The sequence below is a fragment of the Mesorhizobium sp. M0615 genome, from assembly GCF_040320805.1.
In the GTDB taxonomy this organism is placed as follows: Bacteria; Pseudomonadota; Alphaproteobacteria; order Rhizobiales; family Rhizobiaceae; genus Mesorhizobium.
In genome coordinates this window covers 168,257-224,332 of sequence record NZ_JAMYQI010000004.1, presented here as the reverse complement: position 1 = coordinate 224,332, position 56,076 = coordinate 168,257, and the positions used below count along the sequence as shown (strand labels likewise).

Annotated in this window: 54 protein-coding genes and 3 tRNA genes (1 of these 57 running past the window's edge); 21 read left to right on the top strand and 36 right to left on the bottom strand. The window is 62.5% G+C overall.

The genetic code is table 11. The features are described 5' to 3' along the window. A protein-coding gene (locus NKI46_RS08465) for a COG3904 family protein (RefSeq protein WP_352745738.1) crosses the window boundary here: on the bottom strand, positions 1–1,572 show its 5' portion. 63 nt of this gene lie to the left of the window's left edge; only the first 1,572 of its 1,635 coding nucleotides appear in the window; it begins with the start codon at positions 1,570–1,572; its stop codon lies beyond the left edge, outside the window. A gap of 149 nt (positions 1,573–1,721) precedes the next feature. Next, a complete protein-coding gene (tuf, locus tag NKI46_RS08460) occupies positions 1,722–2,897 on the bottom strand; it encodes an elongation factor Tu (protein ID WP_352608132.1) in 1,176 nt (391 codons plus the stop codon). 313 nt (positions 2,898–3,210) lie between these two features. Here tuf and NKI46_RS08455 point away from each other — a divergent pair, with 313 nt between their 5' ends. Beyond that, positions 3,211–4,098, top strand: coding sequence for a DMT family transporter (locus tag NKI46_RS08455; RefSeq protein WP_023738904.1), 888 nt, complete (start codon positions 3,211–3,213; stop codon positions 4,096–4,098). Positions 4,099–4,161: 63 nt separating this feature from the next. On the opposite strand, the gene NKI46_RS08450 is transcribed toward NKI46_RS08455, so the two are convergent. Beyond that, positions 4,162–4,419, bottom strand: a complete 258-nt coding sequence (locus NKI46_RS08450) for a GlsB/YeaQ/YmgE family stress response membrane protein (RefSeq protein WP_023667446.1) — start codon at positions 4,417–4,419, stop codon at positions 4,162–4,164. 131 nt (positions 4,420–4,550) lie between these two features. Here NKI46_RS08450 and NKI46_RS08445 point away from each other — a divergent pair, with 131 nt between their 5' ends. Then, entirely contained in the window at positions 4,551–5,027 is a 477-nt protein-coding gene (locus tag NKI46_RS08445; protein ID WP_023738905.1) for a YidB family protein, read from the top strand. Here NKI46_RS08445 and NKI46_RS08440 read toward each other — a convergent pair. From NKI46_RS08440 to NKI46_RS08425, 4 genes are all read right to left on the bottom strand, one after another. After that, entirely contained in the window at positions 5,024–5,170 is a 147-nt protein-coding gene (locus NKI46_RS08440; RefSeq protein ID WP_023738906.1) for a hypothetical protein, read from the bottom strand. The two genes, NKI46_RS08445 and NKI46_RS08440, sit on opposite strands and share 4 nt — an antisense overlap. 43 nt (positions 5,171–5,213) lie before the next feature. Beyond that, a tRNA-Gly gene (locus NKI46_RS08435) sits at positions 5,214–5,287 on the bottom strand. Between the two features lie 28 nt (positions 5,288–5,315). After that, a tRNA-Tyr gene (locus NKI46_RS08430) sits at positions 5,316–5,400 on the bottom strand. Beyond that, complete coding sequence (locus NKI46_RS08425) at positions 5,379–5,612, bottom strand: hypothetical protein (RefSeq protein ID WP_023738907.1); 234 nt, start codon at positions 5,610–5,612, stop codon at positions 5,379–5,381. The genes NKI46_RS08430 and NKI46_RS08425 overlap by 22 nt, the downstream gene beginning before the upstream one ends. Here NKI46_RS08425 and rlmB point away from each other — a divergent pair. Then, the gene (gene rlmB / locus NKI46_RS08420) at positions 5,611–6,462 is read left to right on the top strand and encodes a 23S rRNA (guanosine(2251)-2'-O)-methyltransferase RlmB (protein WP_023738908.1); all 852 of its coding nucleotides are present in this window, start codon (positions 5,611–5,613) and stop codon (positions 6,460–6,462) included. The two genes, NKI46_RS08425 and rlmB, sit on opposite strands and share 2 nt — an antisense overlap. Positions 6,463–6,528: 66 nt before the next feature. On the opposite strand, the gene NKI46_RS08415 is transcribed toward rlmB, so the two are convergent. The 3 genes from NKI46_RS08415 to gcl all read right to left on the bottom strand — a co-directional run bounded on the left by NKI46_RS08415 (position 6,529) and on the right by gcl (position 10,322). Then, the gene (locus NKI46_RS08415) at positions 6,529–7,416 is read right to left on the bottom strand and encodes a 2-hydroxy-3-oxopropionate reductase (protein WP_023738909.1); all 888 of its coding nucleotides are present in this window, start codon (positions 7,414–7,416) and stop codon (positions 6,529–6,531) included. A 158-nt stretch (positions 7,417–7,574) separates the two neighbouring features. Beyond that, a complete protein-coding gene (gene hyi, locus NKI46_RS08410) occupies positions 7,575–8,372 on the bottom strand; it encodes a hydroxypyruvate isomerase (RefSeq protein WP_352745733.1) in 798 nt (265 codons plus the stop codon). 168 nt (positions 8,373–8,540) lie between these two features. Next, positions 8,541–10,322, bottom strand: a complete 1,782-nt coding sequence (gcl, locus tag NKI46_RS08405) for a glyoxylate carboligase (protein ID WP_352745730.1) — start codon at positions 10,320–10,322, stop codon at positions 8,541–8,543. Between the two features lie 204 nt (positions 10,323–10,526). Here gcl and bhcR point away from each other — a divergent pair, with 204 nt between their 5' ends. After that, a complete protein-coding gene (gene bhcR, locus NKI46_RS08400) occupies positions 10,527–11,345 on the top strand; it encodes an HTH-type transcriptional regulator BhcR (RefSeq protein WP_023681470.1) in 819 nt (272 codons plus the stop codon). A 47-nt stretch (positions 11,346–11,392) separates the two neighbouring features. Then, positions 11,393–11,755, top strand: coding sequence for a hypothetical protein (locus tag NKI46_RS08395; protein WP_352625814.1), 363 nt, complete (start codon positions 11,393–11,395; stop codon positions 11,753–11,755). 76 nt (positions 11,756–11,831) lie between these two features. On the opposite strand, the gene NKI46_RS08390 is transcribed toward NKI46_RS08395, so the two are convergent. The 3 genes from NKI46_RS08390 to NKI46_RS08380 all read right to left on the bottom strand — a co-directional run bounded on the left by NKI46_RS08390 (position 11,832) and on the right by NKI46_RS08380 (position 12,955). Then, a complete protein-coding gene (locus NKI46_RS08390; RefSeq protein ID WP_023738913.1) occupies positions 11,832–12,137 on the bottom strand; it encodes a BA14K family protein in 306 nt (101 codons plus the stop codon). A 267-nt stretch (positions 12,138–12,404) separates the two neighbouring features. Further along, positions 12,405–12,617, bottom strand: a complete 213-nt coding sequence (locus NKI46_RS08385; RefSeq protein WP_352745727.1) for a hypothetical protein — start codon at positions 12,615–12,617, stop codon at positions 12,405–12,407. 170 nt (positions 12,618–12,787) lie between these two features. After that, a complete protein-coding gene (locus tag NKI46_RS08380; protein WP_023710564.1) occupies positions 12,788–12,955 on the bottom strand; it encodes a hypothetical protein in 168 nt (55 codons plus the stop codon). A 158-nt stretch (positions 12,956–13,113) separates the two neighbouring features. On the opposite strand from NKI46_RS08380, the gene NKI46_RS08375 reads away from it, so the two are divergent. Next, positions 13,114–13,189: transfer RNA gene (locus tag NKI46_RS08375), tRNA-Thr, on the top strand. A 126-nt stretch (positions 13,190–13,315) separates the two neighbouring features. Here the strand turns inward: NKI46_RS08375 and NKI46_RS08370 are convergent. The 4 genes from NKI46_RS08370 to NKI46_RS08355 all read right to left on the bottom strand — a co-directional run bounded on the left by NKI46_RS08370 (position 13,316) and on the right by NKI46_RS08355 (position 17,335). Continuing rightward, on the bottom strand, positions 13,316–13,843 hold the full coding sequence (locus NKI46_RS08370; protein WP_352745724.1) for a DUF2569 family protein: 528 nt from the start codon (positions 13,841–13,843) through the stop codon (positions 13,316–13,318). A 169-nt stretch (positions 13,844–14,012) separates the two neighbouring features. Then, the gene (locus NKI46_RS08365) at positions 14,013–14,702 is read right to left on the bottom strand and encodes a TetR/AcrR family transcriptional regulator (RefSeq protein WP_023738915.1); all 690 of its coding nucleotides are present in this window, start codon (positions 14,700–14,702) and stop codon (positions 14,013–14,015) included. A gap of 69 nt (positions 14,703–14,771) precedes the next feature. After that, on the bottom strand, positions 14,772–16,199 hold the full coding sequence (locus tag NKI46_RS08360; RefSeq protein WP_352745721.1) for an amidase: 1,428 nt from the start codon (positions 16,197–16,199) through the stop codon (positions 14,772–14,774). Positions 16,200–16,300: 101 nt separating this feature from the next. Beyond that, on the bottom strand, positions 16,301–17,335 hold the full coding sequence (locus NKI46_RS08355) for an extracellular solute-binding protein (RefSeq protein ID WP_023738917.1): 1,035 nt from the start codon (positions 17,333–17,335) through the stop codon (positions 16,301–16,303). A 285-nt stretch (positions 17,336–17,620) separates the two neighbouring features. Between NKI46_RS08355 and NKI46_RS08350 the strand changes: the two genes are divergently transcribed. The 3 genes from NKI46_RS08350 to NKI46_RS08340 all read left to right on the top strand — a co-directional run bounded on the left by NKI46_RS08350 (position 17,621) and on the right by NKI46_RS08340 (position 23,615). Continuing rightward, positions 17,621–20,578: a caspase family protein gene (locus NKI46_RS08350; protein ID WP_352653810.1), complete on the top strand. Its 2,958-nt coding sequence runs from the start codon at positions 17,621–17,623 to the stop codon at positions 20,576–20,578. Positions 20,579–21,040: 462 nt separating this feature from the next. Next, complete coding sequence (locus tag NKI46_RS08345; RefSeq protein WP_352653808.1) at positions 21,041–21,808, top strand: NAD kinase; 768 nt, start codon at positions 21,041–21,043, stop codon at positions 21,806–21,808. Positions 21,809–22,001: 193 nt separating this feature from the next. Then, entirely contained in the window at positions 22,002–23,615 is a 1,614-nt protein-coding gene (locus tag NKI46_RS08340) for a DEAD/DEAH box helicase (RefSeq protein WP_031203971.1), read from the top strand. A 42-nt stretch (positions 23,616–23,657) separates the two neighbouring features. Here the strand turns inward: NKI46_RS08340 and NKI46_RS08335 are convergent, their stop codons facing one another. The 5 genes from NKI46_RS08335 to NKI46_RS08315 form a co-directional block, all read right to left on the bottom strand. Continuing rightward, positions 23,658–24,329 (bottom strand): WbqC family protein, encoded by a 672-nt coding sequence (locus tag NKI46_RS08335; protein ID WP_023738921.1) that lies wholly within the window; start codon positions 24,327–24,329, stop codon positions 23,658–23,660. Beyond that, the gene (locus tag NKI46_RS08330; protein WP_156929763.1) at positions 24,326–25,267 is read right to left on the bottom strand and encodes a C2H2-type zinc finger protein; all 942 of its coding nucleotides are present in this window, start codon (positions 25,265–25,267) and stop codon (positions 24,326–24,328) included. Before NKI46_RS08330 ends, NKI46_RS08335 begins: the two co-directional genes overlap by 4 nt. 11 nt (positions 25,268–25,278) lie before the next feature. Further along, a complete protein-coding gene (locus NKI46_RS08325; protein WP_156942337.1) occupies positions 25,279–26,190 on the bottom strand; it encodes a hypothetical protein in 912 nt (303 codons plus the stop codon). Positions 26,191–26,231: 41 nt separating this feature from the next. Then, positions 26,232–26,900: an acetyltransferase gene (locus NKI46_RS08320; protein ID WP_023738924.1), complete on the bottom strand. Its 669-nt coding sequence runs from the start codon at positions 26,898–26,900 to the stop codon at positions 26,232–26,234. A 63-nt stretch (positions 26,901–26,963) separates the two neighbouring features. Then, positions 26,964–27,653, bottom strand: coding sequence for a class I SAM-dependent methyltransferase (locus tag NKI46_RS08315; RefSeq protein WP_198021318.1), 690 nt, complete (start codon positions 27,651–27,653; stop codon positions 26,964–26,966). 79 nt (positions 27,654–27,732) lie between these two features. Here NKI46_RS08315 and NKI46_RS08310 point away from each other — a divergent pair, with 79 nt between their 5' ends. Beyond that, the gene (locus tag NKI46_RS08310; protein ID WP_352745714.1) at positions 27,733–29,379 is read left to right on the top strand and encodes a B12-binding domain-containing radical SAM protein; all 1,647 of its coding nucleotides are present in this window, start codon (positions 27,733–27,735) and stop codon (positions 29,377–29,379) included. Beyond that, entirely contained in the window at positions 29,376–30,506 is a 1,131-nt protein-coding gene (locus NKI46_RS08305; RefSeq protein WP_352745711.1) for a DegT/DnrJ/EryC1/StrS family aminotransferase, read from the top strand. Before NKI46_RS08310 ends, NKI46_RS08305 begins: the two co-directional genes overlap by 4 nt. Before the next feature lie 227 nt (positions 30,507–30,733). On the opposite strand, the gene NKI46_RS08300 is transcribed toward NKI46_RS08305, so the two are convergent. The 4 genes from NKI46_RS08300 to NKI46_RS08285 form a co-directional block, all read right to left on the bottom strand. Then, complete coding sequence (locus NKI46_RS08300; protein WP_023702468.1) at positions 30,734–31,342, bottom strand: hypothetical protein; 609 nt, start codon at positions 31,340–31,342, stop codon at positions 30,734–30,736. Between the two features lie 237 nt (positions 31,343–31,579). Continuing rightward, the gene (locus tag NKI46_RS08295) at positions 31,580–32,230 is read right to left on the bottom strand and encodes a YiaD family glycine zipper/OmpA-like lipoprotein (RefSeq protein WP_023667470.1); all 651 of its coding nucleotides are present in this window, start codon (positions 32,228–32,230) and stop codon (positions 31,580–31,582) included. A gap of 150 nt (positions 32,231–32,380) precedes the next feature. Beyond that, positions 32,381–32,749: a GFA family protein gene (locus NKI46_RS08290; RefSeq protein ID WP_023667471.1), complete on the bottom strand. Its 369-nt coding sequence runs from the start codon at positions 32,747–32,749 to the stop codon at positions 32,381–32,383. Between the two features lie 147 nt (positions 32,750–32,896). Continuing rightward, positions 32,897–33,787, bottom strand: a complete 891-nt coding sequence (locus NKI46_RS08285; protein ID WP_352745709.1) for a LysR family transcriptional regulator — start codon at positions 33,785–33,787, stop codon at positions 32,897–32,899. Positions 33,788–33,890: 103 nt separating this feature from the next. On the opposite strand from NKI46_RS08285, the gene NKI46_RS08280 reads away from it, so the two are divergent. Then, on the top strand, positions 33,891–34,760 hold the full coding sequence (locus NKI46_RS08280) for an NmrA/HSCARG family protein (protein WP_352459057.1): 870 nt from the start codon (positions 33,891–33,893) through the stop codon (positions 34,758–34,760). Between the two features lie 54 nt (positions 34,761–34,814). Here the strand turns inward: NKI46_RS08280 and NKI46_RS08275 are convergent, their stop codons facing one another. The 5 genes from NKI46_RS08275 to NKI46_RS08255 form a co-directional block, all read right to left on the bottom strand. After that, positions 34,815–35,210 carry a hypothetical protein gene (locus NKI46_RS08275; RefSeq protein WP_023667474.1) on the bottom strand — a complete coding sequence of 132 codons (396 nt, stop codon included), beginning with the start codon at positions 35,208–35,210 and terminating at the stop codon, positions 34,815–34,817. A gap of 287 nt (positions 35,211–35,497) precedes the next feature. After that, positions 35,498–35,917: a GFA family protein gene (locus tag NKI46_RS08270; RefSeq protein WP_023738930.1), complete on the bottom strand. Its 420-nt coding sequence runs from the start codon at positions 35,915–35,917 to the stop codon at positions 35,498–35,500. 118 nt (positions 35,918–36,035) lie between these two features. Continuing rightward, a protein-coding gene (prfB, locus tag NKI46_RS08265; RefSeq protein ID WP_155922402.1) for a peptide chain release factor 2 occupies positions 36,036–37,167 on the bottom strand; the annotation gives its coding sequence in 2 pieces (ribosomal slippage) (positions 36,036–37,100 and positions 37,102–37,167; 1,131 coding nt in all). Positions 37,168–37,297: 130 nt separating this feature from the next. Then, positions 37,298–39,754, bottom strand: a complete 2,457-nt coding sequence (locus NKI46_RS08260; protein ID WP_023738931.1) for a penicillin-binding protein 1A — start codon at positions 39,752–39,754, stop codon at positions 37,298–37,300. Between the two features lie 212 nt (positions 39,755–39,966). After that, positions 39,967–41,226, bottom strand: a complete 1,260-nt coding sequence (locus NKI46_RS08255) for an N-acetylmuramoyl-L-alanine amidase (protein ID WP_023738932.1) — start codon at positions 41,224–41,226, stop codon at positions 39,967–39,969. 647 nt (positions 41,227–41,873) lie between these two features. Here NKI46_RS08255 and NKI46_RS08250 point away from each other — a divergent pair. Continuing rightward, positions 41,874–44,789 (top strand): ribonuclease E/G, encoded by a 2,916-nt coding sequence (locus NKI46_RS08250; RefSeq protein WP_023756361.1) that lies wholly within the window; start codon positions 41,874–41,876, stop codon positions 44,787–44,789. A gap of 93 nt (positions 44,790–44,882) precedes the next feature. Here the strand turns inward: NKI46_RS08250 and NKI46_RS08245 are convergent, their stop codons facing one another. Both NKI46_RS08245 and NKI46_RS08240 read right to left on the bottom strand, forming a co-directional pair. Next, the gene (locus tag NKI46_RS08245; protein ID WP_023738934.1) at positions 44,883–45,812 is read right to left on the bottom strand and encodes a glutaminase; all 930 of its coding nucleotides are present in this window, start codon (positions 45,810–45,812) and stop codon (positions 44,883–44,885) included. A gap of 11 nt (positions 45,813–45,823) precedes the next feature. Next, positions 45,824–46,972: a pyridoxal phosphate-dependent aminotransferase gene (locus tag NKI46_RS08240; protein WP_023738935.1), complete on the bottom strand. Its 1,149-nt coding sequence runs from the start codon at positions 46,970–46,972 to the stop codon at positions 45,824–45,826. Positions 46,973–47,124: 152 nt separating this feature from the next. On the opposite strand from NKI46_RS08240, the gene NKI46_RS08235 reads away from it, so the two are divergent. The 6 genes from NKI46_RS08235 (at position 47,125) to aat (ending at position 52,474) form a co-directional block, all read left to right on the top strand. Next, positions 47,125–48,537, top strand: coding sequence for a M48 family metalloprotease (locus NKI46_RS08235; RefSeq protein ID WP_352459058.1), 1,413 nt, complete (start codon positions 47,125–47,127; stop codon positions 48,535–48,537). Between the two features lie 58 nt (positions 48,538–48,595). Next, positions 48,596–49,399 (top strand): DsbA family protein, encoded by an 804-nt coding sequence (locus NKI46_RS08230; protein ID WP_352745704.1) that lies wholly within the window; start codon positions 48,596–48,598, stop codon positions 49,397–49,399. Positions 49,400–49,549: 150 nt separating this feature from the next. Further along, on the top strand, positions 49,550–49,984 hold the full coding sequence (gene aroQ, locus NKI46_RS08225) for a type II 3-dehydroquinate dehydratase (protein ID WP_023667485.1): 435 nt from the start codon (positions 49,550–49,552) through the stop codon (positions 49,982–49,984). 26 nt (positions 49,985–50,010) lie between these two features. Then, the gene (gene accB, locus NKI46_RS08220; protein WP_023681496.1) at positions 50,011–50,475 is read left to right on the top strand and encodes an acetyl-CoA carboxylase biotin carboxyl carrier protein; all 465 of its coding nucleotides are present in this window, start codon (positions 50,011–50,013) and stop codon (positions 50,473–50,475) included. A 10-nt stretch (positions 50,476–50,485) separates the two neighbouring features. After that, a complete protein-coding gene (gene accC, locus NKI46_RS08215) occupies positions 50,486–51,829 on the top strand; it encodes an acetyl-CoA carboxylase biotin carboxylase subunit (protein WP_023681497.1) in 1,344 nt (447 codons plus the stop codon). Between the two features lie 27 nt (positions 51,830–51,856). Further along, positions 51,857–52,474: a leucyl/phenylalanyl-tRNA--protein transferase gene (gene aat, locus NKI46_RS08210; protein ID WP_023681498.1), complete on the top strand. Its 618-nt coding sequence runs from the start codon at positions 51,857–51,859 to the stop codon at positions 52,472–52,474. Between the two features lie 42 nt (positions 52,475–52,516). On the opposite strand, the gene NKI46_RS08205 is transcribed toward aat, so the two are convergent. The 3 genes from NKI46_RS08205 to NKI46_RS08195 form a co-directional block, all read right to left on the bottom strand. After that, entirely contained in the window at positions 52,517–52,900 is a 384-nt protein-coding gene (locus NKI46_RS08205; protein ID WP_023667489.1) for a hypothetical protein, read from the bottom strand. Between the two features lie 75 nt (positions 52,901–52,975). Beyond that, positions 52,976–53,527 (bottom strand): DUF2155 domain-containing protein, encoded by a 552-nt coding sequence (locus tag NKI46_RS08200; RefSeq protein WP_023828633.1) that lies wholly within the window; start codon positions 53,525–53,527, stop codon positions 52,976–52,978. Positions 53,528–53,642: 115 nt separating this feature from the next. Then, positions 53,643–54,041, bottom strand: a complete 399-nt coding sequence (locus NKI46_RS08195; protein WP_023667491.1) for an NADH:ubiquinone oxidoreductase subunit NDUFA12 — start codon at positions 54,039–54,041, stop codon at positions 53,643–53,645. Between the two features lie 326 nt (positions 54,042–54,367). On the opposite strand from NKI46_RS08195, the gene panB reads away from it, so the two are divergent. Beyond that, the gene (panB, locus tag NKI46_RS08190) at positions 54,368–55,198 is read left to right on the top strand and encodes a 3-methyl-2-oxobutanoate hydroxymethyltransferase (protein ID WP_352745702.1); all 831 of its coding nucleotides are present in this window, start codon (positions 54,368–54,370) and stop codon (positions 55,196–55,198) included. A gap of 11 nt (positions 55,199–55,209) precedes the next feature. Then, positions 55,210–56,067 (top strand): pantoate--beta-alanine ligase, encoded by an 858-nt coding sequence (panC, locus tag NKI46_RS08185; protein ID WP_352745883.1) that lies wholly within the window; start codon positions 55,210–55,212, stop codon positions 56,065–56,067. The last annotated feature ends 9 nt before the right edge of the window (positions 56,068–56,076 follow it).

Here is a 56,076-nt window from a genome sequence, read left to right as displayed (position 1 = left end):
GGACCCCGTCAGCGCATCCACCGACTGGCGCCCGGTCGTCAGGCCGACCTTCAGCATCATGTCGGGTTCGAGCTGACGCTCGACCGAACTGCCCTGGAGCGCCCTGAACAAAGCGGGGCTGATCGCCATCTCGTCGAGGTAAGACCTGACCGCCTGCTTCTGCCCCATCAGATAGAGGCTGAGCCGCGCCTGGGAACCGACAAGCCGTCTGGCGCCACCGGCCAGCATGAGCGCGCAGGCCGAATCGCAGTCGCCGTCGCCATGGACGCTCAGTCCGGCATAGGCGCCTTCCTTGGCCAGGCAATTCCACTCTGCCGGGTCGCAGTCGACGAAATCTGTGCGGGCAACGGCAACGTCGAGCTTCTTTTCATGGATGATCCGGCCCGCCGCCAGGGCGCCGGAGAGGTCTCCGCCTCGCGAGCTGATCACCACCGGCAGCCGCCGGTTGCCAAGCGTGGCGAGCAATTGGCTGAGTTTCTGCGGCGTCTGAGGCGTAATCGCGCCTTGCGCTGCAATCCATTCCGGGCAGTCGGGATTGCAGAGCGGGTTGCTGCCGCGAACCACGACAAAGCGCATGCCGTCATCGTGCGGCGCGCTCTCCGGCTTCAGCGGCAGCGGCGCAGCCTTTGCCACGTCCGGCAGGCCGCCGGCTGGCTTGTTCTCCGGTATTTCCCGGCAATTCGGAGCCGGAAGGTCCAGCCTGCACAGGCTTGCGCTGGTCAGCAGATCTGCAGCGTCTTCGCTGGTGACCAGCTTCATTGTCAGCATGTCGCTGAGGTCGATCTGCTGGATGTCGCTGGCCGGCGTGCTCTTCATCGTCTCGATGATGCTGAGGTCGACACCCATCTCCTTGAAATAGGCGGACAGCTTGCGCTCCACCCCCTTGCTCATCTCGTAGGTCTTGTAGCTGCCGGTGTTCTTGCGGCTGACGACCTTCTTGCTGATGACCCGCTTCTTGCCTTTCACGATCCGGTAGCGGACCTGATATTGCACGTTCATCTGCACGATCGTGGTGGTGATCTGGTGGACGCCGAGATAGGCCAGCGGCCCGACCAGGCGCCTGGTGCCGCCGGCCAGCATCATTGGACAAGCGGACGCGCAATAGCTGCCGAGCACATAGGGGCTGCCGATATAGTGCGCGCCTCTGGCGTCGTTCTCCTTGCAGTTTTTCATCCCCGGCTCGCAGCCGACGAACCACGTCCTGCCGACCGCGATGTCGAGCTTGTTCTTGCGTATCATCCGGCCCATGGCGATGGCCGCATCGACATCGCCGCCCGGAGAGTTGATGACGATCGGCAATTTGCGGCCGCCGAGCGTTTTCAGGGCAGCCTTGAGCAGCGCCGGCGACTTGGCCGATATCGCACCCTCGGCCGATATCCATTCCGGACAGGTCGGCTCACAGCCCGCCGCGTCGCTGCGCACGACGACGAACCGCATCGGCGGATCCGGATCCGGCTCTGAATTTTTTGTCTCGGCCGCGAAGGCGGCGCTGCCCATGGCAAACATCGACGCCAGGCAGATCAGCCCCAGTGCCCACCATGACCGACTATGCAAACGGTGCTGTGGAACCATCCGACCAAGCCCTCAATGCAATCTATACTGTAGAGGCTCACAGACTTGCAACAGAGATTGGGACCCCAAAACAGGCACATCTGGCCAACGAAAAAGGGCGGCCCGAGGGCCGCCCCTATCCCGTTTCGATCCGGCGATGCCGGGCTCGATTACTCTTTGATGGTGACGACGATGCCGGCACCGACGGTGCGGCCGCCTTCACGGATGGCGAAGCGCAGCTTCTCTTCCATGGCGATCGGCACGATCAGCTCGACATCGACCGTGATGTTGTCGCCGGGCATAACCATCTCCGTGCCTTCCGGCAGCGACACGATGCCGGTCACGTCGGTCGTGCGGAAGTAGAACTGCGGACGGTAGTTGGTGAAGAACGGCGTGTGACGGCCACCTTCGTCCTTGGTCAGGATGTAGGCTTCGGCCACGAACTTCTTGTGCGGCTTCACCGTACCGGGCTTGGCCAGAACCTGGCCGCGCTCGACGCCTTCACGATCAACGCCACGCAGCAGCGCGCCGATGTTGTCGCCGGCCTGGCCCTGATCGAGCAGCTTGCGGAACATCTCGACGCCCGTGCAGGTCGTCTTGGTCGTCGGACGGATGCCGATGATTTCCAGTTCCTCGCCGACCTTGACGATGCCGCGCTCGACGCGGCCGGTCACGACCGTGCCACGGCCCGAGATCGAGAACACGTCTTCGATCGGCATCAGGAACGGCTTGTCCAGCGGACGAACCGGCGTCGGGATGTAAGCATCGACCGCAGCCATCAGCTCGCGGATCGCATCTTCGCCGATGGTCTTGTTGGAATCTTCGAGTGCTGCCAGCGCCGAACCCTTGACGATCGGAATGTCGTCGCCGGGGAACTCGTTCTTCGACAGAAGCTCGCGAACCTCGAGCTCGACCAGTTCGAGCAGCTCGGCATCGTCGACCTGGTCGACCTTGTTCAGGAACACCACGATCGACGGCACGCCGACCTGACGGGCAAGCAGGATGTGCTCGCGGGTCTGCGGCATCGGGCCGTCGGCGGCCGACACGACCAGGATCGCGCCGTCCATCTGCGCGGCGCCGGTGATCATGTTCTTCACATAGTCGGCGTGGCCGGGGCAGTCGACATGGGCGTAGTGGCGCGCAGTCGTCTCGTATTCGACGTGCGCCGTCGAAATCGTGATGCCGCGGGCCTTCTCTTCGGGCGCCGCATCGATCTGGTCGTAGCGCTTGTACTCGCCAAAATACTTCGTGATCGCCGCCGTCAGCGACGTCTTGCCATGATCGACGTGGCCAATCGTGCCAATGTTCACATGAGGCTTGTTACGCTCGAATTTACCTTTTGCCATAGTCTCTTTCCTTGGACGGCCTTGACCTTCAGTTCAGTCGAATGCGGGGCGATTAGCGACTACGGCCGAAAAACACAAGTGCCTTGTGGCCGGGTGCGCTGTCCACTCGGTCTCAACCGATGATCCGATTGCGGGGATGTGGCGCTGATATAGGAACGCGCGAGCGGAAATGAAATGGGGGCTGCGGGCTCCAGCACCTGTTTGCTATTCCCGCCCATGTCCTGTCCCGCCCATGTCCTGGCCTTTGCCTGCCGGATGTGCAGCCGGCGCCTGGCCCATTGCCGCTACGGCGGCGGTCTGATTTGGTTGCCCCATGCAATTCATACCGACCTCCATACGCGGCCCGCTGTTCATGATCGTTTCGACGGGGTCGTACCTCGTCAACGACACGATGATGAAACTCGCGACCGCGGGCTTGCCGTCCTATGAAGTGCTGTTCCTGCGCGGGGTCGCGGCCACGCTATGGGGCATGCCGCTGCTGTTCCTGCTGGGCTATGGCAGGCAGATCCCTTTGATCTTCGACAAACGCGTGCTGCGCCGCAACCTGCTCGAGCTCGCGGCCATCCTCTGTTACGTCGTGGCGCTGGCCAACATGCAGATCGCCGATTCGACCGCGCTCGGGCAGATCACCCCGCTTTTGATGCTGGTCGGCTCCTCCATCCTGTTCGGCGAACGGATCGGCGGCGTGCGCATGGCGCTGATCGGGCTCGGCTTCATCGGTGCGCTCATGGTGGCCCAGCCGACCATGCAGGGCATCTCGGTCTATGCGTTGCTGGCGCTCGGCAACGCGGTATTGGCGGCGGCGCGCGATCTTGCCGGCAGGCGGATCGCGGCCGAGGTGCCGGGCATGATCGTCGCCATTTCCGCCGTCGTAGTGGTGCTGATCGGCGCCGGCGCCGCGCATCTCGTTTCCGAGCGCTGGGTAATGCCGGAAGCCCGGCACCTGCTGCTCATGGCCGGCGCCGGATTCTTCCTGATCTTCGGCCATTTCTTCATCTTCATGGCCTATCGCGTCGGTCCGACCGGCGTCGTAGCACCGTTCTACTACTGCTTCACCGTCTGGGCGGTCATCTCAGGCGTGCTGGTATTCGGGCAGTTCCCGAATGCCTTGGCGGTCTGCGGCATCCTGCTGGTGGTCGCGAGCGGGCTGACCATCGTCTCGCTTGATGAACGCAAACGCAGGCTGACCGTCGTCGCCTGACCCAAGTCAACGCGTCGAAGCAGGTTTGGCCGTCCTGCGGTCAACCAATCGGCAGACTGGCGCCTAAAGCGTTCGCTTGCCGGAGAACTGGTGATAGGCCCACAGCACGACCACCGCGCCGATGACGGCGACGATCAGGCTCCAGATGTTGAGGCCGGTCACGCCCGTGGCGCCAAAGGCGCTGAAGATCAGCCCGCCGACGATGGCGCCGACAATGCCGAGCACGATATCCATGATCAGGCCCTGGCCGGTCTTGTTGACGATCTTGCTGCCGATAAAGCCGGCGATGACGCCGAGGATAATCCAGCTGATAATGCCCATTTTTCCTCTCCATTCCCCCGCCGGCCGATCATGGTCACATGATTGTCAAAAGCTCAAGCCAACTTGAATTTCCGCCCGCATGCTCCATTGTAGCCGGCGGGACGGGCTTGGCCGTTATGGAGGATTGACCTATGGGACTCTTTGACAACGCCGTACCCGGCGGCAACATCACCAAACCGCTGATGATCGCGCTCGGCGCGCTGCTGGTGGGAAAGATGCTGAGCGGCAGAAGCGCCGAACAGACGAGTGCCGGAGAGACGGGCGAACCCCCTCAGCCTCAAACGCCAGCCCCCACCGGAACCGCGGCCTCCAGCGACGGCGGCCTGCTCGGCGGACTGGGCGGACTGCTCGACAAGCTCAAGAATGCCGGCCAAGGCAATGTCGCTGACTCCTGGGTCGGCACCGGGCAGAACCAGCCGATCAACGCCAATGATCTGGGCAAGGCGATCGGCCCGCAGGTCATTCGAGAGATCGCGCAAAGGACCGGACTGGACGAGCAGGAGTTGCTCAAGCAATTGTCCACAGCCCTGCCAGGCATTGTCGACAGACTGACGCCGAACGGACAGATGCCGCAACAGCATCAGGTTGCTTCGGCGTTTAACAACTAGGGTACACCGCCTGCTTCTGCATCGGACCGAAACGCGCCCGACGCCGCTCTGCGGTTGTCGGGCGTCGCCTTCACCACAGCCATGAACCGGTCGGCGGTCGCTGCATCGACCGGCGTGTAGACGGAAACCGGAAAATCACCCACGGCAACGTCTTGGACGTATTCGCTCAGATTTGATGGGGGAAGTTGGAGCGGGTAGCGGGAATCGAACCCGCATATTCAGCTTGGAAGGCTGCTGCTCTACCACTGAGCTATACCCGCATCGTCCTCAAGGTTCGCGGGCTGGCAGTGGTGGAGAGGGTTGGATTCGAACCAACGTAAGCTAAGCTAACGGATTTACAGTCCGTCCCCTTTAACCACTCGGGCACCTCTCCAGCCTGCCGTCGAAGCCTTGCAACGAGGCATTCTCGCCGATCAGGTCGAAACCAGGGTTTTGTCCGAAATCAGCGAAGCGCCTTATGGCGGCAAGGCCAGTGGGTGTCAACCGCACCCCAAGGCAAAATGCGCTGAATTTGACAGCCTGCCCGGCAAGCCGGCTTTCTGCCCGTATCCACAGCCCGACGACGCGGCTATAGAAGCCGGCCATGAGCAATGACAACACGCCCAAGACCGCCAAAGACACCCATTACGCCAAGCTGCGCCGCGCCCACCGCGACGAGAAGGCCGGCGGCGCGCCCGCCTTCCGGCCGCGCCAGCCGGTGCCGCCGGGCGAAAACGCCGCCGACGGGCTTGTCAGGCTCTATGGCCTGCACACGGTGCGAGCGGCGCTCGACAATCCGCGCCGGCGGATCAAAAAGATGCTGGTGACGCGCAACGCCGCCGAGCGGCTGGCGATCGCCGATCTCGCCGCTCTGCCGTTCAAGGCCGAACTCGTCGAGCCCAAGGAGATCGACAAGATCACCGGCTCGGATGCCGTCCACCAGGGCGTGCTGATCGAGGCAGAGCCGTTGAAGCCAAAACGCCTCGACGCGCTCGGCGATACCAAACTGGTGCTGGTGCTCGACCAGGTGACCGACCCGCACAATGTGGGCGCCATCCTGCGCTCGGCGGTCGCCTTCGGCGCCGGCGCGCTGATCACCACCGCGCGCCACAGCCCGCAGGAATCCGGCGTGCTGGCCAAATCCGCCTCCGGCGCGCTGGAACACATCGATCAGATTGAGGTGAAGAACCTGGCAGATGCGCTGGAACAGCTGCACGAAGCCGGCTTCCAGACCATTGGCCTCGATTCCGATGGGCCAGCGGAGCTCGAAACGAGTTTTTCAGGCGAAAAGATTGCGCTGGTGCTCGGCGCCGAGGGCAAGGGCCTGCGCCAGAAGACGCGCGAGACGGTGACGACACTCGCCCGCCTTGACATGCCCGGCGCCATCCGCTCGCTCAACGTGTCGAATGCGGCGGCGGTGAGCCTTTATGCGGCACGGAAATTCCTTGGAGGGTGAATGGTGAAATAGTGAATGGAAAAGCGTTCTTACCGTCACCATTCACTATTCACTATTCACCATTCGCTATTCACCCACTTCATGCCCCGCCATCCGCTCCAGCGCACGAACCAGCGCTGAGTGATCCTCTTTTGCCCCGCCATTCGCCGAGCATGAGTTGAACAGCTGCTGCGTCGTCGACGTATTGGGCAGCGAGACACCGAGTGCCTTGGCGCCTTCCAGCGCCAGATTGAGATCCTTCTGGTGCAGTTCGATGCGGAAGCCCGGCGCGAAGGCGCGCTTTATCATGCGCTCGCCATGCACCTCGAGGATGCGCGATGCCGCCAGCCCGCCCATCAGCGCCTGCCGGACCTTGGCGGGGTCGGCGCCGGCTTTTGAGGCAAAGACCAGCGCCTCGGCGATCGCCTCGATGGTCAGGGCCACGACGATCTGGTTGGCAACCTTGGTGGTCTGGCCGACGCCGTTCGGGCCGACAAGCGTGATGTTCTTGCCCATCTTTTCGAACACGGGCTTGGCGCGCTCGAACGCCTTGTCCTCGCCGCCGACCATGATGGTCAGCGACGCCGCCTTTGCGCCGACCTCGCCGCCCGACACCGGCGCGTCAAGATAGTCGCAGCCGAGATCGTTGATTTTCTTGGCGAAAACCTTGGTCTCGATCGGCGAGATCGAGCTCATGTCGATGACCAGCTTGCCCTTGCTCAGGGCGGAAGCGACACCGTTCTCGCCGAACAGCACCTCGGCTACCTGCGGGGTGTCGGGAACCATGGTGATGATGATATCCGCGGCCTTCGCCACTGCCGCGTGGCCGGTGATGCTTGTCAAGCCCTTGGCGACGAGATCGGCCGGCTGCTTCGAGCGGTGGTCGCTGGCGACGACGGTGTAGCCGGCATCGAGCAGATGCCCCGCCATCGGCGCGCCCATGATGCCAAGGCCGATGAAGCCGATGGTTTCCATTGTTGTTCTCCAAATGACTGTGTGAAACGCCCCCTCATCCGGCCGCTACGCGGCCACCTTCTCCCCGTTGGGGAGAAGAGGCTGGCGCTAACCTCGGCGATCTCTTCTCCCCTCGGGGAGAAGGTGGCCCGAAGGGCCGGATGAGGGGGCTGCGACGCCTAAGCCGCAGCACTCCCCTGCCCGTTAAGCTCTCTGAACCACCCCAACCCGGCCTCCGTCCCCGCCTTCGGCTTGTATTCCGCCCCGACCCAGCCGGAATAACCAATCCGGTCGATATGCTCGTAGAGGAAGGGATAATTGATCTCGCCCGTCCCCGGCTCGTGACGGCCGGGATTGTCCGCAAGCTGGATATGCGCGATGCGGCCGAGGTTGGCCTCGATGGTACGGGCGAGATCCCCCTCCATGATCTGCATGTGATAGATGTCGTATTGCAGGAACAGGTTCTTCGAGCCGACGCGCTCGATCAGCGCCAGCGCCTGGTTCGAATAGTTCAGGAAGAAGCCCGGGATGTCGCGCGTATTGATCGGCTCGATCAAAAGCCGGATGCCGGCCTGCTCCAGTTTCTCGGCCGCAAACGCCAGGTTTTCGGCAAAGGTATTTTCCAGCACCGAACGATCCACGCCCTGCGGCGCGATGCCGGCGAGGCAATTGACCTGCTCGCAGCCCAGCGCATGGGCATAGCTGATCGCCTTGGCGATGCCTTGCCGGAATTCCGGCACGCGGTCGGGTAGCACCGCGATGCCGCGCTCGCCCTTGCCCCAGTCGCCGGCCGGCAGGTTGAAAAGCACCTGGTTCAGGCCGTTCTTCTTCAGCCGCGCCGCAACGATCTCGGGCGCATGATCATAGGGGCCGATATATTCGACGCCCTTGAAGCCGGCGCGGGCGGCGGCATCGAAACGGTCGAGGAAATCGTGCTCGCCAAAGAGCATCGACAGATTGGCTGAAAAACGCGGCATTCTTTTTCTCCATCTTCTGCTTGGCCCTAGGCGTGTTGAGATTCAGGTCAGGCAGAGTCGAAAACGGTGACTTTCGAGAACCGGAGCGGAACGTACTTTCTGTACGTGAGCACCGGAAGCGCAGGAAGGCGCCGTTTGCAGGCCTGTCTCACCTGAATATCGGCGCGCCTAATCGAGCAACACAATCGCCGTCGGCGCATCCTCATGGCTTTCGGCAAGGTCCTCGAATTCGGTGATCTTGTCGATTTCCGTGCCCATGGAAATGTTGGTGACGCGTTCGAGGATGAATTCGAGCACCACCGGCACCTGGTATTCCTTCATCAGCCGCTGCGCTTCCTTGAACGCGCCGGCGAACTCTTCCGGCTTGCGCACCCGCACCGCCTTGCAGCCCATGGCTTCGGCGACCGCGACATGGTCGACGCCGTAGCCGGCCTCCGGATCGTTGGAGCGGTTGACGTTCTCGAAGGCGAGGCTGACCTCGAAATCCATCGCAAAACCGCGCTGCGCCTGGCGGATCAGGCCGAGATAGGCGTTGTTCACGACGACGTGCATATACGGCAGTTTGTGCTGTGCGCCGGCCGCCAGTTCCTCGATCATGAACTGAAAATCATAGTCGCCCGACAGCGCTACGATGGTTCGGTCGGGATCGGCGGCGCGCACGCCAAGCGCCGCCGGCAGCGTCCAGCCGAGCGGGCCGGCCTGGCCGCAATTGATCCAGTTGCGCGGCTTGTAGACATGCAGGAACTGCGCCCCGGCGATCTGCGACAGGCCGATCGTGGTGACATAGGTGGTGTCGCGGCCGAACGCCTTGTTCATCTCCTCATAGACGCGCTGCGGCTTCAGCGGCACCTGCTCGAAATGCGTCTTGCGCTTCATCGTCATCTTTCGGGCCTGGCATTCCTTCGCCCAGCCCGACCAGTCGCGCAGCTTTCCAGCCGTCTTCCACTCTGTGGCGACGTCGAGCAGCATCTTCAGTGCCGCACCGGCGTCCGAGACGACGCCGAGATCCGGCGCGAACACCCGGCCGATCTGGGTCGGTTCGATGTCGACATGGATGAATTTCTTGCCCTTGGTGTAGACATCGACCGAACCGGTGTGGCGGTTGGCCCAGCGATTGCCGATGCCAAAGACGAAATCGGCTTCCAACATCGTCGCATTGCCGTAGCGATGCGAGGTCTGCAGCCCGCACATGCCGGCCATCAGCCGGTGGTCGTCGGGGATCGCGCCCCAGCCCATTAGCGTCGGGATGACCGGCACGCCCGTTATCTCGGCGAATTCGATCAACAGATCCGACGCATCGGCGTTGATGATGCCGCCGCCGGCGACGATCAGCGGCTTTTCCGCGGCATTGAGCATCGCCAAGGCCTTTTCGGCCTGGGCGCGCGACATTGCCGGCTTGAACGGGACCAGCGGTTCATAGGCATCGATATCGAATTCGATCTCGGCCAATTGCACGTCGACCGGCAGGTCGATGAGCACCGGGCCCGGTCGCGACGAGCGCATCAGGTGAAATGCCTTCTGCAGCGCCATCGGCACGAGATAGGGCTCCATGACCGTGACCGCCCATTTGGCGACGGGTGCGGCTATGGCGGCGATATCGACCGCCTGGAAATCCTCCTTGTTGAGCCGTGCCCGCGGCGCCTGACCAGTGATGCACAGGATCGGGATGGAGTCCGCCGCCGCCGAATAGAGCCCGGTGACCATGTCGGTGCCGGCCGGGCCCGACGTGCCGATGCACAGCCCGATATTGCCTGATTTGGCTCTCGTGTAGCCTTCGGCCATATGCGAGGCCGCCTCGACATGGCGCGCCAGGATGTGGCGGATCGAGCCCCTCGCCTTCAGCGCCGAATAGAACGGATTGATCGCCGCGCCCGGCACGCCGAAGCCGCAGGAAACGCCTTCCTTTTCGAGAACGAGAACCGCTGCATCGACAGCGCGCATCCTGGCCATGTCCAGCCTCCTCAAGATTGTTGGTTGGTAGACAATGCCAGTGTCGTTTTCATTTTTCAATTTTTTCAGAATAATTTTTCATTTCGAGAAAACCGCTTCTATCCACTGATTCCCCTGGGTTTTTCGTTTTCCAATGAATCCGGCCATCAAAACGATGAAAAAGTTTTTCATTGCGATTTCGGCGAAACCGGCGACAATGCCGCCATGGAAACCAGCGAAAAACGCCAGCGCGGCCGGCCGCGCGCTTTCAACGGTCCGTCCGAGGCCGGTTCTGTACAGTCGCTGGACCGGGCCTTGCGCATCCTGGCCATCGTCGCTGAAGGCAGTGGCCTGTCGCTGAGCGAGATTTCGGCGCGTAGCGAGCTCGCGGCGTCCACCGCCTACCGCATGCTGACGACGCTGCAGAACCACGGCATGGTCGAGTTCGATACATCGGACCAGCTGTGGTCGATCGGCGTCGAGACCTACCGCATGGGTGCCGCCTTCCTGCGCCGCCGCAAGCTTGTCGACAGGGCCCGCGTGGTCATGCAGGAATTGATGGAGAAGACCGGTGAAACCGCCAATCTCGGCGTCGCCGAGGACGATTGCGTCGTTTTCGTCAGCCAGGTCGAGACCCATCAGGCGATCCGCGCCTTCTTCCGCCCGGGCACGCGCAGCTCCTTCCATGCCTCGGGCATCGGCAAGGCGGTGCTGGCGCAGCTCGAGCCGGAACGCGTCGCCGCCATCCTGCGCAAGTCGGGCCTGCAGCGCTTCACCGACAAGACGCTGTCCGACATTTCGGCGCTGGCCCATGACCTGGCTGTCATCAAGCACCGCGGCTGGTCGGTCGACGACGAGGAGCGGCATCCCGGCATGCGCTGCGTGGCCGCCGCCATTTTCAACGAGTTCGGCGAGCCGATCGGCGGTGTCTCGGTCTCCGGACCGACGGTGCGGGTGACGATGGAGCGGCTGGACGAGATCGGGCCGCTGGTGCGCGACGCCGCCGCTGAGGTGACGAGGATGATCGGCGGGTTCCGATTATAATGCGGAGAACGCTTCAGCTTTTGCTCGCCGCTTCACTGTGCGGATGCGTGGCGACGGCGCCCGAGCCCGCCCCTGTCTCCCAGCAAGTCAGCGAGATTCCGATCTCGCTCGCTTTGGAGGAGACAATCACGATCGGCATTCGCCAGCATTTACATGATCCTGTATCCGCCAAATTCGGGACGATGCTTGCCGGCGAGCGAACGCTCGACGGCCGCCGCGAAATCCTGGTCTGCGGCCATGTCGCTGCAAAGACGTCGTCCGGTGGTCATACAACAGACCAACCGTTCGCCGCCAAGATCTATCCGGATGAAGGAAGCAGCTTCGAACTCATCGCCATGGGGGATCAATCGCAGAATGCGAGTGTTGCCCGCATCTGCCGTGCAGCGGGATTGCCGATCTCCAAACCGTAGCCCGCACCGCGGCGCGCTCAAATCAGGAAGGAGGGGCTGCGTACAGCCCCTCCTTTCCGTGTGGGGGTGCCTCCTCTTAAAGGCGGCAATAGTGGCGGTAGCCGTCATAGCCGACATAGGTGTCGGAGTACGGATCGTAACTGGCGTAGCGGTTGGCGCAGCGGCGGACGTGCCAGGAGCCACCCTCGTCGTCGACATAGACGGTGCGGGGCTGATTGAGCAGGCTGCCGAGGACGAAGCCGCCGACGCCGGCGGCGATGCCGATGCCGATTTCGCGGTTGTGGTGATGGCTGTGGGCGGCCGACGGCTGGACGGTGCCGACCAGCGAGGTGGCGGCGACGGTGCTGGCGATGAGGGCAGAAGCGATTTTGCGCGTGAACATGACGATCTCCTTGTTTCGTTGCGAGAGGCGATCCATCCGCCTCTTGATCATCAGTCGCGGCGAGCAGGAAAAAGGTTCGAGGTTTTTGAAGATTTTTCTCTCGGACCAGAGAACTTTCTGCGGTCGACGTTTCGTCACTCGCGAAATCTTCGCGCGACAGCGCTGAAATCTTATGTTGCCGGTAACCGGGTGGCCCACATCAGTGGCGCCGTCGCTCGCAAAAAAAGGGCGGCCGAAGCCGCCCTTCCGCGAGGCAGGTCGTCTCGCTCAAAGGAAGATGATCACTTTCCCGTGGTGATGATGATGCTTGTGGTGATGGTGCTTGTGGTGATGGTTCCACCACCACCAGGGCTTGTCGTGATGCTTATGGTGATGGTGGTGATGATGGCCGTGAGCGGAGGACGACTGCAAGGTACCGGCGACCGCGCCAGTGGCGAGGAAGATGGCGACCAGGCCCGAAGTAAGAGTGCGCTTCAACATGATGATCTCCTGAATCCCTGGTCGAGGCGACCATTTGCCTCTGGAGATCAGTCGTCGCGGTGCGGCGAAAGGTTCGAAGGTTTCAGCGAGTAGCGAGTAGCGAGTAGCGAAATGGCTTTCGGGAGTTAAGACTTCCCTATTCGCTACTCCCTATTCGCTATTCGCTCCCGTCACCCCATGCCCGTAACGTGCCGCAGCCAGAAGGCCAGCACGATGAAGCCGATGATGGTGGCGACGCCGGTCCAGTCGATCTTGGCGCTCTTCACATCCTTGATGAGCTTCACCACGAGAAACCAGGCGATGACGACAAGCGGCAGGATGATGACAAGTCTGATCATGCGACACCCCGTTCGATGCGTTTGCACCTGAGAGATATGTAGGGATCGCATTGGCGGTTTTCAGGATGGCGGCCCGCCCACCTCGGCGGGGTCCATTAGCGATCGGAAACGGAGTTTTGTCTTTACTGGCGCACGAAATATGCTAACCGGAGCGCCGTGCCCTTGTAGCTCAGCTGGTAGAGCAGCGGTTTTGTAAACCGAAGGTCGGCGGTTCGATTCCGTCCGGGGGCACCACCCTTCGCTCTTCGAGCTTCGGGTGGCAGGCCACTCGAAGCTCGTTAGACGAAGGAGGACTGCCGACGGTTCTGTTCGGCGGAGCTGGCAGCACGACATCAGGCCAACTCGCAGCCGTCGGACCTTCTAGGAAAATGTGGCAGCCTGTATGGCTGCCGTATCGCCGAACGTGTTCCTCACCCTGACCGACCTGTAGACGTAGGCGGCCCAGATCCCTGTGACTATGAAGGATGCCAAAGGTGTAACCAGAGCTCCTCCGGCAAGCAAACGGTTTACCGGGACACCAAGCACAGTCGATATCCAAACTGTGTCCAGTACGAATAAGAGAGGGATCGCAAACCACAGACATATGAACAGCTGCGGAAAGCGGTGGCTTCGCCGCAGCATCGAAACAAGCACGACCAGCTGAAGCACCAGAAATGCCAGATTGAGGGCTGCCTCGCCATAGATGGCCAAGGCCCCGTTGGGCACTGTAACAAGCTGTTGGTAGGTTTTGACCAGACTGGCCATATCGACAACTGTGCGCAACGGCGAAAGGGACAGGCTGATCGCCAGCAGGATCAGCCAGCCGCCGAACCCCACGAGGTCATCTGGGCTCTGTGAGGATTTGCGCGACGACCGGACGGCGAAGAAAACCGGCACGCCAATCAGCAACAGAAGTATCGCCCAATGCCACATTTACCCACCCTCGAATGCATCCCTGGGTTGTTTAGCTCGCACCTTTGGATTGTGCAAGCGTTTTTACAGAGATCAAGGCATCGTAGAGATTTTCGGGTTTAGGTTTGCAGAGGACGCTTTCCGTCGCTCGCGATTTGGCCGCCTCTCACCCCAACTCAAAATGCCGTGGAAACGCCTGGTGCAGCAGGAGCAGCATGGTCTTGCGCAGCACGTCGGTGTCGCGGCTGGACGGGTTGAGATGGTCCCAATACCAGGCGCCATGCACCAGATAGTTCAGGCTCTCCGACAGCGTGTCTATGTCGACGCCGGTGTAACCGCCGCTGCGGGAAATCTCGATCAGCAGTTCGCGCGCTTCGGCCGTGTAGGCGAGATCGCTCGGCAGGCCGATTTCATTGTAGATCTGCATGCTCTTGCGGTCGCTGGAAAACACGACGAAGACCGAAACCCATTTCGGATGCTGCCGGGCAAAGCGCTGCGCGCAGTCGACCGCGCCCAACACCCGCTCCACCGGCGACAGGCCGGGCGCCCGCACCAGCGTCAGCCACAGCGCGTCATATTGGTCGCTGAGATATTGCAGGACGGCCCGGAACAGGTTCTCCTTGCTGCGAAAATGAAAGACCACCAGTGCGTTGGACGAGCCGACATGCCCGGCAATGCGCTGCATGGTGACGCTGGCCAGCCCCTCCTCCGCGATGAGCTCGATTGTGGCGTCGATGATGCGCTGGACCCTCGCTTCGCCGCGCTCGCGCCGGCGGTCCTTGGGCGCGGCGTCGTTCGCCGCACCCTTGGCCGCCTTGCTTTTTCCCGCATCCGGAGTGGCTATGCGTTGCGCCATTGTCGTCAGGCCTTTCCCCGGCGGCCGAAACATCCCGCCGCTGCCTTGGCATGCCGGCGCCCTGCGGACTCACAGCGTCGGGCGTGTCCCGGCATTCGTGTACCACTGACCACGAGCCGTCTCATAGGCCATACCCGCCCGGAACACGTCAGCGTCGCTATAGGTGCGGCCGACAATCTGGATGCCTGTCGGCACGCCGTTGGCGGCGCGGCCCGACGGGATCGACAGAACCGGGCAGCGGCTCAGCATGTTGAACGGCGTCGTCATCACCCAGCCCAGCGACGGGTTCACCTCTCGTCCATTGATCTCGACCTTGCCTTTGGTCTGATCGAATTCCGCCGGCACTGCGGGAAGCGCATTGGTCGGGCAGATCAGCACATCGTATTTTTCCAGCAACGGCCCCAGCGTCTGGTACATCCTGGCCGCCACGTCCAAAGTTGCGACAAAGTCCGTGGCCTTCGACTTCTGGCCGTCCTGCGCAAACTGCCTGGCATAGCTGGTCATGTCCTTGCCGTGCTTGGCGAGCAGCGGCGACAGCGAGGCGCCGAAGAGATGTTCGAGATAGGCCATGCCGGCCTTGAGCACCTCGTCGCCCCAGCCGAGGTCCACCTCCTCGACGGTGGCGCCGAGCGAGCGGAACACATCGCAGGCAGCGAGCGTGTTCTTGCGCACGTCCGCATCCACCTCGAAGGACCCGAGATCCATGGAGAATGCGATCTTCCAACCCTTGATCGGCTTGTAGTCGAGCGGCAGGCGCAGTTTCGGGCGCAGCGTGGCGATGTCGAGCGGGCTCGGCCCGGCCATGACGTTCTGCAGCAGGATCGCATCCCCGACGTTTCGGGCCAAGGGCCCGGTGTGGCAGTAGAAATCGAGATTGAACGGCGGCTCATCGGGATTGCGGCCGTAAGGCGGCTTGAAGCCGACCAGGCCGCAGGCCGAGGCAGGGATGCGGATTGAGCCCGCTATGTCCGAGCCGGTTGCGATCGACGACGTGCCGGAGGCCAGCGTTGCCGCCGAACCTCCCGACGAACCGCCCGGCGTGAAATCCGGGTTCCAGGGGTTGCGCGTGACGCCCCAGCGCTTCGACCAGGTATAACCGGCGCAGCTGAATTCGGGCGTCGCCGTGCGGGCGTGGACGATGCCGCCGGCCTTCATGACACGCTCGTTCATCGTCGAGGTATGGCCGCCAAGCGCGTCCCCGGACAGCAGCGAGCCATGCGAGGTCGGCTTGCCCTTGATGTAGTTCTCATCCTTGATGCCGATCGGCAGGCCCTCGAGTGCGCCGGTCCTGGCGCCCCTGGCGTATTTCGCTTCGGCTTTTCTGGCGAGAGCCATCGCCTCGTCGAAATGCGTGAAGGTAAGGCAATTGATCGTCGCCTTGGTCGCCTCGGCGCGGCGGATGGTGGCCTGCATCAGTTCCACAGGCGACAGTTTCTTCGCCTTGAACAGCCGCAACACCTCGCTGGCCGGCATGTAGCAAAGGTCGAGATCGGACATCGAAAATCTCCCGCGGCGGCTTTACGGCATCTGGCATTGGCGATGGCAGGGCCGCGATCCGCGGCCCGATGTTTGGTGGTCAGCTTCGGCTGGCGGGCCCGCTATTTCTGCAGATCGGTCCAGATCCTGGTGTAGAGCGCCTGGACGTCTGCGGGACAGGCCGGCATGAATTGGCCCTTGTCGGCAAATTCGGCCGGAACATCCACTTCGGGCGCGCCCTTCATATCGGCCGGCAGGAAGGGCTCGGAGCCCTTGATGCCATTGGCGTAGTGCGCGAAGGCCGAGATCATCGCTGCATTCCTGGGGTCCATGATGAAATTCTGGAAGAGCTTGGCGTTCTCGACGTTCTTGGCATCCTTGAGCACCGCGACATTGTCCATCCAGATTGGAAAGCCCTCCTTGGGATAGCCGTAGACGATCTTGTCGTTCTCCAGCCGCTCGCGCAGCGATATGCCGTTCCAGTTGACGCCGGCGGCAATGTCGCCCCTGCCGAGACCGTCGACGGCCGCATAGTCGAGCGACAGCCATTTCGCTTTCGCCTCGATGAGCTTGTCATGCACCTTCTTCAAGAGCACCTTGTCGTCGGTGCAGTACTTACCGCCCTCATAGGCAATGGCGAGGAACATGATGTCCCCCATTTCGGGCACGACATTGATCTTGCCGACGAGTTTCGGCGGCGGATCGAGGAAAATCGCCGAGGTGTTCGGATCGCCCGCATAGATCGATTTGTTGACCGAAATTCCGGTCGTGCCCCATTGCCACGGCACGGAGTATTTGCGGCCGGGATCGAACGGCACGTCGACCCATCTCGGATCGACGTTTCTAAAGTTCTCCATCTTGTTGGGATCGGTTTCCAAGAGCAGGCCTTCGCTGATCCAGATCGGCATCACGCTGGCCGATGGAACGACGATGTCATAGCCGGAAGCGCCCTGGCGGACCTTGGCCAGAGCCGTATCGTTGGAGTCGTAGTCGGTGACGGTAACCTTGACCTTGTAGGTCTCCTCGAACTTCTTGATCAGGTCCGGGCTGGTATAGTTGCCCCAATTGTAGATCTGGAGTTCGCCTTCGGCGTGGGCAATGCCGGTCATCGCCAGCAGCGACAGGCCGAGCGCCGTGGCGGTCGATTTCAACTGCATGCTTGTGTCTCCCATTGTTGGGACCGGCGGGATTGCGCCTCGAGTCCCTAAGTTCCCTTCGTCCTGGTGATCATTCACCGGCGAATGCCGGCTGACCAACTCGGTATCTCGGGCAACGGTATTAATTACTAAACATACAGTCAATATCTTTTAGGGACACAACTGCATCATCGGCACCGGCAGTGCGCCGGCGAAGCCGACATGATATGGTCAAGGTTGGGCCATTGATGAATTGGGGCAAGCCGTGGCGTGAGCGCCGCAGCCTGCAGGGCTTGGATCACGGTCATGCGCCTTTTTCTGGCGGTCGTGCTGCTGATGACCATGGCGCTCTTCTCCGCTGCGCGCGGCGAAGAGCGGATAGCGCTGGTTGTTGCCAATCCGGCCTCTGAGGGCTCACCGGCAATCGCCAACGCCGACCTCAGTGCCGAACTCGTTGCAGCGACACTACGATCGCTTGGCTTCACCGTCCGGCAGGTGTCGGATGGCGACCGCGCCGATGTCGCGCGCGCCATGCATGATTTCGCCCAATCCCTGGCCAATCCGGACTCCGTCGGCATCTTCTACTATGTCGGCCACACCGCGCAGGCCAACGGCAGGAACTATTTACTGACGCGCGGCACCCGGATCGATTCAAAGGAAACGGTCGACCAGATGGCATTGCCCCTCGATCTGTTCATGCAGGCGCTCGAGGCAACCCCGACATTGAAGGTGGTTCTGCTCGACATTCCCGGCGATGGCCACAACCCTACTTCCGGCGTGATGCAGGGTCTGGCGGCGGTCGATCCCCTCACCCACGCCATCGTCGCCCTGTCGGCCAAACCCGGAACCGTTGCACTGGACGAAGCCCGCCCCGTCACCGTATTTGCCGATGCGCTCACCGCTGCGCTGGTCAAGCGCGGCGCGGACATAGCCATCATCCTCGCCTCGGTCAGGCAAACCACTATCGACAAAACGTCAGGCGCCCAGTGGCCATGGATGGCATATGGCCGCTCGGCAGACGCTGCCTTTGTGCTGACGCCGGACCAGGTGGCCGGCGCGGCACCGGCGCTGCCGCTTGTGCCGGAACCGGCACCGCCGGCGATGGCGAGCGGCGGCTACATCTCCGGGAGTGGGGGTTGGGAGCCTGACGGCAGCGACCACGCCGATGACAGCGGTCAGGAGCCCTACCCCATGGACGTTGCACCGGGCTCCGGCAGTCCCGATGCCGCGATGGGCGACAGCGCCAAGGAGGCGGCGCTCTACGAGGAATACAAACGCCAGGAACAGCAGCGCCAATTGCAGGAAGAGCAGGCTCGGCAACGATACGAAGAGGAAAAGCAACGTCTTGAAGACGCAGCTGCGGCCGCTGCCCAGAACAATCTCGGCGGGACCTATCCGCAGGATGGCGGAGCCACCGGCGCCGAACCGCCCCCCGATAAGGCAGGGATCCCCCCTGAGGACGGCATGACATCGGCCCCGCCACCCGCGACCGGCGCCGAAAGTCCGCCGGAGGCGCAGGCGCCACCGAAACCAGCGCCGCCGCCCATCGACCAGGCGCAAAGCCCTCCTTCCGGCGGCGCCCTTCCACAACCCGAGACGGGCGCTGTCGAGGTGGTGCGCCATCCAACCATCGATGCGCCGGATGAGATTGTCGCCGGCGAGACGGTGACCGTTTCGATCGCCCTTACCGAAGAGCAATTCACGCCCGAAGTGAAGGTGAAGGCAGCGCCGGGCTCGTCGGTGACGGAAGATGGCGCCCTGGCCATGGCGATGCCGGCAGGAGCCGAGCAATGGCCGATCGACATCGATCTGTTCGCCTCCGGCTTCGATCTCACCGACGGCGGCAAATGGAGCCGGCGGACGACGCTCTACCGCCAGGGCGACAGCGACTTCGTCCGCTTCGGCGTCAAGGCGCGGCCGATCGCCAAGGAAAGCAAGCCGTCCCAGTTCATCGCACGCATCTACAGCGCCGGGAGGTTCCTCGGATCGGCGTCGCGGTCCGTTGTCATCCGTCGCACAGCGCCTGTCGATGCAGCCGCTCCGAGCGCCACAGCCGAACGCTCCGCAGCACCTGCCATGCTGATGCTGGCCGCTACACCGCCGCAACCGGCGGTGACAGGCGATGTCACGCTTGGTGGCGCGGGCGGCGATGACGTTCCCGATCTCGACGTGACCATCCTCTATGACGATCCGAGCGGGCTGGGTTCGGGGCAGATCATCATCCATTCGCCGCATCTGGCCGGTCCGGTGACCGATACGTTCTCGACGCCACCTGAGATGGCGGCGTGGCTGGACTCCGAATACCGCCGCCTGCTGCAGCTCGGCCTGAGCTTGCGCGGCGCGGTTTCGCTGCAGCAGCCTGCCGCAAGCAGCGATCCGGGCGCGCAAAAGCGCTTTGTCACGCTGGCCGCCGAAGGTTTTGGCGATGCGCTCTACCGCGACTATGTGCCGAAAGCGTTCAAGGACGTGTTCTGGTCGCTGCGCGGCAAAGGCGAGCTGCATTCGATCCAGATCACCTCGAACAGCCCGACACTGCCCTGGGAATTGATCCGTCCGCGCAGCGTCGACGGCGCTATAGCCGACGGTTTTCTCGGCATGGGCTACCGGCTGGCACGCTGGGCTCCGCGCAGCAGTGCCTCACAGGTCGACAACCCGCTCGACCGCATGACCTTCACCGGCGTCGCGGCTGTCGCGCCCTCCTATGTCGACAAGCAGTCGCTGCGCTTCCAACAGGACGAGATCGCGGCGCTGAGCAAGCTCGCCGGCTACCGCCGCTTCGATGGCGATTTCATCTCCTTCGAAAAACTGGTCGGCGAAGTCTCGACCGGTTTCATTCATTTCTCCGGTCATGGCGAGGTCAACCAGCCGAACAGCGGCCGGCCGGTCTTTGCCATCGATCTCGTCGACCAGTCGCTCGACCCCGATACATGGGCCGCGCTGGTCGCGGCCGCGCATGGCAAGGGCAATCCGTTCTACTTTTTCAACGCCTGCGACACCGGCCGTTCGCAGATGCTCGGCGGCTTCGTGCAGGGCTGGGGTCCGGCGGTGCTGGCGGGCGGCGCTTCCGGCTTCATCGGCGGCATGTGGCCACTGACCGACCGTGCGGCAGCGGCCTTCTCGACCGATTCTATGGCGGCATCAGCACGCGGATCAAGGACGGGCCGGTCTATCTGGCCGAGATCCTGCAGGATGTCCGCAGAGAATTCTACCAGACCGGCGATCCGACCTATCTCGCCTACACATTCTAAGGCAGCGCCAACCTGAGGATTGTCGCGCAGTAGGCGACGGATCGTCGTTGGCAGATTGGCTTCAGCCTACAACGCGTTTTGGGGGCATGGCACGCCGGCGCCGCCGCAGCGTGAGGCCATCGGCCTGGAGCTCATGTCTTCGGACTGCCGCACAAGCTCCGCAAAGAGAAGGGCGAAACTTCCCATCACAAGGAAGACGATAATCAGGCGTGTCACCGGCAATAGACAGGTCTCGACTGGCTAGCCCCCCAGCCACCCATCCTCTGTCGGCTAACATGATCGATCAGGCTTTACGAGTGTTTAAGCTCGCTCTTAACCATCACATTCGCCGTTCCGGCGACATGAAGCGCGAGCCGCCGATTTCGTTTCGCCGCGGTCGCAACTGCGCCGGACGATGCCTCCCTTTGCAGATGCGCTTGCCCATGCTACCCCACGCAACCGCCGCCGACCGCCATCGGCCGACCGCCATCGGAATGTCATGAGCAAAGCCAATCTCGCCTTCGTCTCCTCCGACACTGCCGATGCCAGGGCGGCGATGGAGAGCCTGTCGGCCCGCTATGGCCAGGCATCCTTCGACGACGCCCAGGTGGTGGTGGCGCTGGGTGGCGACGGCTTCCTGCTGCAGACCTTGCGCGACACCATGAGCACGGGAAAGAAGGTCTACGGCATGAACCGTGGCACCATCGGCTTCCTGATGAACGAGTACCGCGTCGGGGGCCTCACCGAGCGCATCGCGGCCGCGGTCGCCGAAACGATCCGCCCGCTGGAAATGCTGGCGTTGACGCATGAGGGCGAGACGGTTTCGGCACTCGCCATCAACGAGGTGGCGCTGTGGCGTCAGTCCTACCAGACGGCAAAGATCCGCATCACCGTCGATGAGCAGGTACGAATCGAGGAACTGAACTGCGACGGCGTGATGATCGCGACGCCGGCCGGCTCCACCGCGTACAATCTTTCGGCGCACGGGCCGATCCTGCCGCTGGATGCGCCGTTGCTCGCGCTGACCCCGGTCAGCCCGTTCCGGCCGCGCCGTTGGCGGGGTGCCTTGTTGTCAAACAAGGCGACCGTACGCTTCGATATTCTGGAGTCGGAAAAGCGCCCGGTGAACACCGCCGCCGACCACACCGAGGTCAAGGCGGTGGCTTCCGTAACGGTCCGCGAATCGCCGACTGCGACGGCAACGCTGCTGTTTGATCCCAACCATTCGTGGAACGAACGCATTCTCGCCGAGCAGTTTCGCTATTGAGCCGGCGCAAAGAGTGACTACCTAATTAAGCATCGCGATTAAGCTTACGTTTTCACAATCGTGCCAATCCCGCCCCGTTTCTGTTGACAAATCGCGGGCTTGCGCCTAATCGCAATACCAATCTTGCAGGCACGCTGTGCTTGCCGCGACGGATGCCGTTGCGCTTCCCCGAACCAGCCAAAGACAGCAACTCTTGTCCTCAGACACCACGACCGCTCTAGAAGCGTTGACCTTTTCAGACCTCGGCCTGTCGCCCAAGGTCCTTTCCGCAGTCACCGATGCGGGCTACACCGTGCCGACGCCGATCCAGGCTGGCGCCATCCCGCATGCCTTGCTCGGCAAGGATATTCTGGGCATAGCACAGACCGGCACCGGCAAGACGGCTTCCTTCGTGCTGCCGATGCTGACCCGCCTCGAAAAAGGCAGGGCCCGTGCCCGCATGCCGCGCACGCTGATCCTCGAGCCGACGCGCGAGCTCGCCGCGCAGGTCGAAGAGAATTTCATCAGATACGGCAAGAACCACAAGCTCAACATCGCGCTGCTGATCGGCGGCGTCTCCTTCGACGAGCAGGACAAGAAGCTGGAGCGCGGCGCCGACGTGCTGATCGCCACGCCCGGCCGTCTGCTCGATCACCGCGAGCGCGGCAAGCTGTTGCTCAACGGCGTCGAGATCCTCGTCATCGACGAGGCCGACCGCATGCTGGACATGGGCTTCATCCCCGACATCGAGCGCATCTGCGAGATGATCCCGTTCACCAGGCAGACGCTGTTCTTCTCAGCGACCATGCCGCCGGAGATCACCAAGCTCACCGAGAAATTCCTGCATGCGCCGGTGCGCGTCGAGGTGTCCAAGGCGGCATCCGCTGCCACCAACATCATCCAGCGCCTGGTCAAGTCCGGCTCCAAGCCGTGGGACAAGCGCGAGACGCTACGCAATCTGATAAAGGCCGAAGACGCCGAGCTGAAGAACGCTATCATTTTCTGCAACCGCAAGGTCGAGGTAGCGGAGCTGTTCCGCTCGCTGTTGAAGTATGACTTCGACGCTGGCGCCCTGCATGGCGACATGGACCAGCGCGCCCGCATGCAGATGCTGGCCAATTTCCGCGATGGCAAATTGCGCTATCTCGTGGCGTCCGACGTCGCCGCGCGCGGCCTCGACATTCCCGACGTCAGCCACGTCTTCAACTACGACGTGCCGATCCACGCCGAAGACTATGTCCACCGCATCGGCCGCACCGGCCGCGCCGGACGCTCGGGCAAATCCTTCACCATCGCCACCAAGTCCGACACCAAATACATCGACGCCATCGAGCGGCTGATCGGCAACAAGATCGAGTGGCATGACGGCGACCTGTCGACCGTGGTCGCCAGCGAAGGCGGCGAGGACGAAGCGCCCCGCCGTGGCCGTGGCGCTCCGCGCCGCGCCGGCCGCAAGGACGAGGACCGCAAGCCCCATGATCGCAAGGACGGTGGCGAGCGCAAGCCGCGCGAACGCCATGCCAAGCGCAGTGACGACGCGCCGGCGGCAGATGCCGCGCGCGAGGAACAGCCGGTGGTAGCCGAGGCCGCGGTCGCCGACATCGGCGAACGGCATCAGCGCAAGGAAGCGATCCGCTCCGAAAACAGCGACCGCAAGGTCTCCGATCGCAACAACGAGAACCGCGCCCCGGAACGCGGCGACACAAGGCCGCAGCGCGCCAGCAACAGCCGCCCTGCCCGCGGCAACAACCGCGGTGAAGACAATGACGGCACCGTCGGCTTCGGCGACGACATGCCGGCCTTCATGAAGATCGTCGCCAAGGTCTGATCGTCGCAGTCCTAAAATAGCTGCCAAGTGATCGGCAATTGCTCACGGCCCCCATTGGCACGTGTTTCGAACATCGTCGCGAAGGTCGGCGAGGTTATTGCCAAAAAAGGCAGGCAGGATGTGGGGGAACCTCCCTGCGTAGGGCACGAGAAACTGCAGATCGATGCCCGCCTGCTGGAAGTTCTCGGTGGCATAAAGGTGGCGCCCACCGGCAGCGTTGATGTAGCGCTGTCCGCCGAGCGCTCGAACGATGCCGATAATGCGCGCTTGCCCTCGCAAGGCGGGATCAACGCCGAGGCTGGAACTGCGCAAGATGTTTGCTTTGAGTTCGAGCGCGTCGGCGACGAGCCGAAGACCGTTCTCGAGAAAGCTTGTCACGTCGCCAAGCGACCCGGTCAGATGGCGGCTGATCCGCTCCGCGGCCGGCGTTGTCGCCTGGCCCGGCAGGCCGAAAGCGGCCAGGCGCTTGTCCAGAGCGGTTCGGGCGCCGTCCGCCCAGCGCAGATGCTTTATCTGTGTATTGAACGGCATAGGCGCGAGCGGCAATGTCAGCCAGCGGCCCGGTGTCATTTCGCAACGATGCACCCGTCCCCGGCGCGGGAACTGGACATCGTCGAAAACAACGAAGACGTCGCTCGCAGCCATCAGGCGAAAATAGCCCGCATGCGGGAAGAAATATGGCTGCATGACAGCAATGGTGAGCTTGCCCGTCACTGCGTCTTGCCTTCGCCATAGAAGCAATGAGGCAAGCTTCGAACGTGCTGCTGGAACGCTTGAAGGACCGGCGATGCGAACGACTTGCCACAGAAGGCGTCGAATTCGTCGCGGTTGCACAGGAAGCTGTGGCGATCGAACTGCTCGCGGCGAAGATAATGCAGCACCCGGATATCCGCCGGGTCGCGCAGCCCGTGCGCCAGCATCTCGTCGGAGTTTGGACAATTGTATTCCGGCCCGAGAGGCAACGCATCGGCCCCGACCGTCAGGATGGCCAGCGACAGCGCGATCTGGCCGGAAAAGAAGATCGAGGGCTGATCCTTCAAATAATCCAGTACGCGCGCGGTAAGCGGGCGGATCAGTGGCTGAATGGCGCTGAAAGCGCTTTTGTTGAAGACGACGAAGCCATAGTTGATGTAGGCGGGGCACCCGCCGAAGGCGCCATCCGACGACTCGGAATATCGCCAGTTGAGAGGCGTATCTGCAAAGCCGAGCGTCTCAAGAAGCCGACGCCATGCAGCGTTGTTTTCCGAGCCATCTCTCGAAAATGGCGAGAAATGCGCCGGTAGGCCGGCAACACTCGGCCGATCAGCGTCGCGCATGCGTTGCAAAAGCTCGTCGATCGGCCGCATCAGGCAGGCGTCGGCATCGGCGAGGATGATGACATCGCCGCGCGGCGCCTCGGCATAGCGGTCAAAGCCCGAGGAGAAACCCCGGTCGCTGATAGCACGCGGCACGGGGCGCCACGTTACCGGTAAGGCCGAGGACCAGGTGTTGGCGGCATGGAGTTCGTCGATGTCGGCATGCCCGCCAACAGAGACCACAATGGGGGCGGCCGCATAGACGCCGCCGAGCTTGGCCAACGACAAAGCTGCCAGCTTGACGTTTGAGAAAAATTCCGGCTCCGGCAGGATCGGGATGCGAAATTCGAAAGTCATGCCGGTCCCCGTCATGTCAAATCGCGAGTCGCCCAGCCGATGCCGGCCTCGCCGAACCCGTTGCCGTTGTAGAACATCACTTCACCGGAAGCGCGTCGCATGACGCAACAATAGGCCTGCATCCAACTGTCGAAGTCGCCGGCCGCCGGCGGATTGCTGAAGATCACAGGTTCCGCCTCGCCAGCCATGCCATCCCGGACATCTATCAGGCGGGAAAAAAGGCGGTAGGCTTCATTGCCACCATCGCGAAAGTCCCGCCCGCGGCGGCTGTACCACAGCCGTATACCGCCAGCCTCATGCGTGACCCAGGGACGCGTCTGGCTGTTCCCGTCCCCGAGGTCGTCACCTAGGACCGGGACCGAGCCTGTTTCCCACAGAATTCCGTCTGGCGAAACACAGCTGCGGAGCACATAGTCAGGCTCCCGGACACCTCTGGTCTCCACCCAACCGGTGCCGCTCGCATACCACATGCGATAGCCGCCCTTGATCGCACCAACGAAGGGCGTTGACACGAAATAGGGATCTGCCGGACCGATACTGCGGACCGGCCCCGCAAATGCTCTCTCGAAATTCAGCCCATCATCGCTGGTGGCGAGCCCGATGGCGATCTGAAAGCTGACATCGCTACGTGGGTAGATGCCCGAATAATACAGATGCACGCGCCCACCGATCATCACCGCGCAGGAGGGCCCCAGCCCCGAGCAATCGAAAGTGCCTGGCAGGCCCGGCTCCATGATCGGGTCGAAATACTCACCCAACACACGCATGCCGTCTTGCGGGTCGACATCAACGGCCAGGATAGATGACCGGTTGGCGCTATTGCGCCCGGCGAAATAGATGCGCCAAAGCCGAGGCGAAAGGGCGAGGACCGTCGGAACCTGCGCGTAGCTGCCCCACCACCCGTGCCCGGCCTTTATGGGCACCAGCAACCCCTGCCGGGTCCATTTCCTCTGACGGCCAGGCATCAGCGGAACTTCATCGACTTGATACGGGCGCTGGAATAGGGCTTCGGAAAGTCCGAGGGATGACGCACTACACTGTTGGCGGGCACATCGCGCCGGATCATGCAACGGGACTCGATATAGCTTCCGGCACCGATGGTGATGCCGTTGTCGATGCCGACCTGGCCGCCGATCAGGCTGCACGTGCCGATATGGACACCGCTCGCCAGCCCCACCTGCGACGAGACGAAGCAGAAATCCTCGACGATGGAGTGATGACCGACATGGCTACCGCTCCACATCATGATGCCTTCGCCGAGGCGGACAAACGGCTGCAGCGTGCAATTCTCGAGAATGAAGCAGTTTTCACCAACCGTGTCCGCCATATTGTGCGTAGAGGGGTGGATGAAGCGCGTGAAGCTGTACCCGCGCGCCCGGCCCTGCTTATGCCGATCACGGCGGAACTCGTTGAGGTTCTGGTAGCTGAGCGGACCAAGCAGCTTGACGGTTTCAGGCGGGAATCGGTCCTCAAGCTTTTCCCAGGCGACCACGGGAAGACCTTTGAACTCGGTTTGTGTGAGGAAGTCTTCGTCGACAGTAAAACCGACGACGCGATCCTCTCCGAACCTGTCGAGGTAGGCCCACGCGACCTCGGCGATCTGGCCCATCCCAAAAATAACCACGTCCGCCATGCCGCCCCCGCGCCTATGCCCATATATTCTTGACCCGCAAGCCGGAAATCCGCGGATCGTCGGCTACGCGGCAGCCTTGTAGACGTAAACCGTGTACTCGTAGAGCCCGTAGTCGGCGCGAATGAGGTGATGACGCGACAATTGACCGACGACGAAGTGGCTTATCCGATCATAAGGCACGTGAAAAAGGTCCTCGCGTTCCCAGTCGACGTGCTTCGACATCAGGTTGAAGGCCATTCCCTTGCGGGCATGCGGGAACACCCTTGCGATCAACCGGGTCATGGTGTCGAACATCGTCTCGTAGGGGACGCCACAACGCTCCGTGAAGACCCCGTTCATGATGATGTAGTCGGCCTCGGGCACAACCACCTCATTCTGCATCACGTCCATACAGTCAAAGGTCACGCCGGGATATTTGCGCCGGCACAGGTCAATGAACCGTGCGGACAGATCGAGCCCCCGATATCGCAGTTTGCGATCGTCGGATTGGCGCAAATAGTCGAGGAAATGGCCGGCGCCGCAGCCGAAGTCCAGCACATCGACCCGGTCGCGCTCACGCATCGCCTCGGCCATTATGCGGTAACGTGTCGCTGCCCCCCCGGCATCCGGCCAGTCGACTCCCTGGGGCGTATCGCCATGACGTGCAAGACACGCCTCGTAGTGGGCGACCAGCGCGTCGTATGGACCACTGTCGGGCAATTGGAATACCTCGTCTAATTGGCAATAGAAGGCGTCGGCTGGCTTGTATATCACTCTATAATCTGCGCGAAACATCATGTCACTGAATCGCTCACTCACAGGCTTATACTCGATGCACACTTCGAATATGCCTTTGCCGCGCAAGCTTCGGGTTTGCCTCATCAATCCGCGGTTCCGCCCTTCCGTCTGGAGCCGGGACGAGGTGCTTCCCGTTCTGCCTGGCAAAAAAGGCAGCTGGATAGCGACAGGTTCCCTGCCCGCCCTTGCGGCGCTTGCTCCGGATCATTGTGATGTCGTCCTGCTCGATGAGAATGTCGAGGACCTGGATTTCGAGCGGCTCGGGGCCTTCGACATCGTCGGCGTGACCGGCATGATCGTGCAGCGCGACCGCATGTTTGAAATCCTCGAGAGACTGCGCGATCTACCGATTACCGTCGCCGCGGGCGGTCCCTATGTCTCGGTGTCGGAGGCGGAGTTTGTCGACCGCTGCGACGTGCGCTTCATCGGCGAAGCCGAGGAAACGTGGCCTCGCTTCCTGACGGCTTTCGCTCGCGGAGAGCCTGTCCAGAAGCGCTACGAGCAGGACGCGAAAACCGATATGGAGACCGTCCCCACGCCTCGATATGACCTGCTGAAATCTGGAAGCTACGTGGTAGCGTCTCTACAGTTCTCGCGAGGATGCCCGTTCCTTTGTGAATTCTGCGACATCATTACCATCTTCGGTCGCCGGCCACGCCTGAAGTCGCCGGCGCAAATGATTCGCGAGTTCGATGCGATCGTGAAGGCGGGCTTCCGTACCTGTTTTCTGGTCGACGACAATTTCATCGGTAACAAGGTCAAGGCCAAGGAACTCCTGAGAGGCCTGATCGATTGGCAAAAGGTAAACGGCTATCCATTGGCCTTTTCGACAGAAGCCAGCATCAATCTGGGTGACGACGCGGAAATGCTCGATCTGATGCGTCTGGCCAATTTCCGCCAAGTCTTTGTCGGCATCGAGTCGCCCCGCGCCAAGTCGCTGATGGAAACGAGGAAGATCCAGAACGTTCGTGGCGACAGCATGATCGACAAATTGCAGCGCATCCGCGACAGCGGGCTGGTGATTCAGGCGGGTTTCATCGTCGGTTTCGATAGCGACGATGAGGCGATCTTCGATGAGCAGTTCGAGTTCATTCAGCAAATCGGTATCGCGCAAGCATCTGTGGCAATCTTGTGCCCGATCCCCACGACGCCGCTCTATGGGCGGCTGAAGATGGAGGGTCGGCTGGAACTCAGCGACCCCTATGTCAGCTTCCGCCCGAAGAAGATGACGCGCGAAGCGCTGAGGGCCGGCTATGACAGGTTGGTGCAGCGCCTTTACGAGCCGGACGCCTACTTCAGCCGCCTTGTGGATGGCTATTTCGGATCGCCAGGCTTTCGCAAGAGCCGGGCGACGCTTGCAACCCTGATCGGCCGGAAGCGTTCCGGCGTGACCCGGATTGCGGAATTGGCCGGTGCCATCCTGATGGCTGCCCGACTCTTCAGAGCTTTGCTTGCCAAGCGCAGCGCGATGTCGCTGGGCGGCGCCTATGTCAGGCATTGGCGCCGCAACCGGCGTCTCTGCGGCCGCGAGGCGATACCATTCGCCAGTTTCGTGCTGCTTTGCGCCGATCACTGGCATTTTTACACCATCTCGCGGACCAGCAGTAAGATCGAGATCGGGACCAGCCGGCCCGAAACCTTGCGGCCCATACCCGCAAATGAAGGCCTCTATCTGGACAAGACCGCAGGCGGTAGAGCTTGAACGCCGGCGGATTGTGGGATGCCGATCCCGGCCCAGCGCCCGATGTTCCCGTGTCGCGCCCGCGACTGCCGACAGGCGACAGCATCCTTCCCTATCTGCACGAGATCGATGCAACTCGCTGGTACAGCAACAACGGTCCGTTGAACCGGCGTTTCCAGGAAGCTCTCAAGACTCGGACCGCTGCAGGCCATGTCGTATGTGGCGCAAACGCAACGCTGGGGTTGGCGCTCGCATTGATGGCCCAGAAACCGGCGAAGGGAAGTCTCTGCATGATGCCGTCCTGGACCTTCGCGGCCAGCGCGCACGCGGCGGTCCTCGCAGGGCTCGTTCCATGGCTGGTCGACGTAGACCTGGACAGCCAGCAACTGTTGCCCGAGAGCGCGGCAGAACTCCTCCGCCAGGCTCCCGGCGGCGTCGGAGCGGTCATGCCGGTCATGCCGTTCGGCCGCCCGATTGGTGTCGCGAACTGGGATCGGTTTAAGAGCGATACCGGTCTTGCCGTGGTAATTGACGCAGCCGCAGCCTTCGACACCTTGACGCCATCGCGGGTTCCGGCAGTCGTCAGCCTGCATGCCACCAAGGCACTCGGCATCGGCGAAGGTTGTTTTATCGCGTCAGACGACGGCTCTCTGATCGAGGAAATCGCGGAGGGTGCCAACTTTGGTTTTTCAAATTCGCGCGAGGCGGTCAGACCGGCCCTGAACGGCAAGCTCAGCGAGTATGGTGCGGCCGTCGGCCTGGCCGCACTTGAGCTGTGGCCACATACGCGTGCCGCCTACAAGCGCGTTGCCACAAGCTATAGCCGCTCGCTGGGGTCGATTTCCGGGCTGAGCTTGCCGGAGGGGTTCGGTGAAAAATGGATATCGTCCACCGTCACCATTGGCCTGCGGCCTGGTTCGATGGACCGGGCGCTCACGGCGCTGGCGAAAGGAGGGGTTGGTGTGCGCCGGTGGTGGGGTGGCGGTCTGCATCGGCACGCAGCCTTCGAACATTTTCCCAGGCTGCCGCTACAGACCACTGACATACTGGTAGCGACTCAACTGGGGCTACCCTGTTGGACCGATCTTGCGGATGAAACAATCTCCCGCATCTGCTCGATCCTCAGCGAAGTGGCTGCTGCGGGCTGAGCCGAATGTCTGGTCGACTCTTAAGGCAAAACGGCCCCTTAGCGCCCAGCGCGATGCTGGCGCGTGCGCAATTTTGCCGCCATTGTCGGCTTCCGCGACGACATCATGCGGGCAGCCTTCATGCGCGCCGGCCCTCATGCCGATCGTCGTCCGAGCCTGATCCCGAGCGCTCTCAAATGCAGCCGGCCAGCTTGCACTCTTGGCACCCTCCTATCCTGGCCCGTCCGTCACATCGGGCCGGGCATCATCTTGGTCGGTTTTTCCAGCATCGGAAACTCTGCCTTGCTGCATTTCACGTTCGGGTTGGTCGGACTGAACATGCCGTTCGGATTGTCTCTGAACAGCCAGGCATGAAGGTCGTAGTGGACGAACTCCCTCGGAATGAGCGGATAGTGCCCTTCCATCGGTCCCATGAAGGTCTGGCCAAATAGTTTTGGAGGTTCCTTGGTGTCTGGCGTCAGGGGCACCAGCCATTCCACGCCAACCAATCTCAAGCCTTTCTTGGTCGGCTCGTAGATCAGCACATTGGGGCGCATCGGATCGAGTTTCTGACCGACACTCGGGACGTTGACGAAATGGATGCCCATAGCGCCCTTCGGATAGTCCATTGCGCCCTCGATCCTGTCCCCGCTGTAATAGACACACCCGACAGTCGACAGATAAAGGTCGCGGACGGCGACCGTGTAGTCCTCATATTTGGCGAGCGATTTCTTCAAAGCTTCGATGTCGGCTTTGTTGGCGTCCTCGGCTCGAGCCGTGGCCGCAGCGCACCAAGCTGAGGCCAGACCTGTCAAAATGAGGACGCCGCAACGCCCAAGACGAGCTGTTCTTGTCATGCATTCCTCCCAGATTTCCTTATCAGGCCGTGCAGGACCGGGGCCGACTAAGTGACTGCGCGGCCGTTTGTATCGCCCCATCCCCTCTGGAACCGCACCAATGCTAATCCCTTCCAAGGCCTCCGGAAAGGAATTATTAGAAATCTCTAATGCGTTAGACCTTTTGGCGGACCACAGGAGCCCAAAAAGAAAGCGGCCCCTTGCGGGGGCCGCCTTCGCATTTCGATGCCGAACAATTCAGGTCAGCGGCGAAAGCTGGATCTCGACGCGCCGGTTCTGCGCACGGCCGGCCGCCGTTCCATTGGACGCGATCGGACGGGTCTTGCCGAATCCGGTGACGGCGAAGCGGCGCGAATCGACACCTTGGCCTGAGAGATAGTTGGCGACCGCCAATGCGCGGCGCTGCGACAGATCGAAATTGTGTTCGTCGCCACCGGTCGAATCGGTATGGCCGAACACGTCGACCGTGGTCTGCTTGAACTTCTTCAGCACCAGCGCAACCGAGTTCAGCACCTGGTAGAAGCCGGGCTTCACCGCATCCTGGTCGACGTTGAAAGTAATGTCGGACGGCATGTTGAGGATGATCTGGTCGCCGGTGCGGGTGACGCTGACGCCGGTGCCTTCGAGCTGGCGGCGCAGTTCAGCCTCGTTCTGGTCCATGGTCGCGCCGATGGCGCCGCCGGCCAGCGCGCCGATACCGGCGCCGATCAGCGCGTTGCGGCGGTCATTGCCGCCGGCAAGCAGGCCGAGGCCCGCACCCGCCAGGGCGCCAAGGCCGGCGCCGGCTGCGGTGTTCGAAACCTTCTGCTCGCCGGTGTACGGATCGGTCGTGGTGCAGGCACTCACCAGCACAGCCGTCGCAACGGCGACGAGCACAGTCTTTTTCATAGAATCGTCCCTCTCCAAAGCGCGGCCTTTGCGGCTCGCGCACATAAGCCCTTCTCCGGTCTTGTAACATGAAATGCGGCGAAAAACCGAGCGGCGAAAGCGGCTTTTCCCCGCTCGCGCCACTCTTCCGCTTCGGTGGCTGGTGCTGGCCTACCAGAGGTTCTTGCCGTCAATGACGACCACCTCGACCTTATCGAGGTCGAAATCGTCGAACAGCCGCGAATTGACTGATATCTTGGGATTGTCGAAGTCCGGTTTGCCGGTTGACCAGTCCGGCGTTTCGGTGAAGGTGCCGCAGCCGCAAATGGCGCAAAACCCGTGTTTGACGGTCTTCGATCCCCATTGATAGAAGGAAACGTTTTCCGGCGAGCTGGTGAGCTTGAATTGCGACGGAACGTAGTAAGCCCACAGCGAACCGCGCTTGGAGCAGAACGAGCAGGTGCATTGTGTTACCGTCTCGGGCGCCTGCGAAACCTCGAACGTCGTCGCCTTGCAATGACAGCTGGCCTTGATGGTCATGAAAAGCTTTCCTCTCGGTTGCCCGCCACCCATGCGGCAAGGCACCATAAAGGAAGGCTCCTGACAACTGTCTGTCAGCAGGCTCCGGTCGATCGAGCCGAGCGGCGCTCTGGCTGAAGCGGACCCGTCGTCACCTCCCAATCGTCGTCACCTGCCGATATAGGCGGCCAGTTCGTCCGGCCTCCCGTTTGGGAAAGCCTGTTTTAGAAAATCCAGGAATGCCGACACGCGCGCGCTGAGCAGCCGCCGCGACGGGTAGAGCGTCCATAGAGAAATTTCGGGGCCGTCAATATCCCCCCAATTCACCAGTGTGCCGTCAGCCAGGTCGTGGGCCACCAACGAAATGGGAAGCCGTCCTGCGCCGACGCCGGCTCGCACCGCATCGCGGACCATGATCAGCGTCGACAAGGCGAGGACCGGCTCGATACTAAGTGTTGCCCGGCCACCTGGTGTCTTCACCTGCCATGTTTGCCGCTCGCCTGTCCCGCGCGCAATGCCAGGAGCGGCGAGCCCATCGGCCGGGCGAGGAAGGTCCGGGCTCGCGACAACGACCAGGCGGTCGCGGAGAAACGCCCGTCCGACCAGGCTTTCATCGGGATCCGGATTGACCCGGATTACCAGATCGTAGCCTTCCTCGATCATGTCGACATGCCGGTCTTCGGTGGTCACTTCAAGCCTCACCTCAGGATACCTCAGGGCAAATCCCGCAGCGATCCTCCCCATTGCAGTCTGCGAAAAATGCAAAGGCGCGCTGATCCGCAATCTGCCCTTGGGTCTCTGACCGCCCGAGGCAATCGCCGATGCCGTCTCGTCCAGCTCGGCAAGCAACGCCCCCGTCCGCTCGAAGAGCGCCCGTCCTTCTTCGGTCAGCTTCAGGTTACGCGCACCCCGTTCGAACAGACGCAGATCGAGACTGCTTTCCAATTCGCCAACGCGCCGGGACAACGTTGCCTTGGGCCGGCCGGTGGACCTTGCCGCTTTGCCGAAGCCGCCATGGCGGGCCACGAGGTTAAAATCGGCAAGGGCTAAAAGATCCATGACTGTCCCACCAGTGAGACGACGTGTCTAAAATTACCGTCTACTGGGCTCTTTGTGAGCCACACATATTGGGGCTGTCAAGCAACCCAACAGGAGAAATTCCATGACCATTCTCGTTACCGGCGCCACCGGCAATATCGGCCGCCAAGTCGTCGAACAGCTCGCCAAGCGCGGCGCCGATGTGCGTGCTCTCGTGCGCGATCCGTCGAAAGCCAGTTTTCCGGCGGGCGTATCCGTCGTGCAAGGCGACTTTCTCGATGTCGATTCGCTGCGCAAAGCCATGTCTGGCGTTTCCACGCTGTTTCTCTTGAACGCCGTGGTGCCGGACGAATTCACCCAGGCTTTGATCGCCTTGAACGTCGCCCGATCGGCCGGCATCGAGCGGATCGTCTATCTCTCGGTGATCCACGCTGACGTCTATGTGAACGTGCCGCATTTCGCGGGCAAGTTCGGCGTGGAGCGAATGATCGAGCAGATGGACTTCAAAGCTACGATCTTGCGCCCGGCCTACTTCATCCAGAACGATCTGACGGTCGAAGACGTCATCACCGGCTACGGCACCTACCCAATGCCGATCGGCCCCAAGGGTCTCGCCATGATCGATGCCCGCGATATCGCCGAGATCGCCGCCCTTGAGCTGCTGCGTCGCGAACAGTCCAAGGAGCCGCTTGCGTTCGAGAGGATCAACCTCGTCGGTCCGCAGACACTGACCGGGACGGACATTGCCGCAATCTGGTCAGACGTACTCGCCCGTCCGATCAGCTACAGCGGCGACAATACGGAGGGTTTTGAGCAAAATCTCAAGCAGTTCCTGCCCGCCTGGATGGCCTACGACATGCGCCTGATGGGCGAGCGTTTCTTTACCGACGGGATGCTGCCCGAGACCGGCGACGTCGAGCGCCTGACGGCACTTCTGGGTCGCCCACTGCGGCCGTATCGCGACTTCGCCTCAGCACTCGCTGCTGCCGTCTGACGCAAGCGCCTTCAGCACCAAGGCCGGCCTTCCGATGAGAACTGCCAACAGAACTCAGTAGGAACGCGGTGGCACGAACAGGCAGATCGTCTTGCCTGCGTCGAGGCCGGCCTGGTGCGCGCACCAGTGGAAATCGCCGTCGGGTGAGTCCTTGACCCGCTTGTCGCTCATCGGAACGACCTCCCCCGTTCCGGCGATGACATAGCCCTCCGGCTTTTCCAGCACCTCGCCGGTATGGGTGGTGCGGCAGTCGTAGTTTGCGCAGCAGGCGAAGGGATAACTCCAGCCTTGCGGCTTCGCCGCCGTAGGCTTGGCGTCATGGGCGAAGGCGGGTGCGGTCAGCACCGCAGCAAGCATCGCGATTGCAAAGATCGGGGTCACGAACAAGGAAAACAGGAGTCGGCCAGCCGGTTGAACGGCTCTGGCCGATCGGAGAGTGGCAGCAGACATGGAAGCGTTCCTTTCAAACGAGCATCAAGCGTTTCGCTTGCCCGTTCCCGGAACGTGTCTTCCCAGTGGCCGGATCGTCAGGTCGCAGATATGCCGCGTCCGGCCATAAATGCTTTTTCTCTTCCAGCCCTCGGATGCTGGGCTGATTCCTAGGCTGGCGCAAGAAGTTGCTGCGCGAGGCCGCACATCTACGCCGCTATCTGCCACCGCTGACGAGATCCAAGGCCAGGCTCAACTCCCGGCAGACGGGCATCGAAACAACGGGATTGGCCGAATGTGGTTCCAGCCTATACTTCGCCTGGACCGGCGATCACATGCCCTTCATATTGCGGCAAGTCGTCGGCGATGGTGAACCATGGCGCTTTGGAGCCGACGAAGATGTGCGCGGTCGGCCGGATCGTCGGATCGTCGACCAGCGTGCCCATGGCGACATGGACATAGGCGCCGTCGCGGACCAGCGAATACAGCAACGAGCCGCAGCGGCTGCAATGCGCATCGTGGCCGCTGTCATCGCCGAAATGGATGAGCCCGTGATGCCCTTCGGCAAGGGCAAGTTTCTCGCGCTCGATGCCGGCGAAGGGCTTGAAGGCGGAACCTGTGGTGCGCCGGCAGTTCGAACAATGGCAGATCGCGGCATAGACGAACTCGTCCGCCACTTCATACTGAACCGTGCCGCAAAAGCATTTGCCGGTGAGCCTGCGACTCATGGTTCCTCCTTCGCTCCCCCGCCAAGGGATGTTCTTATTCAAGTCAGCCGAGTCGAAAGTGGCGGAAGCGCAGGTATCATCCATTCGCAGGCCGGCCTCAGCTGAATATGAACATATCCTAGTCGAGGTCGGCCACGGCTTCACCGGCACCGCCCTCGATGCGCTGCGACAACGAGGCTTCCATGAAGTCGTCGAGGTCGCCGTCGAGCACGCTCGACGGGCTGGTGCTCTCGACGCCGGTGCGCAGGTCCTTCACCAACTGGTAGGGCTGCAGCACATAGGAACGAATCTGGTGACCCCAGCCGATGTCGCTCTTCGACGCTTCTGTGGCATTGGCCACCGCTTCGCGCTTCTTCAGCTCTTCCTCGTAAAGGCGCGAGCGCAGCATTTCCCAGGCCTTCGCCTTGTTCTTGTGCTGCGAGCGTTCGGCTTGGCAGGCAACCGCGATGCCGGTGGCGATATGGGTGATGCGAACCGCCGAGTCCGTGGTGTTGACGTGCTGGCCGCCCGAACCGGATGAGCGGTAGGTGTCGATGCGTACATCGGATTCCGAGACGTCGATCTCGATCCTGTCATCGACGACCGGGTAGACCCAGACGCTGGAGAAGGACGTGTGGCGGCGCGCATTGCTGTCATAGGGTGAAATGCGGACCAGGCGATGAACGCCCGACTCGGTCTTCAGCCAGCCATAGGCATTGTGGCCCTTGATCAGGAGCGTGGCGGACTTGATGCCGGCCTCTTCGCCGTCATGGACTTCCAGCACTTCGACCTTGAAACGGCGACGCTCGGCCCAGCGCGTGTACATGCGCAGAAGCATCGAGGCCCAGTCCTGGCTCTCGGTGCCGCCGGCGCCGGCATGGACTTCGAGATAGGTGTCGTTGGCGTCGGCCTCGCCCGACAGCAGCGTCTCGACCTGGCGGGCCTTGGCCTCGCCCTGCATCGAGCGGAGGGCTGCTTCCGCCTCGGCGATCACGCTCTGGTCGCCCTCTTCCTCACCCAGTTCGATCAGGCCGATATTGTCTTCCAGCGCCTGAGTCAGGCTTTTGACGCCGGCGATCCCGTCTTCGAGGCCCTGGCGCTCGCGCATCAGCTTTTGCGCTTCCAGCGGATCATTCCAGAGGCTGGAATCCTCGGCGCGCACGTTCAGGTATTCAAGCCGCTTTATAGCCTGATCCCAGTCAAAGATGCCTCCTCAGCAGGGTGATCGCCTGCCTGATCTCGTCGACAATATTCTGCGTTTCCGCGCGCATGGCTGGTTGTTCTGTCCTGTTTTCGAAGTGGCGCTTGGGTCGGCGCGATACATAGGCACGGCATTGCTGCCTGTAAAGCGAAATGGGCCGGCTCAACAAGCCAGCCCATTCGACGTAAAAAATCAGGTCGTCAGTAGAGTCCGCCGCCAGGTGCCTGGATGGCTTCCGTAGCCTGCGGCGATAGCGGTCCGCCGGCGCCGTTGGACCCGTCGGCGCCCATGCCGATCACCCAATAGCTGTCGGCTGGGCCGGTGCCGGGCTTGAAGGCTTCGATGATGGTGCCGGGATCGCCCGACGCGGCACGCATGCCGGTCTTGCGGTTGATCGCGACCAGGTTCATGCCTTCCGGCACCTTGAAGTCGACATTCGGCGTGCCGTCCAGCGCAACGCGCATGAAGTCCTTGAAGATAGGTGCCGCCAGACCGCCGCCAGTGGCGCCATGGCCGAGACCGCGCGGCGTGTCGTAACCCATGTAAAGGCCGACGACGAGGTTCGGCGTATAGCCGATGAACCAGGCGTCCTTCTCGTCATTGGTCGTTCCGGTCTTGCCGGCGATGTGGCGGCCAAGCTCGGCGATGGTGGCGCCGGTACCGCGCTGGACGACGCCTTCCATCATCGAGGTGATCTGGTAGGCGGTCATCGGATCGAGCACCTGCTCGGAATTGTCGACCAGTTCCGGTTCGGGCTGGTTGTTCCATTCGGGCGCATTGCAACCTTCGCAGCCGCGCTCGTCCTGCTTGAACACGGTCTTGCCGTAGCGGTCCTGGATGCGGTCGATGAGCGAGGGTTTGATCGACTTGCCGCCATTGGCCATGATCGAATAGGCCGACACCATGCGCATCACCGTCGTCTCGCCGGAACCCAGCGCCATCGGCAGATACGGCGCCAGATGGTCGTAGACGCCGAAACGCTCGGCATATTCCACCACCAGCTTCATTCCCATGTCGTTGGCGAGCCGCACCGTCATCAAATTGCGCGACTTTTCGATACCGGAGCGCAAGGTCGCGGGACCGGCCACCGTGCCGTCATAGTTCTTCGGCGTCCAGGTCGTGGTGCCGCTCTGGATGGTGATCGGTCCGTCCATGATCACCGAGGCCGGCGTATAGCCATTGTCGAGCGCGGCCGAATAGACGATCGGCTTGAAGGACGATCCCGGCTGGCGCATCGCCTGCGTGGCGCGGTTGAACTCCGACTGCGCATAGGAGAAGCCGCCGACCATGGCCAGCACGCGGCCGGTATGTGGATCCATGGCGATCAGGCCGCCCTCCACTTCCGGCACCTGGCGCAACGTGTAGGCGCCTTCCGACCCTTCGTTCTTCTGCACGAAGATGACGTCGCCGGGCTGCAGTACATCGGCCGGAGACTTGGCCTTGACCGTCTTGCCATCGACCACATGGCGCATGGCAAAGCTCATGTCTTCCTTGCTGACGGCGCCTTCGATGCGTTCCTTGACGATATCGCCCGAAATCTGCCGCGTCGGCTGCAGGCCGATGGAAAGGCCGGTCGCCGAGCTGTCGAGCACGACGGCAAGCGACCATTCCGGCACGTCTTCCAGCCCCTTGACGTTGCCCAGCGCCACGCCCCAGTCGCCGGAAGCATCGATATGCGTCACCGGTCCGCGATAGCCGCGCAGCGTGTCGTATTTGAGCAAGCCGTTCTGCATCGACTTGCGGGCGATGAGCTGGATCTTCGGATCGAGCGTCGTGCGCACCGAAAGGCCGCCCTCATAGAGCGCGTTCTCGCCATAGCGCGAGATGATCTGGCGGCGCACTTCCTCGGTGAAATATTCACCCGCAAACAAATAAGAGCCGTTGCGGCGCGGCGTCACGCCAAGCGGCTCGGCCTTGGCCTTGTCGCCTTCCTCGCGCGTCACGTAGCCGTTCTCGACCATCTGGTCGATGACCCAGTTGCGGCGCTCGATGGCGCGGTCGGCATGCTTGAAGGGATGGTAGTTGTTAGGCCCCTTCGGCAGCGACGCCAGATAGGCGGCTTCCGCGACCGTGAGTTCGTTGACCGACTTGTCGAAATAGGTCAGTGCCGCGCCCGCAACGCCATAGGCGCCGAAGCCGAAGAAGATTTCGTTGAGGTAGAGCTCAAGGATGCGGTCCTTCGAATAGGCCTGCTCGATGCGGAAGGCCAGGATCATCTCCTTGATCTTGCGCTCGTAGGTCTGGTCCGAGGACAAGAGGAAGTTCTTCGCCACCTGCTGGGTGATGGTCGAGGCGCCGACCTGGCGCCTGCCCGAACCAAGATTCTGCAGGTTGACGTAGATGGCGCGGCCAAGCCCGGTGATGTCGATGCCGGGATGGTTGTAGAAATTCTTGTCCTCGGCCGACAGGAACGCCGCCTTGACCCGGTCCGGAACCGCCTGGATCGGCAGATAGAGCCGCCGTTCGCGCGCATATTCGGCCATCAGCGAGCCGTCGGAAGCATGGATGCGGGTCGTGACCGGCGGCTCGTACTTGGCCAGCACCTCGTAGTCGGGCAGGTCTTTCGACAGATGGCTGATGTATATCGCCACGCCCGCGGCGACGATAAGCGCCAGCGTCGTGCCGATACCAAAGAAATAGCCGATAAGACGAATCATGCCCGCTCCAGTCCGAGGTCCGGGAATTTCCTAGACGAAGCCGCCTTCGCGCAAGCCTTCGCAACTGTCCCGATCCGTGATGGAAAACCCATGTCGCCACCATGTGGGCAAAATACGGCAGTGCCCGGTTTAGGCATCCCCCACCTGAAATAAAAGCGCCTGGTGTTGTCGTCGTGCAACGCTGCCTCCGGTCGTGGGCGGCGGCGACCATCTCAGCCTCCGGTTCCCGTTCCCATCTTGGCGGAGGCAAACAGGGCGACGGCGTTGGTGATGCTCTGCGCCGCCTTGCCGCGCCAGTCGGCGTCGAGCAGTTGCGCTTCATCCTTGGCGTTGGAGAGATAGCCAAGTTCCACCAGCACCGACGGCACATCGGGCGCTTTCAGCACTTTGAAGCCGGCCGAACGCTGCGGATTATTGATCAGGCCGACGCTGGTGGACAACTGGCCGACCAGAGTGTGGGCAAAGCTCATCGAGAAATTATGCGTCTCGCGGCGGATCAGGTCGATCAGTATGTCGGTGACTTCCTTGTTGTCGTCCTTGATCACCATGCCGGCGAACTGGTCGGAGAGGTTTTCGCGGTCGGCAAGCGCCTGCGCTTGCGGATCGGACGCCTTGTCGGAGACGGTATAGACGGTGGCGCCTCTGATACCCTTGACGCTGATCGTGTCGGCATGGATCGAGATCAAAAGGTCGGCCTCGTGCTGCCGGGCGATGCGCACGCGGTCATCGAGCCGCAGGAACTCGTCGGTATCGCGCGTCATGAACACGTCGTAGTTGGCGACGGCGGCGAGCTTGTCGCGCAATTCGGTGGCGAAGGCCAGCGTCACGTTCTTCTCGATGGTGCCGTTGAGGCCTTCGGCGCCACCGTCGATGCCGCCATGGCCGGGATCGATGACGATGGTGAAGCGATGCCCGGGATTGGAGATCGGCCCTGTGCCGACCCTGGAGCCCTTGTCGGTGGAGACGGTCGAGCCAGTGGTCAGCGCCTGGTTGGCAAGGGCTTCGTCGAACTCGCGGTCGGAGGCTGCCGACATGTCGATGGCGATGCGATAGCCTGCGCCGTCCTCGTTCTTGAGCACCTCGAGCTTGTCGACCGAGAACGGCCCCTTGCCGGTCAGGATCAGCCGCGATCCCTCGCCCTGATCGCCATAACGCACCGCTTTGACCAGGCCGCGGGCCTTGGCGTCCTTCGCGCCAATGGCGAATCGGGTGCGCGGCAGGTCCACGACCAGCCGGTTGGGGCCGCGCAGCAGGAACCATTTGATGTCGGGCTCGCGGTCGAAATCGATGACGATGCGCATCTTGGTTGCGTCGCCGGCCATCTTGTAGGCGGTGGCGCCGAGTGGCGCATCGGCGGCGCGTGAAACCGGCGCAAAAGCAAGGCAAAGCGCCAGCAGCAACAGCACACCGGCAGCGCGCAGGAAACGGCCTGCACGGCCATGGCCCTTGTCTGTGATGCCCGCCAGTCCCATTTCTTTGCAGTCGCTCCCGATTTGGCGCTTGCGCCCGCGTGGTTGGTCGAAATGCCGGTCAGGCCGCAGACTCGATTAACGATTGGTATCCAGAGAAGGTTAACCAAGCCTTTTCATTGAGGATTAAGGCCTGTGCTTCCGTTACGGCACTGCTTTTTGCCGGCATCCGAAATCGGGGTTGCCTTCCACCCCGTCAAATCATAAAAGCGATGGTGGATCACTGCAATCCTGGAACCGCTTCTCCCGCAGCTTCCTGCTACAGGTCAGATGAAAGGCGGCTCCTTTCGCTCCAGCGAAAAGGCTTCAGGTGATCGCGACGAATTTCGCAGGTGTGCGCCCGTGGCGGGGGAATCGCCTGCGTGAGGAAAACGGCCGGGTTTGTTCCCGTGCCGGCTCTGTATGAGCAAACAAGCTGGTCCGGTTCGTCCGGGCTTTGGTTCAAAAGGTTCTGCTGGTGACGATGGCTTCAAGCGCAATCATGGAAAGGTCCGCATCAAACCGCGCCATTGTGGCTGCGGGCGGCACCGCCATGGCGCTCAAGCGGCGTCCGGCGGACATTCAGACATCCGGCACCCACATCCCAGACACGCAGCAGCGGGCTTTGCCTCGCAAGCTGCGGCTGACGGCTGCCGGGAGGAAACGAAATAATGCCCAACAAAATGCTGATAGACGCCTCCCACCCGGAGGAAACACGCGTTGTCGTTATCCGCGGTAACCGTATTGAAGAATTCGACTTTGAATCTCAGGACAAGAAGCAGCTCAAAGGAAACATCTATCTCGCCCGCGTAACGCGTGTCGAACCTTCCCTCCAGGCAGCCTTTGTCGAATATGGCGGCAACCGTCACGGTTTCCTCGCCTTCAGTGAAATTCACCCCGACTATTACCAGATCCCGGTCGCCGATCGTCAGGCTTTGCTGCGCGCTGAAGCGCAGGAAGCCGAGGACGAGGAGAACGAGGACAATGACGGCGACGACCGCCAGAGTCGCGATCGCGGCCGGCGCGGCCGCCGGCGCGGCGGCAAGGGTCGTGAGCGCGGCGAACACAAGCGCGACGCCGGCGCCGATGATGAAAACGGCGAACATGGCGATGCCGGCAGCGATGCCGTCTCCGAAGCGCCTGCTTCCGAGCATGCCGCGGCCAATACCGCCGGGCATGACGATCATGCCGGACATGGCGACAGCGAAGCCTCCGACGCCGAGACATCCGGGACCGAACCGTCGGAAGGCGGCCCGACATCGATCGCGGCAAGCGTCGAAGCGGATGTGATCTCCGAAGCTGTCCCTGCGGCGGAGCCGGGTGACGAAAGGTCGTCCAGCGAGGCAAGTGGCGAAGCCACCTCCGAGGACAATGATCGCGGCATGCTGGAAGAGGTGCAGTCCTCGCATCCGGACGACCACGAGATCGAATCCGTAGGCGCCGAGGATGCGCTGGAAGAGGTGCGCAGCCGCCGCAAGCCGGTGCGCCGCCAGTACAAGATTCAGGAAGTCATCAAGCGCCGGCAGATCCTGCTGGTGCAGGTGGTCAAGGAAGAGCGCGGCAACAAGGGCGCTGCACTCACCACCTATCTGTCGCTTGCCGGCCGCTATTCCGTGCTGATGCCCAACACCGCACGCGGCGGCGGCATTTCGCGCAAGATCACCAGTGCGGTCGACCGCAAGCGCCTCAAGGAGGTCGTTGCCGATCTCGAAGTGCCGCAGGGCATGGGCGTCATCCTGCGCACCGCCGGCGAAAGCCGCACCAAGGCGGAAATCAAGCGCGACTACGAATATCTGATGCGGCTTTGGGAAAACGTCCGCAACCTGACGCTGCAATCCACCGCCCCTGCCCTCGTCTATGAGGAAGGCAGCCTGATCAAGCGCTCGGTGCGCGACCTCTACAACAAGGATATCGACGAGATTCTTGTCTCCGGCGAGGAAGGCTATCGCGAGGCCAAGGATTTCATGCGCATGCTGATGCCGAGCCACGCCAAGGTGGTTCAGCCGTTCCGCGACACGACGCCGATCTTCGTGCGCAACGGCATCGAGGCGCAGCTCGACCGCATGCTGCAGCCGCAGGTGACGCTGAAGAGCGGCGGCTACATCATCATCAACCAGACCGAGGCCCTGGTCGCCATCGACGTCAATTCGGGCCGCTCCACCAAGGAGCACTCGATCGAGGACACCGCTCTCCACACCAACCTTGAAGCGGCGGAAGAGGTCGCCAGGCAATTGAGGCTGCGCGATCTCGCCGGCCTGATCGTCATCGACTTCATCGACATGGAGGAGAACCGCAACAACCGCTCCGTCGAGAAGCGGCTGAAGGATCACCTCAAGAACGACCGAGCCCGCATCCAGGTCGGCCGCATCTCACATTTCGGTCTGATGGAGATGTCGCGCCAGCGCATCCGCGCCAGCGTGCTGGAATCGACCATGAAGCCCTGCCCGCATTGCGGCGGCACCGGCCATGTGCGCTCCGATTCGTCGGTGGCGCTGATGGTGGTACGGGCGATCGAGGAATTCCTGCTCAAGGATTCGCGCAGCCACATCACGGTGCGGACCCCGGCGGCGACCGCTCTCTATGTGCTCAACCACAAGCGCGGCACGCTGGTGGAACTCGAAAGCCGCTTTGGCCTGACCATCACCGTCGAGGCCGATGATACGGTCGGTGTGCAGCACTACGCGATCTTCCGCGGCGCCATTGCCGAAAAGCCGGAAGGCTTTGTCGAAGCGCGAACCTTCCCGGCCTATGTCGAGCCGGAAGAGCCCGAGGACGAGATCGTCATCGAGGAGGAAGACGACGAGGTTGTGGTACAGGCCGAGCAGCCGCGCCAGGCGCAGCCGCAATCGCAGCAGCAGCCGAGATCGGCTGAGGACGGCGAAGGCCGCGACCGCAAGCGTCGCAAGCGCCGCAGGCGGCGCGGCGGCAAGGATCGCGAACGCGAACATGGCGATCGCGAGCATGGCGCCGAAGGTGCTTCGGTTTCGGCGGCAAGCGACGACTTTGCCGCTGAACCAGGCGATGACGATGCAACACAGCAAGACGAAGCCCAGGTTGGCGCCGTCGAAACGGTGGAAGCATCAGATGACGCCCAGGGCAAGAAGCGCCGTCGCGGCAAGCGCGGCGGCAAGCGCAATCGTCGCGAAGACGGCACGGAGACCGAAGCCGGCGAAACCGCCTCGGTGGCCGAGGCCGCTGAAGTCGGAACGGCCGCAAGCGAGCCCGTAGCAGCCGTAGCGGTTGAAGAAGCGGCGGCTCCCGCCGCGGCGAACGACGACGCTCCAGCCGAAAAGCCGAAGAAGAAGCGCGCTTCAAGGGCAAAGAAGGCTGTGGTGGAAGTCGCCGATGAGACGGCGGCCGAGGCTGCACCGGAAGCTGCCGTCGAAGCTGCCGCCCCCGCTGCGGCCGATGCCGCCACGGAAACGACCGTCGACGACGAGCCCGCCAAGGCTCGCCCGTCACGGCGCAAAGCCGTGGCCGCGGATACCTCCGCGGTGCCGGTGGTTTCCTCCAGCGTTGCCGACGAGGCAAAGGCCGAGGAAAAGCCGAAGCGCGCCGGCTGGTGGCAGCGGAAGGGCTTTTTCTAAGCTATTCAGCCGATTAAGATAGGTTCCTGACAAAAATCCCGCGCCATTCAAACCACGGCGCGGGATTTTTTCATGCGCGAATGATGGAAGGCGTCAGGGGGCGAAAATCGACCAGTTCATCATCCTGGCCAGTTTTTCCAAGGCGATCGACCCCAACTTGGAATTGCCGTTGGCGTTCAAGCCCGGCGACCATACGGCGAGTGAAGCCACACCCGGCACGATCCCCAATATGCCCCCGCCGACGCCGCTTTTTCCCGGAATGCCGACACGGAAGGCGAAATCGCCGGAGCCGTCATAGTGGCCACAGGTCAGCATCATGGCGCCGATGCGCCGCGCCCGCTCGGCAGACACCACGGAGTGCCCGGTTGCCGGGTTTCTGCCGCCATTGGCGAGGAAGCGGCCGGCCAGCGCCAATTGCCGGCAGCTCATGGCGATGGCGCAATGGTGGAAGTACACGCCCAGCGCCAGCTCCGGTGCATGGTGGACATTGCCGAAGGATTTCATGTAGTTGGCAAGCGCGAAGTTGCGATAGCCGGTGGCGCGTTCGGAAGCCGCGACCTCGCGGTCGATGATGATCGCTTCGTCATCGGCAAGGAACTGGATGAAGCGCAGGATTTCGCCGATCGCCTCGCGCGGCTGGTGGCCGGCAAGCAGTATGTCGGAGACGACGATGGCGCCGGCATTGATGAACGGATTGCGCGGAATGCCGTTCTCATGCTCGAGCTGCACGATCGAGTTGAACGGATTGCCCGACGGCTCGCGTCCGACACGCTGCCACAGCGCGTCGCCGACATTGCCGAGCGCCAACGTGAGCGTAAACACCTTGGAGATGGACTGGATCGAAAACGCCTGGTCGGCGTCGCCGGCGACCAGCACGCGGCCGTCATTGGTCACGGCGGCAATGCCGAATTTCTTCGGATCGACCTTGCCGAGCTGCGGAATGTAGGTGGCGACCTCGCCGCGATCGGAGCGCTCGGCCATCTCGGCGGCGATGTCGGCCAGCGTTTGTTCAAGATCCGGCATGCTCGTCCCCGCTATTTCAGCCAGCGCTCGATGCGCGCCATCGCCTCGACCATGTCGTCATGGCTGCCGGCATAGGAAAAGCGCATCGTGCGGTGTCCTGCCAGCGGATCGAAATCGCGACCGGGCGTCGCCGCCACATGCGCTTCGGCCAGCATTTTGCGCGCAAAGGCCATGCTGTCATTGGTATGCCGGGTGACATCGCAGAAAGCGTAGAAGGCACCGTCCATCGGCGCCGCCAAGGGAAATCCGAGTTCCGGAAGGCGCCGCATCAACAGCTCGCGGTTCCAGGCATAGCGCGCCTTCACCGCTTCCAGCTCTTCCGCCGCCTTGAAGGCTTCGATTGCCGCGATCTGCGACAGTTCCGGCGGCGAGATGTAGAGGCTCTGGGCGATGCGCTCGATCGGCCTCACCAGAGCTTCCGGCAGCACCATCCAGCCGATGCGCCATCCGGTCATGCAATAATATTTCGAGAAGGAATTGATCACCGTCACGCCTGAGCCATGGGCCAGCGCCGTGGTGTCGGGCGCGGCATAGGCCAGCCGGTGATAGATTTCGTCCGATATCACCGCGATGCCGAGTTCTTCGGCTGTCCTCACCAGTGCCGACAACTCGTCGACGGGAATGACCGCACCTGTCGGATTGGCCGGGCTGGCGAACAACACGCCCTTCAGCGGTTTTTCGCGATGCGCCGCCTTCAAATGCTCGGCATGAAGATAGGCGTCGCTGCCGAGCTCGATCTCGACGATCTCGATGCCGAGCGCCGCCATGATGTTGCGGTAGGCGGGATAGCCGGGTGCTGCGATGGCGACGCGGTCGCCGGGATCGAACATCGCCAGGAAGGCCAGATTGAAGGCGGCCGAAGATCCCGTGGTCACGGCGATCCGGTTCGGCGCGACATCGATCCCGTAGTGATCGCCATAATGTCCGGCGATCGCCTTGCGCAGATCCGCCAGACCGAGCGTGTCGGTATAGCCGATGCGTCCGATCCTCAGCGCATTTGCGGCTGCTTCCCTCACGCCCACGGGCGCCGGATCGGATGGCTGGCCGACGGCCATGGAGACGACAGGCACGCCCGTCGCCTTCAGCCGGTTGGCTTCGGCCAGAATGTCCATGGCGTGAAACGGCTCGACTTCACCGCGGCGCGACAGCGAAACTACCATTTGACCTCAATCTTTCCGTCCGGCCCGCCGCTCAAAGCCATCAACCGGCGGCAGCGCCGCACAAATGCCCGATTGATGTGAGGATCACAAGTTCGCCTAGTTTCGGTGCCGTGACTTTTCATCGTTCGCGCGCTCGTTTACCAGTGGACCTCATGCAGAGCCGACCCAAATCAACGATGTCCAAATCTTCCATCGGGAAGACAGCGCGCGGCTTTGCGACGCTTTTGCTTGCCGCCGCCGTCGCTGTCACCGGCTCGGTGACGGCCTTCGCGCAGGCGGTGCCGGTCGTGCGCGATGCCGAGATCGAGGCGCTGGTGCGCGACTATGCGCGGCCGATCTTCAAGGCGGCCGGTCTTGCCAATGACGGTGTCGATATCGTTCTGGTCAACGATCAGAGCTTCAACGCCTTCGTCACCGGGCGCCGGCTGTTCATCAACACCGGCGCGCTGATGCAGGCAGAAACGCCCAACGAGATCATCGGCGTCATCGCCCATGAGGCCGGCCACATCGCAGGCGGCCATCAGCAGAAATTGCGCGACCAGCTCGAGCGCGCCAAGACCATGGCCATCATCGCCACGCTGCTTGGCGCCGGCGCCATCGTTGCCGGCGCCACCACCAACAGCCGCGGCCTTGCCGGCGCCGGCATGGGCGTGGCCGCGGGCGGCGGCGAGATGGCGCAGCGCAGCATTCTTGCCTACCAGCGCACCGAAGAGTCGACCGCCGACCGCTCTGCCATCACCTATCTCAATGCCACCGGCCAGTCCGGCTTGGGCATGCTGAAGACCTTCGCCCGCTTCCAGAGCGCGCTGTCGCTTTCCGGCACGCAGGTCGATCCCTACCGCATCAGCCACCCGATGCCGCAGGAGCGCATCGCCAATCTCGAAGTGCTGGTCAAGCAGAGCCCTAACGTCGACAAGGTCGATCCGCCGGCACTGCAGCAGCGGCACGACATGATGCGCATCAAGATCGCCGCCTATATGGGCGGCCAGGCCGCCGCCACGCGGCTGATCCGCAAGGCCCCGGGCAGCCTCGCCTCGCGCTATGGCGAAGCGCAGATGGCCTATCTCTACGGCAATCTGGGTGCAGCACTGACCAAGGCCAATGCATTGATCAAGGAACAGCCGAAGAACCCCTACTTCCAGGAAATGCGCGGCGACATCCTGATGAAGGCCAACAAGCCCAAGGACGCCGCGGACGCCTATGCCAAGGCGGTCAGCCTCGATCCGGTGAGGTCGGGCCTGTTGCCCGTTTCCCTCGGCCAGGCGCTGATGGCCATCGGCACGCCCGACTCGCTGAAGAAGGCGGTGGTGCAGATCAACAACGGTCTCGGGCGCGACAAGGAAAACACGGTCGGATACCGCTATCTCGCCCAGGCCTATGGCGAGCTTGGCAACATTCCGGCGGCGGAACTCGCCACCGCCGAGGGCCATTTCTATTCCGGCGATTACACGAATGCGAAAATTTTCGCCATGCGCGCGCAAAAGGACTTGAAGCGTGGCGAACCCGGCTGGATTCGGGCGCAGGACATCATAAACTACAACCCTTCAGGCAAACTCAAGAAATGAACCTTCCGGTCGCCCGCGGCGACTAGGATAGACCGGAACCGGTAAAGAGGATGAGACGATGAACAAGGCAATATTGCTCGGCACGACGGGAGTGGCGGCTGCTCTTGCCATGCTCGCTTTCGGGTTCGTCGCCGGCAGTCCGCAGGTCGCCAAGGCCGGCACGGCGCAGGCCGTGCAGACCGCCTCGGCCGACACCAAGATCGATCGCACCGAGGTCGAGGGCATTATCCGCGACTATCTCCTGAAGAACCCCGAAGTGCTGCTCGAAGTGCAGGAGGCGCTCGAGGCCAAGCAGAAGGAAGAGCAGCGCATAGCCAGCCTCGGAGTCATCGAGAAGGCCAAGTCCGAGATTTTCAACTCGACCTTCGACGGTGTCGTCGGCAACCCGAAGGGCAAGGTCACCATCGTCGAATTCTACGATTACAATTGCGGCTTCTGCAAACGCGCCATCGAGGACATGCAGGCTCTGACAAAGGCCGATCCGGAGCTGCGCTTCGTGCTCAAGGAATTCCCGATCCTCGGGCCGGATTCGCAAAAGGCCAGCGTCGTCTCGATGGCTTTCCACCTGATGCATCCGGAGAAATACGGCGAGTTCCACAACGCCCTGCTCGGCGGCCAGGGCCGCGCCACCGAGGCGGCGGCCATCAAGGTTGCGCTGTCGCTAGGCGCCGATGAGGCGAAATTGCGCGAGAAGATGAAGGATCCGACCATCACCGAGGCTTTCTCCAAGACCTTCGACCTCGCCAACAAGCTGGCCATCACCGGAACGCCTTCCTACGTGGTCGGCAATGAGGTGGTGTTCGGGGCGCTCGGCCAGGAAGTGCTGGCTGAAAAGATCGAGGCGGCGAAAGCCGCGCTCTGATCTTGCACGCGAGCCTATTTCTCACGGGCACATTTCCGCCTGTTGTGGACAGTGAAAGATCGCACTTGTGCTCTTTCCGCGGGCGGCTATGCCCATTATAGAAGGCCCTGCGCGCCGGCTTGAGGCCGGCGTCGGAAAAGGTCGGCATTTTTGAAAACGATTTTCGTCCTGAACGGCCCCAACCTGAACGCGCTCGGCAAGCGCGAGCCGGGCATCTATGGCGGCAAGACGCTTGCCGCGATCGCCGACGACTGCAAGCAGGCGGGCGCCGCGCTTGGCCTCGAGATTGATTTTCGCCAGTCGAACCATGAGGGCGACCTCGTCGACTGGATCCAGGAAGCCGGCGACAAGGCAGCCGGCATCGTCATCAATCCGGGTGCCTACAGCCACACCTCGATTGCCATTCACGACGCCATCCGCGCTGTCGCGCCGCTGCCCGTCGCCGAAGTTCACCTCTCCAACATCCACGCGCGGGAACCATTCCGCCACGTCTCCATGGTCGCGCCGGTCGCTGTCGGCATGATCTGCGGGTTCGGGCCGCTTGGCTACTCGCTGGCGCTGCAGGCGCTGGCGGCACGCCTATGACCGGCCCACAAACAGAAGGCTCGAAAATGTCGATAAAGAAGACCGGTGTTGACCAGCAACTGATCCGCGATCTGGCGGGCATACTGAACGACACCAATCTCACCGAGATCGAAGTCGAGCTCGGCGACCTGAAGGTGCGCGTATCGCGCCAGGCGCCGGCCGTCCACGCCATCGCCGCACCGCAGGCCGGTTATGCTCCGGCAGCGCAGCAGCCCGCGGCCGGCGCGGCTGCCGCACCAGCAGTGGCCGATCCGTCCAAGAACGCGGTCCCCTCGCCGATGGTCGGCACCGCCTATCTCGCGCCCTCGCCCGACGCCAAGGCCTTCATCGAAGTCGGCCAGAAGGTCAAGGAAGGCCAGACGCTGCTGATCATCGAAGCGATGAAGACGATGAACCAGATCCCTTCGCCGCGCGCCGGCACGGTGACGGCGATCCTGTTCGAGGACGGCCAGCCGGTCGAGTACGGCATGCCGCTCGTCGTGATCGAGTAGAGCGGGCCGGATGTTCCAGAAGATCCTCATCGCCAACCGCGGCGAAATCGCGCTTCGGGTGCTGCGCGCCTGCAAGGAACTCGGCATCCAGACCGTGGTCGTGCATTCGACCGCCGACGCTGACGCCATGCATGTCAGGCTCGCCGACGAAAGCGTGTGCATCGGTCCGCCGCCGTCGCGCGACAGCTATCTCAACATCCACCAGATCGTCGCAGCCTGCGAGATCACAGGCGCCGATGCCGTGCATCCGGGCTATGGCTTCCTGTCGGAAAACGCCAAGTTCGCCGACATTCTCGCCGCCCACAACATCACCTTCATCGGCCCGTCGGGCGACCACATCCGCATCATGGGCGACAAGATCGAGGCCAAGCGCACCGCAAAGCGGCTCGGCATTCCGGTTGTGCCGGGCTCCGACGGCGCCGTCACCGATCAAAAGGAAGCCAGGCGCATTGCCGCCGAGATCGGCTATCCCGTGATCATCAAGGCATCGGCAGGCGGTGGCGGGCGCGGTATGAAGGTCGCCCTTACCGAGGCTGACCTTGAGATCGCCTTGCAGACAGCGAGCACGGAAGCGGGAGCCGCCTTCGGCGACGATGCCGTCTACATCGAGAAATACCTGGAAAAGCCGCGCCACATCGAGGTGCAGGTATTCGGCGACGGCGCCGGCCGCGGCGTGCATTTCGGCGAGCGCGACTGTTCGCTGCAACGCCGCCACCAGAAAGTCTGGGAAGAGGCGCCCTCGCCGGCCCTCAACGCCGAGGAGCGCGCCCGCATCGGCAATATCTGTGCCAAGGCCATCGCCGACCTCGGCTACTCCGGCGCAGGCACCATCGAATTCCTGTACGAGAATGGCGAGTTCTACTTCATCGAGATGAACACGCGGCTGCAGGTCGAGCATCCGGTAACGGAGGCGATCACCGGCATCGATCTCGTCCACGAACAGATCCGCGTCGCCTCCGGCGGCGGGCTTTCGGTGCGCCAGGAGGACATCAAGTTCAACGGCCACGCCATAGAATGCCGCATCAATGCCGAGGACCCGCGCACCTTCACGCCTTCGCCCGGCACGATTACGCATTTCCATACGCCTGGCGGTCTCGGCATCCGCGTCGATTCCGGTGTCTATTCCGGCTACAAGATCCCGCCCTATTATGACAGCCTGATCGGCAAGCTGATCGTGCACGGCCGCAACCGCGTCGAATGCATGATGCGGCTGCGCCGGGCGCTCGACGAGTTCGTCGTCGACGGCATCAAGACGACGCTGCCGCTGTTTCGCGACCTGGTCGGCAATGCCGATATCGCCAATGGCGACTACGACATCCACTGGCTGGAAAAGTATCTGGCCAAAGAGGAATAGCGCCCGACTTGCCGCTATGATGCCGCGATGACCCGTCCTTACGCTCCCGGCTATCGCATTCCGACCGACCTGTTGCTCAAGGCCTATGCCTCGGGCGTCTTCCCGATGGCCGAGAGCGCTTCCGACCCGGAAGTGTTCTGGGTGCGGCCGGAGACGCGCGGCATCATACCGCTCGATGGCTTCCACACGCCGAAGAGCTTGCGGAAGACAATTCGCAAGCACCCGTTCGACATCCGCTTCGATTTCGATTTCGAGGCGACGATCGACGGCTGCGCCGAAAAGCGCGAGGAGCGCCGCTCGACCTGGATCAACGCGCCGATCCGCGAAGCCTATATCGAACTGCACCGTCTGGGGCACTGCCATTCGGTCGAGGCATGGCGCGAGGAACGGCTGGTCGGCGGCCTCTATGGCGTCTCGCTCGGTCGCGTGTTCTTCGGCGAAAGCATGTTCGCCCGGGAAACCGACGCGTCCAAGACCTGCCTGTATCATCTGGTCGAGCGGCTGAAGGCGCGCGGCTTTGCCCTGCTCGACACGCAATTCACCACTGAGCATCTCAAACGCTTCGGCGCGGTCGACGTGCCGCGCGTCAAATACGAGAAGATGTTGGCCGACGCGCTGAAGGGCGAAGCCGTTTTTTATCCCTGATCGGAGACCGAGCGGCCGAGCCGGCTCGACCGGTGAAAGGGGTCAGCCCTTCGCGGTTTCCATCGGCGTCTGCGAATGGAACATCATCTTCCAGCCGTTGACACGGTGGACATAGCCAGTGCTGACCAGCGCCGCGTAGGGCTCGCCGTTTTCCCGTGTCGCATGAGCCTCATAGGTCAGCATGATAATGTCGCTGCCGGGCTCGATGATACCCTTGAGGTCGATCTGAAGGTCGCGCCAGCGGTTGGGCTTGGTCGCTGTCTTGGCCAGATCGGCATTGTCCATTGCCTGTGCCATCTCAGGAAATGCCACCAGGCATTCTGTGTCGACATTGGCGGCGTAGTAAGCTTCGTCGCCCGTCCAGAACCCCTTTTCGAGTTCGAGCAGGTCGTCTTTGCTGGCCGTGATCCGTTTGCTGTCCGACATCAGAATATCCTCCAAGCGCATAAATGCGTCATCGTCCATGGCCCAACGCATAGTTGCCACCACGGTTCCGGAGGATCAGTTGGTGTTGGTCGCGTCAGGTTCCGTGGGGTCTGGCTGTTCGGCGGCCGGAGCAGCGGCGGGCTTTGGCTTGGACGCGTCGACCTTGGGCGTCTCGGCACTGGCCGCGTCGGGCGGCGGCACATCCGACTTCTGCTTGCAGCCCTTTAGCCAGACGTCATAGACGGCGTGCTCGACGGCGTTTAGGCCGGGGCTCTCGGCGAACATCCAGCCGGTGAAGATGCGGCGGATCTTGCGGTCGAGCGTGATCTCGTCGACTTCGACGAAGGAATCGGTCTTCGGCTCTTCATTCTCCGGCCGCGAATAGCAGATGCGCGGCGTCACCTGCAAAGCGCCGAACTGCACGGTTTCGTCGATGTAGACATCGAAGGTGATGATACGGCCGGTGATCTTGTCGATGCCGGCAAATTCGGCGACCGGATTGGTGATGCGATCGGAGATTGCCGGTGCTGCCGCAGGCGCCTGCGCCGCGGCAAACGCTGTCGGGAACATGGCGACAGCGCCAATTGCCGCCAGTCCGGCCATCGATGTCAGGCTGAAAATGTTCATGCGGAGATACCGGTGGTTTGGGCCCGGGTGATTCTGTCACGCCCAAGGCTATTCGCCGTTGTCATATCAGCAAGCAGCTAAACGCCAATTGTGGCGACAAAGGACCGGCCGGCGGTCAAGAACCAGGCGTCCACGCATCGTAGTCGCCCGTCACCTGCGGACGGTGCTGATTGGTGAGCACGGAACCCTTCGGGCGATAAGCCGCCGGTGTTCCCGTCAGGTTCGGCTCGTGCGCCTTTTCCCATTCGCGCGGGCGATAGTCGTCGCTTGGCGGCGCCACATCGACGCGGTGATGCATCCAGCCGTGCCAGCCCGGAGGGATCGCCGACGCCTCCGAATAATTGGCGTAGATGACCCAGCGGCGGGTGCGGCCTTCCGAATCGACGCCGCCTTCGTAGTAGACGTTGCCGGCCCCATCCTGGCCGACCTTGTTGCCGTGGCGCCATGTGTGAAAACGGGTTCCCAGCGTCTGGCGGTTCCACCAGGTGAAAAACTGCAGAAGGAAAGTTTTCATTCAGATCCTCGCGGGGCGCACGGCGGTGCCTGCTTCCTGCTTATGGCGTCAGGACTCCGCGAAGGCAAGGGTTTTGCGGCGCCTGCGGCACTGACGGCATGCCGAAACGCTCGGTCATTGGCCGATCCATTTCGCACCTGCGAACCGACGCTTGCCAAGCCGGCTGCGTCTTCCTAAAGCTCTCATCGCCCGGCGCTGCCGCATGACCCCGAAAATCGAAATCGATTTTCGGAAAGGATCATGCGCAAACCCAAGTGCTACAGCGTCCTTTGCGCGTCCACGGGACGCGCGGCGCTGTAGTCAACGCCGGCTGCGGGAGGTGAGGAATGGCCTTAGCTGCCGCCAGGATCAGTGCGGAGACAATACGCGCCCGCAAGGGCGGCGTGCCGATCGTATGCCTTACCGCTTACACCTATCCCGTCGCCCGCCTGCTCGACGATCATGTCGACCTTCTCCTGGTCGGCGACAGCGTTGCCATGGTGCTGCATGGGCACAAGACCACGCTCGGCGCCTCGCTGGAGATGATGATCGCCCATGGCCAGGCCGTAATGCGCGGCTCGGCAAAGGCCTGCGTGGTGGTCGATATGCCGGCCGGCAGCTACGAGACTTCGGCCGCGCAAGCCCTTGCCTCGGCGCGCCGCATCTCTGAGGAAACCGGGTGCCAGGCGGTGAAGCTGGAAGGCGGCGTCGACGTCGCCCTCCAGATCGCCGCAATCGTCGCGGCCGGCATTCCAGTGATGGGCCATATCGGCTTGCAGCCGCAATCGGTGGAAAAGGACGGTGGCTACAAGATCAAGGGCCGCACCCCGGAGAATGTGGCCGCGCTCATGCGCGACGCCGACGCGGTCGCAAAGGCCGGCGCGTTTTCGCTGGTCATCGAAGGCACGGTCGAGACCGTTGCCGCCGACCTCACCCGGCACATTACCATTCCTACCATCGGCATCGGCGCCAGCCGCGATTGCGACGGCCAGATCCTGGTCATCGACGACATGGTCGGCCTGACGGTCGACCGGGTGCCGAAATTCGTCAAGGAATACGCCGATTTGCGCAGCGTGGTCGCCGATGCCGCCGCGCGCTACGCGGCGGAGGTGCGCAGCCGCACCTTCCCCGGGCCGGGCCACGTCTTTTCAGCCGCGAGCGACAAGGACAAGGCATGAACCGGCCCCCCATCAGCCAGCCGCTCGTCGTCGACACCGTGCCCGGCCTTCGCGCGCAGATCCGCGAATGGCGGCGCGAAGGCCTGAGCGTCGCCATGGTGCCGACCATGGGCGCTTTGCATGACGGCCATATCTCGCTGGTCGGGGCCGCGCTCGCAACCGCCAATCGCTGCGTCGTCTCGATCTTCGTCAACCCGGCCCAGTTCGCCCCCACTGAAGATCTCGACAAGTATCCGCGGCAGCTGGCCCGCGACCTCGACCGGCTGACCGAGGCCGGCGCACAGCTTGCCTTCACGCCTACGGTTTCCGAAATGTATCCGGCAGGCTTTGCGACGAAGATTTCGGTCGGCGGCCCGTCTTCTGGCCTGGAATCGGATTTCAGGCCGACCTTCTTCGAGGGCGTCGCCACGGTGGTGGCCAAGCTCTTTCTGCAAGCCCTGCCCGACTACGCCGTCTTCGGAGAGAAGGACTACCAGCAGCTTTGCGTCGTCCGAAAGCTCTGCCGCGATCTCGACTTGCCGGTGGACATCGTCGGCGCGCCAACCGTGCGCGATGCGCATGGCCTGGCAATGTCGTCGCGCAACGCCTATCTCAACGCCGCCGAGCTCGACGTCGCGCGACAGCTCAATGTCATCTTGCGCCAGACGGCGGCAGCGCTCGCGGCCGGTGCCGATGAAAACGGCGTGACCGGTAAAGCCACTGCCGCGCTTCTCGAGGCAGGCTTCGACAGCGTCGACTATGTCGCCGCGCGCGAGAGCCTGACGCTCACCTCGTGGCGGCGTGACGGCAATGGCCGCCTGCTTGCCGCGGCGTGGCTTGGCAGAACCAGGTTGATCGACAATGTGGAAGTTTCCTCATTTATTCCCTGAAAAATTCCA

Coding starts and splice junctions, on each gene's coding strand:
- tuf (WP_352608132.1), bottom strand. CDS start 2,897: ATGGCAAAAGGTAAATTCGAGCGTAACAAGCCTCATGTGAACATTGGC.
- NKI46_RS08455 (WP_023738904.1), top strand. CDS start 3,211: ATGCAATTCATACCGACCTCCATACGCGGCCCGCTGTTCATGATCGTT.
- NKI46_RS08450 (WP_023667446.1), bottom strand. CDS start 4,419: ATGGGCATTATCAGCTGGATTATCCTCGGCGTCATCGCCGGCTTTATC.
- NKI46_RS08445 (WP_023738905.1), top strand. CDS start 4,551: ATGGGACTCTTTGACAACGCCGTACCCGGCGGCAACATCACCAAACCG.
- rlmB (WP_023738908.1), top strand. CDS start 5,611: ATGAGCAATGACAACACGCCCAAGACCGCCAAAGACACCCATTACGCC.
- NKI46_RS08425 (WP_023738907.1), bottom strand. CDS start 5,612: ATGGCCGGCTTCTATAGCCGCGTCGTCGGGCTGTGGATACGGGCAGAA.
- NKI46_RS08415 (WP_023738909.1), bottom strand. CDS start 7,416: ATGGAAACCATCGGCTTCATCGGCCTTGGCATCATGGGCGCGCCGATG.
- hyi (WP_352745733.1), bottom strand. CDS start 8,372: ATGCCGCGTTTTTCAGCCAATCTGTCGATGCTCTTTGGCGAGCACGAT.
- gcl (WP_352745730.1), bottom strand. CDS start 10,322: ATGGCCAGGATGCGCGCTGTCGATGCAGCGGTTCTCGTTCTCGAAAAG.
- bhcR (WP_023681470.1), top strand. CDS start 10,527: ATGGAAACCAGCGAAAAACGCCAGCGCGGCCGGCCGCGCGCTTTCAAC.
- NKI46_RS08390 (WP_023738913.1), bottom strand. CDS start 12,137: ATGTTCACGCGCAAAATCGCTTCTGCCCTCATCGCCAGCACCGTCGCC.
- NKI46_RS08385 (WP_352745727.1), bottom strand. CDS start 12,617: ATGTTGAAGCGCACTCTTACTTCGGGCCTGGTCGCCATCTTCCTCGCC.
- NKI46_RS08380 (WP_023710564.1), bottom strand. CDS start 12,955: ATGATCAGACTTGTCATCATCCTGCCGCTTGTCGTCATCGCCTGGTTT.
- NKI46_RS08365 (WP_023738915.1), bottom strand. CDS start 14,702: ATGGCGCAACGCATAGCCACTCCGGATGCGGGAAAAAGCAAGGCGGCC.
- NKI46_RS08360 (WP_352745721.1), bottom strand. CDS start 16,199: ATGTCCGATCTCGACCTTTGCTACATGCCGGCCAGCGAGGTGTTGCGG.
- NKI46_RS08355 (WP_023738917.1), bottom strand. CDS start 17,335: ATGCAGTTGAAATCGACCGCCACGGCGCTCGGCCTGTCGCTGCTGGCG.
- NKI46_RS08350 (WP_352653810.1), top strand. CDS start 17,621: ATGCGCCTTTTTCTGGCGGTCGTGCTGCTGATGACCATGGCGCTCTTC.
- NKI46_RS08345 (WP_352653808.1), top strand. CDS start 21,041: ATGAGCAAAGCCAATCTCGCCTTCGTCTCCTCCGACACTGCCGATGCC.
- NKI46_RS08330 (WP_156929763.1), bottom strand. CDS start 25,267: ATGACTTTCGAATTTCGCATCCCGATCCTGCCGGAGCCGGAATTTTTC.
- NKI46_RS08320 (WP_023738924.1), bottom strand. CDS start 26,900: ATGGCGGACGTGGTTATTTTTGGGATGGGCCAGATCGCCGAGGTCGCG.
- NKI46_RS08300 (WP_023702468.1), bottom strand. CDS start 31,342: ATGACAAGAACAGCTCGTCTTGGGCGTTGCGGCGTCCTCATTTTGACA.
- NKI46_RS08295 (WP_023667470.1), bottom strand. CDS start 32,230: ATGAAAAAGACTGTGCTCGTCGCCGTTGCGACGGCTGTGCTGGTGAGT.
- NKI46_RS08290 (WP_023667471.1), bottom strand. CDS start 32,749: ATGACCATCAAGGCCAGCTGTCATTGCAAGGCGACGACGTTCGAGGTT.
- NKI46_RS08285 (WP_352745709.1), bottom strand. CDS start 33,787: ATGGATCTTTTAGCCCTTGCCGATTTTAACCTCGTGGCCCGCCATGGC.
- NKI46_RS08280 (WP_352459057.1), top strand. CDS start 33,891: ATGACCATTCTCGTTACCGGCGCCACCGGCAATATCGGCCGCCAAGTC.
- NKI46_RS08275 (WP_023667474.1), bottom strand. CDS start 35,210: ATGTCTGCTGCCACTCTCCGATCGGCCAGAGCCGTTCAACCGGCTGGC.
- NKI46_RS08270 (WP_023738930.1), bottom strand. CDS start 35,917: ATGAGTCGCAGGCTCACCGGCAAATGCTTTTGCGGCACGGTTCAGTAT.
- NKI46_RS08260 (WP_023738931.1), bottom strand. CDS start 39,754: ATGATTCGTCTTATCGGCTATTTCTTTGGTATCGGCACGACGCTGGCG.
- NKI46_RS08255 (WP_023738932.1), bottom strand. CDS start 41,226: ATGGGACTGGCGGGCATCACAGACAAGGGCCATGGCCGTGCAGGCCGT.
- NKI46_RS08250 (WP_023756361.1), top strand. CDS start 41,874: ATGCCCAACAAAATGCTGATAGACGCCTCCCACCCGGAGGAAACACGC.
- NKI46_RS08245 (WP_023738934.1), bottom strand. CDS start 45,812: ATGCCGGATCTTGAACAAACGCTGGCCGACATCGCCGCCGAGATGGCC.
- NKI46_RS08240 (WP_023738935.1), bottom strand. CDS start 46,972: ATGGTAGTTTCGCTGTCGCGCCGCGGTGAAGTCGAGCCGTTTCACGCC.
- NKI46_RS08235 (WP_352459058.1), top strand. CDS start 47,125: ATGCAGAGCCGACCCAAATCAACGATGTCCAAATCTTCCATCGGGAAG.
- NKI46_RS08230 (WP_352745704.1), top strand. CDS start 48,596: ATGAACAAGGCAATATTGCTCGGCACGACGGGAGTGGCGGCTGCTCTT.
- accB (WP_023681496.1), top strand. CDS start 50,011: ATGTCGATAAAGAAGACCGGTGTTGACCAGCAACTGATCCGCGATCTG.
- accC (WP_023681497.1), top strand. CDS start 50,486: ATGTTCCAGAAGATCCTCATCGCCAACCGCGGCGAAATCGCGCTTCGG.
- aat (WP_023681498.1), top strand. CDS start 51,857: ATGACCCGTCCTTACGCTCCCGGCTATCGCATTCCGACCGACCTGTTG.
- NKI46_RS08205 (WP_023667489.1), bottom strand. CDS start 52,900: ATGTCGGACAGCAAACGGATCACGGCCAGCAAAGACGACCTGCTCGAA.
- NKI46_RS08200 (WP_023828633.1), bottom strand. CDS start 53,527: ATGAACATTTTCAGCCTGACATCGATGGCCGGACTGGCGGCAATTGGC.
- NKI46_RS08195 (WP_023667491.1), bottom strand. CDS start 54,041: ATGAAAACTTTCCTTCTGCAGTTTTTCACCTGGTGGAACCGCCAGACG.
- panB (WP_352745702.1), top strand. CDS start 54,368: ATGGCCTTAGCTGCCGCCAGGATCAGTGCGGAGACAATACGCGCCCGC.